The organism is Heyndrickxia camelliae (assembly GCF_002844575.1).
Classification (GTDB): domain Bacteria; phylum Bacillota; class Bacilli; order Bacillales; family Bacillaceae_C; genus Margalitia; species Margalitia camelliae.
The window spans coordinates 115,343-173,013 of sequence record NZ_PIQO01000002.1 but is presented as its reverse complement, the minus strand read 5'-3'; the positions used below and the strand labels follow the sequence as shown (position 1 = coordinate 173,013).

Here is a 57,671-nt window from a genome sequence, read left to right as displayed (position 1 = left end):
TAGCTTTTTAAAACTTTTGAATTAGTTGAAGCCTTTGAATAAACCTTCGTAGCACTTTTTTGTGCTATACCTCGCATATTTTGCTGCGGTGATACAACATTATCAACGCTGCCTGCTTTGATATAACCCGTTACTCTGCTTCCATTAATGATAACCGTGCATTCATACCAATCGGAAGTGAATGTTTTATACTGTAAAACAGTTCCCTGTGCATAGTTTTTTAATACTTTTGCACTGGAGGATGCTTTTGAGTATACGTCTGTTGGGCTGGTTAGGCCAATTCCTTTAAGAGAGTTCTGTGATTCTACAATATTTTCCACATTATTTTTGTTGATATATCCTGTAATCTTTTTACCATTTACGATAACCGTGCATTCATACCAATCAGATGTGAAAGTTTTATATTTTAATATACTTCCTTGTGTATAGTTTTTTAACACTTGCGCACTGGAGGATGCTTTTGAGTAAACGTGTGTTGGGCTAGTGAGGCCAATTCCTTTAAGAGATTGCTGTGAATCTACAATATTTTCTACATCATTTTTCTTGATATACCCTGTAATCTTTTTACTATTCACAATAACCGTACACACATACCAATCAGATGTGAAAGTTTTATATTTTAATACACTTCCCTGTGCATACGTTTTAACTGTCTTTGAACTATCGGATGCCTTGGAATAAATCTTTGTCGGAGCATTTAGACCAATACCCTTTAATGATTTTTGTTCTGTGGTTACGTTTTCGACATCCTCGGCTTTTATGTATCCATGTGTAGCAACGCCGTTAATTATAACTGTACAATCGTACCAATCAGTTTTTGGTTGTTGATTGTATTTTAATTGTTTCCCTTGTGCATAGCTTTTCAAAACCTTAGAATCAAGGGATGGTTCAGAATAGACATTAGTAGGATTCTTAAGTGCAGTACCAATTAGTACGTTTTCAGAATCATCTGTCGTTTCCACATCACTTGCATAAATATAGCCTGGCGTAGGTTTACCATTTAAAATGACTGTGCACTTATACCATTGTTGAACAGGGGCTTCATATTTCAATAATGATCCTTGTGCATAGCTTTTTAATACACTAGAATTTGCGTCTTGTGCTTGGTAAACATTCGTAGGACTTTTCAATGCTATCCCTTGTAATGCTTGGTAAGATATTTCTGTGTCGGATTTTACAACAACAGATTTTACCGTTTTTGTTTGAGCAAGCCTTTTGGTGGTTACTGTTGAGCTAGTATCGGATGATACATTATTAGTAGCAGCGCTTTGCTTTTCTTGTTCACTGATATCAGTGCTAGCAGTAGAATTATTATTCCCCTCTAGTACAGTCGTATCAGTTGATTTGTCATCCTTTGCTTCAGCAGTATCAGTTGATTTATCATCTTTTACTTCAGCTGCATTAGTTGATTTATCATCATTTGCTTCTGATGTATCAGATGTTGACTGTGTTGGATCTGCAAGATTAGTGTTTAAAATATAGCCTGTTAATGCTTCGCCTGTATTAGGATCATCATAACTGACATGGGTATATTCAGATCCTTTATCAAGGATAGTAACCGTAGAATGTGAAGGAATTTGTATTATTACTTCACTGTTCGGGGCACTTTCCTTTAACAATTCAACAGAGTCATTCCCTTCTGTTGTGATAACGTTTGTTTTTACGTTATCAATCTGCGGGACGGTAGAATTATTTGTCGCTGCCTTACTAGATAGTGGAGAAACGACAAATATCAACATAAGCACTACCAAAAGTCTGCTGATTTTTCGTGCTGTTTTTCTGTTGTTTTCCAATTTTTTTCACTCACTCCTCATTTTTCTTATTAATCTTTCAGAAATATTTTACCATATTCCTATTTTTGATATAAATACATATATTATAGTTTCATAAGAATAGTAGGAAAGACCTGTAGAAATTTGTCGATTTGTAATAAAAAAATTTTGTAGAAAAGATTGGAATGATAATCAATAAGATTGCAAAACCTATAAACCCAGAACAGTGTAAGAAAGTTAGTGGAAGGGAATGATAAACCCAATATGAAATCTAAAGTGGCTAGTAAAATAATCGTCGCATGGGCTTTAATTTTTTATCTAACCTTCAACCCTCATCCTTTTTCAGTAAATGCTGCATCAGTTGAAGAAGCGATTGTTCCTCTTCGAATACTCGAGACAACAGATTTACACGGAAACATTTTAAACTATGATTATCTAAAGGGGACATATGTTAATGATTTTGGTTTAGTGAGGACTGCAACTTTAATTAAGAATGCAAGGCAGGATTCTTTAAATACACTTCTATTTGATAATGGTGACTTACTCCAAGGAAATGTATTAATGGACTATGTTGCAAAGAAAAAGGCTTTAGATTGGAATGGTATCCATCCAATGATGAAAGCAATGAATATGCTAGGATACGATGCTGCAACATTCGGAAATCATGATTTTCATTATGGTGTACCATTCTTAAATAAAGTTATAAAAGACGCTAATTTCCCGTATGTAAATGCTAATCTATATTTGCAAACGGATTTTGATACATTTCATCTATTTAATCCATACGTAATATTAAACAAAGAGGTAATGGATATAAATGGAGTGAGCCACCAGTTGAAAGTAGGCGTAATTGGATTTATTACTCCTTACGTTACGAGATGGGAAAAAGATGCACTTAAGGATAACATAAAGGTGGATGATATTGTCGCAAGTGCAGAAAAACATATACCTATCTTAAAAAAACAAGGCGCTGATATAATTATCGTTCTTGCACATACTGGTATTTCCTTATTGGCTAACCCATATCAAAATGAACAAAATGCAGTACTTCCTTTAAGCCGTGTAAAAGGAATTGATGCTATTTTGTTTGGACATACCCATCTAACATTTCCGGATTTATCTAAATTTAAAGGTGTACCGGGAATTGATAACGTGAAGGGAACGATTAATGGAGTGCCAGCTGTTCAGGGGGGAAGTTGGGGGAGTTATTTAGGGGTTATTGATCTTATTCTCGAAAGAAAAAAAGATAAATGGAAAATTATCTCCTCCCAATCGAAAGCTGCACCAATTTTTATTATGAAAAATAATCATATAAAGGCAGCTGTATCTTCCGATTTAAAAATGAAAGAATCAATACAAGAAATTCATCGAAAAGCCATTGAATATATAAAAAAACAGAGACAGTAGAACCGTGTTTATTTATGTAGGTGGATAGACGCTTTACTTCTTTTGTAATAGCAGTATACTTATGGTCAATGGAATCAAATACAATGTCATCTATTGAAGAAGGTCGTTTCAATCTTTGTAATTCCTTCCTCCGTAAAATTAACTGATTTCATTTCAAAATCAAATGTATACTGCTACTTCTTTCTTAAAATGCAGCTAAAGAACAGTTCGGAATTTAACGACGTCTTTCCTGAGATAATGAAAGTCGTTATCGCTTCATCTATGCGAACGCTGTAGGTCTCGATAATAGGGGCAAATTGGTAAGGGATTTGAACACGTTCAATAATATCATGTACCAAATGGTCACACGAATAGGCAAATCCAAGCTCAGTTCAAATGGATATAGAGTTTAGTGGAATATTTGGGAAATTTGGTGTCATTAGGTAACTTCTATTAAAATGATTAACTCAGTAAAAAGATTTTGTGAAATAGTTCGTGCAAAAAGTTTCTAGAATAATGAATGTACTTTTGGTACATTATCTAATAGAAATAATTAGTTGAATTAAAGGACAGTTATTGTCAAAAATAAATGTTCCATTTGTGATTTTTTAAGAGTATTTTAAGATTGACACAGTAAAATATTACAAAGTATTTATAATACAGTAACATTTAGTATGGATTATCTTAAATCTAGTATACTTAAAAATATAAATGGCACTCATTTCAGGGGTGAATTTATTCATAATGAAACAAAGGTTTTTCAATATATTAGGTATTCCAATTGTACACTCCGATTATCATTCATTTATTGAATTATTGGAGGAGAAAATTAGAGAAAATAAAAAAACATTCGTGGTAACCGCTAACCCTGAGATTATCATGCGAGCCTATAAAGATAAAGAGTACGAGGGGTATTTAAAAAAGGCAGATTATATTACCGCTGATGGTATTGGTGTTGTAATCGCCTCCAAAATGTTAAATGAACCACTGCCAGGCAGGGTATCAGGAACAGATATGATGCTGGAACTATTGGAACATGCAAACCAAAATAGATTCCGTGTTTATTTTTTAGGTGCAACAGAGCCTGTATTAGACTTGTTTTTGAAAAATGTACATGAACAATATCCACAAGTAGAAATTGTTGGCTCACATAATGGTTTCTTTGATTGGAATGATAATAATATAAAAGAAACGATTAAATCGACAGAGCCGGATCTTATCTTTGTAGCATTAGGAGTTCCAAAACAAGAGCAGTGGATTGCGGAACATCTTGACTACTTTCAAAAAGGAATCTTTATGGGTGTTGGGGGAAGTTTTGATGTCATTGCAGGTGTAGTGAAACGTGCTCCAAAAACTTGGCAAAAATTAAATCTAGAGTGGCTTTATCGCTTAATAAAACAACCCTCAAGATGGAAAAGAATGCTAGCAATTCCGCATTTTTTATTCAAAGTAGTCATACAAAAATTAGGTCGATAGTAATGAAATAAATCATCATGCATATGGTAAAAGAAAGTATTTCTTCTAAAAAAAATATTCTATAATTAATCAAGATCATGTGATATAATGCATTTGATTACAAATTTCGACTATAAGAGCACAACATTTATTATATACGGTTATAAGACGATTATCCATTTAATTATAAGGGGTCTTGAAAGTATAAGGAGGATGTAAATGGTATTAATATATATAACGATGTTTATATGCTTTATTAGTTCTTTAATTATTACTCCTTTCGTAAAAAGACTTGCCCTTAAATACGGTATTACGGATCTTCCAAATAAACGAAAAGTTCATCAGAAGGCAATGCCGCTTATGGGCGGGCTGGCCATATTCATAAGTTTTATTATAGGATTTTTAATTCTATGGCCAACTGATAATAAAGTATCTGTGTTATCCATTCTCTTAGGCGGCTTAATCATTATTATCACTGGTATTTTAGATGATAAATACGAATTAAGCCCTAAATTGAAATTAGCAGGACAATTAGTAGCAGCGATTGTCGTCTTTCTAGGTGGAATTGAGATTGATTTTATTAATTTACCGTTTGGCGGTCAATTAGAATTTGGTTTCTTCACTATTCCATTTACTATTATTTGGATTGTTGGAGTTACCAATGCGATCAATTTGATAGATGGATTAGATGGCTTGGCAGCTGGAGTTTCCAGTATTGCATTAATTACGATTTCAGGAATGGCCGTACTAATGGGAAACTTTTTTGCAGCGACATTAGGGGCTATATTATTAGCGAGTACATTAGGATTTTTAATTTATAATTTTCATCCGGCTAAAATTTTCATGGGGGATACAGGAGCACTTTTTCTTGGATATATGATATCTGTATTATCCCTACTTGGATTCAAAAATATTACTTTTATCTCTTTGGTGATACCAGTTATTATTCTGGGGGTACCTTTGTCAGATACTTTCTTTGCGATGGTTCGTCGCTTTGCTAACAAACAATATTTATTTGGTCCGGATAAATCCCATTTACATCATTGTTTGTTGCGTCTTGGCTTTTCACATCGGCAAACAGTATTAATCATTTATGCTATAGCGGCAATGTTTGGCTTAGCAGCAATTATTTTTTCCATGTCAACAATGTGGGGATCTATTATATTAGTGGCTGTTTTATTAGTTGCTATGGAAATCTTCGTGGAAAGTATAGAGCTTGTTGGTAAAAATTATAAACCTTTATTGAATATGATGAAATCAAACACAAAAAAAACGGATTCTTAACAGATCCGTTTTTCTTATATTTAATAAGATTATTCATTCTTCAGTGCAGTTTCGGTCTAGCTATGAGTAAAGGGATTTTTCCCTAAAATAAATAAGGTGAAAGTTGAAAGGCCCACATTCACTCATCCCATCTATATGCTCGATGAGTAGTACTTTCAATTTGCTTCTACATCTCTTTCCAAATACAATATTTCTCCCTCGAAAATATCCGCCTGTCCATTTGTTATTTCAACCATCCATTCCTTAAATTTCTCCACTTGATCTTCTTTGACAAATGTTTCTATTTCTACATTATCTACATAATGTATATTCTTAATTTTGTATACGGAGGAACGAAGCTCGTTTTCCACCTTGCCAAGCCATGTGTAGTCTATTTTTGTGTGAATGACCTTCATTAGTATACGTTCAACAACTCCAACCTTATTAATTCCCTCTGAAGTGGCTTTTCCATAAGCACGAATAAGGCCGCCTGCACCGAGTTTGATTCCGCCAAAATATCGAGTTACTACGACTACGGTGTCTTTTAAATCGCGTTTTTTAAGTACCTCGAGCATTGGAACACCTGCTGTTCCGCTTGGTTCGCCATCGTCATTGGCTTTTTGGATTTCATTATGCTGACCAATCATGTAGGCAGAGCAATTATGGGTTGCGTCCCAATGCTTTTTCTTGATTTCTTGGATAAAATCTTGAGCCTCTTTCTCGGTTGTAACTCGGTTAACATGGGCAATAAATCTTGATTTTTGAATGATGATTTCATGGCTACCGAAATTTTTTATTGTAAAATACTGTTTTAACATAAAGGTACCTCCGAATTTTACTATCTCTATGGTAGCAAAAAAAGCTTGGATTCTCCAAAATATCGCAATAATACTAAACAAAATGTAATAAAACAAATATATTTGAGAAACATAGTTTTGGTATAATAAGAAGAAGCAATGGGTGCTATAATTGTTTTAGAAAATATGGCACGTTAGCTTGATAAAGTTTTTTTTAATGAAACAAATCCTTCTTAACAAACTAGCAGGGAAAAATACTAAAAATCTCGAATATTATAATAAGAATCTAGTGATAGGTCATAAGATATAAAAATGTGTTAGGTGCTTTTTCCTAATTTTATTTTCCTTATGATTCCAAATAGTATATTGATTCAAATCGAGTTAAAATAATTTTATCCCAAAGGGAGATGACCCTGGAGGAATGTTAGATGTCTTTAAAAAAAATTGATACGAAGGCTCTCGACGATATACTGGAGAAAATGATTTTAACCGTTGACAGCAGCAAGTCTGAGATTTTTCAAATAGGCGAGCAGTGTCGTCAAGACTATGAAGCTCTTACAAGTGAATTAAAAGAGATTAAAGAAATGGTTGGAAAGGTCATTACAGAAGGCGATGAATTAGAAATAAAGACACGCTCTTCAAGACGCCGACTTTCTGAGGTTAGTCTCAATTTCCGCGATTATACAGAGGAACAAGTTCGGAATGCATATGAGGTAGCCCATAATCTCCAAATGAAGCTTTCGATGAATCGAGAGTTAGAGAAAAATCTCCGTAAAAGGCGAGATGAACTAGAGCGGCGTCTCATTAATGTTCGGGAAACAATCGAACGGGCAGATCATTTAGTCTCACAAACGAGTGTAGTTCTAAATTATTTAACTAGAGACCTGAAACAAATTGGAAGTGCGCTTGAAGATGCAAAGGAAAGACAGGATTTTGGCTTAAAAGTGATAGAGGCTCAGGAGGAAGAACGGAAGCGTCTGTCGAGAGAAATTCATGATGGTCCTGCACAAATGCTTGCAAATATGTTAATCCGATCCGATTTGATTGAAAAAATTTACCGGGAAAGAGGCGCACAGGAAGCAATCAGTGAAGTATCCGATTTAAAACGGATGGTCAGGTCTTCCTTATATGAAGTTCGCCGTATCATATACGATTTACGACCGATGGCGCTGGATGATTTAGGTTTAGTGCCTACCCTCAGAAAATATTTAGCGAGAACCGAAGAATATAATAATGGAACCCCTCATATTCAATTTTTTAACTTTGGAGAGGAAGTAAGGCTACAATCCAATTATGAAGTTGCGCTGTTCAGACTTGTACAAGAATCTGTCCAAAACGCCTTGAAACATGCCGAAGCTTCTGTTATTCAGGTAAAGCTAGAGATGGGTAAAGACCGTATCGTTGTTATTATAAAAGACAATGGCAAAGGATTCGATGTAAGAGCAAAAAAAGAAGGCTCATTCGGAATAGTCGGCATGAAAGAAAGAATTGAGCTATTGAATGGAAATATTACCATTGATTCTAAACAAGGATTAGGCACAATTGTAACGATACAAGTACCGATAGAAAATTGAGGAATGGACAAGGAGGCAAAGGCAAATGACAACGAAAATTGCCATAATAGATGATCATCAATTATTTCGTGAAGGTGTTAAGCGTATATTAGAATTTGAAAAGTCATTTGAAATCGTTGCGGAAGGTGACGATGGGGATGCAGCTTTAAAAATTATTGAACAGCATAAACCAGATGTCGTTCTTATGGATATAAATATGCCAAACAAAAATGGAATTGAAGCTACTAGACTATTAGTTGAAACATATCCAGACACGAAAGTTATTATTTTATCTATCCACGATGATGAAAACTATGTCACACATGCATTGAAGACAGGTGCTACAGGATATCTTTTAAAAGAGATGGATTCCGATGCATTGATTGAAGCGGTAAAAGTAGTTGCCGATGGAGGATCTTATCTACATCCTAAAATTACACATAATCTTGTAACAGAGTATCGCCGACTCGCAAACAGACAAAATACTGGTAAAGGCTATCAACAGCCGGAAGTAGTAAGACCGCTGCATTTGTTAACACCACGCGAGTGTGAAGTATTACAACTCTTAGCGGATGGAAAAAGCAACCGTGTCATCGGAGAGGCTTTGTACATAAGTGAGAAAACAGTTAAAAACCATGTATCAAATATTTTACAAAAAATGAGTGCTAACGACCGTACGCAAGCTGTAGTAACAGCGATTAAAAACGGTTGGGTGGAAGTACGTTAAGGGACCTTCTCCATTGGGAGAGGGCTTTTTTTTTGGTAATTTTTGTGATTGGCGAATACCTTAAAATAAACCTTATATAAGCCGATAATATAAAAGTGGGGTAAATTTCTTCCCATATATACGGAAAAGATATATGCCAAGTAGTAAAGAAGGTTATGAAGAAATGCGTTTTATCCAAATAGAAGATTATGATCATACAACGATGCAGCTTGCCAGACCAATTTATGATCGGCAAAAGCGAATATTACTTGCCGCTGGACGAACCATTCATCCAAAATATTTGGAGAGAATTAAGCAAATGAATATTTCTACCCTCATAGTGGAAGATGCCGAATCCCACGGAATAACAATGGATGAATTGCTTGATATGCCAACTTGGATGGACGCAATCGAGGTGGTTCAAAAGGCATATGATTTAGCTAGACAGGGGAAACCATTAAATGTATTTGATTTGCAAGTAACCATTAACAAAATTATTTTAGAAGTTATAAGAAGAAAGACGATATTTTTAATACCGTCATCATCCGTATCTGAAGAATTAAAGCCTTACGCTCATTCTGTAAATGTAACATTACTTGCTCTTCAGACTTCTAAAACCCTAGGTTACAGCAATTCGCAGCAGCGAGATCTTGCAATGGGAAGCTTATTGCATGATATTGGAAAGGTTGCAGGGAAAGATGAAACGCTTCACCCAAAAAAGGGTTTTGAGATCATTCGAAATAATCGTGAAATCAGCTTGCTTTCCGCTCATGTTGCATTTCAGCATCATGAACGATATGATGGTTCCGGGTATCCGCGTAAACTTTCGAGCTCCGAGATTCTTGAATATCCGCAAATTTGTGCGGTCTCTAACCTTTATGAACATCTTGTTTCAAGTAGAAAAGCATTACCGCATTTAGCGTTAGAAATGATCATGTCCAAAAATGGAATAGACTTTGACCCCAAAATAGTACAAGCATTTATTGAAAGTATTCCATCCTATATACCAGGAGCCAAGGTTCGATTAAACAATGGGCAAGAAGCAATTGTCACCAGAATTAAAAATAATCTTCACCGTCCGTTTGTGCGCTTGAAAAGTACAGGAGAAGAAGTAGATTTAAGCGAAAATTTATCTATGTTAATAAGTGAAATATTTAGTTATTAATACCCTCTATGCATAATTGCAGGGTATTTTTTATTCTCAAAATATATTGACACACTTGTATATACAAGTTATGATAAACACATACATTCATCTTGTATATACAAGTTCTTGAATTATTAGATTCATATTTTTTTAGTTAATAATGTAAACGTCTCCATACACCAGTGGAGGCAAAAAAATACTCGTTCATGTAAACGGTATCAAAAAGGATGGGGAGAATATGTCAACCAATAGAGAAGCAGCAGAGAAAATTGTTCAAGCAGTTGGTGGCAAGGAAAATATCACAGCTGCTACACACTGTGTAACACGTTTGCGTTTTGCGTTAGCGGATGAGGCAAAGGTGAATAAAGAAGCATTAGAAAACATTGACCTTGTGAAAGGCTCATTCTCAGCTAATGGTCAATTTCAAGTGGTTATTGGCCAGGGTACAGTAGATAAGGTATACAATGAGATGGTTGAATTAACAGGAATCGGTCATGCAACGAAACAAGAAATTAAGGATGCCGCTGCTAAAAACCTAAATCCTTTCCAGCGTGCAATTAAAACATTAGCAGATATTTTTATTCCTATTTTGCCGGCAATCGTTACCGCTGGTTTATTAATGGGGATTAATAATATCTTAACAGGACAAGGTATTTTCTTTGATAAAAAATCACTTGTGGACGTATATCCGCAATGGGCGGATTTTGCTAGCATTATCAACTTAATTGCCAATACGGCCTTTACCTTCCTACCTGCATTAATCGGCTGGTCCGCTGTAAAAAAATTTGGCGGAAATTCATTGCTTGGTATTGTACTTGGCTTAATGCTTGTGCATCCGGATCTCTTAAATGCCTGGGCTTATGGATCTACAGACAAAATTCCAGAATGGAACCTATTCGGACTTCATATTCAAAAAATCGGTTACCAAGGGCAAGTTTTGCCAGTACTTGTAGCATCCTGGGTTCTGGCAAAAATCGAAATATTTTTAAAGAAGCATATTGCCGATGCATTTCAGCTTTTACTAGTTGCACCAATTGCATTATTAGTTACTGGATTTTTGTCCTTTATCGTTATCGGACCTGTTACATTTGCTATAGCTAATGCAATTACTGACGCTGTTGTTGCAATTTTCCATGCAGCACCTGCGCTAGGCGGTTTAATCTACGGATTACTATATGCACCGCTTGTAATTACAGGGATGCATCACACATTCCTTGCAGTCGACTTACAATTGATTGGAAGCACTGGGACAACATTCTTATGGCCAATGGTGGCATTATCTAATATCGCTCAAGGTTCAGCCGCGCTTGGTATGATGTTTGCAACACGTGATGAAAAGGTAAAAGGGTTATCCTTAACATCTGCAGTATCTGCATACCTAGGAATTACCGAACCCGCCATGTTTGGGGTGAATCTGCGATTCCGTTTCGCCTTTATCTCAGCTATTATCGGCTCTGCAATCGCGGGAATGTTCATTACCATTAACCATGTTCTTGCACCATCTGTTGGGGTTGGCGGGCTGCCAGCATTCTTATCCATCCGTGCACAAAACTGGGGACCATTTTTCATCGGGATGGCAATTGCTATAGTCGTTCCATTCGTACTAACATTGGTCATTGGAAAGATAGGAAAAAAGAAATAAATTAAAAACGACGATACCACCAGCGGGGTGGTATCGTGTCTTCATTTTATATATTTGCAACTGATTAAGTGTGAAAAACGAATAACAAAAAAGTGGTGATATTAGATGAAACATCCTTGGTGGAAGAAAGCAACAGTATATCAAATATATCCGCGAAGTTTTTATGATACAACAGGAAATGGGATAGGGGATATTCAAGGAGTCATAAAAAAACTCGATTATATAAAAAAACTTGGCATTGATGTCATATGGCTAACCCCGATTTATCAATCCCCGCAGCGAGACAATGGTTATGATATCAGTGATTATTATAAAATCTATGAGGAATTTGGAACGATGGAGGACTTGGAACAGCTTTTACAAGAGGCGCACCAGCGTGGTATGAAAATCATAATGGATATCGTTGTGAATCATACGTCCATAGAACATGAATGGTTTAAGCAGGCAAGTTCTTCTAAGGACAACCTGTATCGTGACTTTTATATATGGAAAGATGCTAAACATGATGGAAGTGAACCAACCAATTGGGAATCGAAGTTTGGGGGTTCTGCATGGAGGCTCGATAAAAAATCAGGCCAATATTATTTGCATCTTTTTGATGTATCTCAAGCTGATCTGAACTGGGAGAATGAGGAACTTCGGAAAAAAGTCTACGAAATGATGCACTTCTGGTTTCGAAAAGGAGTGGATGGTTTTCGTTTAGATGTCATTAACTTAATTTCGAAAGATCTGCGTTTTCTAGATGATGAGACAGGGGACGGACGTAAATTTTACACGGATGGCCCACGTGTCCACGAATTTTTAAAAGAAATGAATCGCGAGGTTTTTTCAAAATATAATGCTATGACCGTAGGGGAAATGTCCTCCACTACAATCGATAATTGTATCAAGTATTCGAATCCTGCCGAACATGAATTAAGTATGACATTTAACTTTCATCATTTAAAAGTAGATTACGCTAACGGTGAAAAGTGGACAAAAGCCGATTTTGATTTTCTATCTTTAAAAAGGATTTTATCTGAATGGCAAGTACAGATGAATAAGGGCGGTGGTTGGAATGCATTATTTTGGTGTAATCATGATCAGCCTCGTGTGGTGAGCCGCTACGGAAATGACCGTGAATATCTAAAGGAATCGGCCAAAATGCTTGCAACAACCATTCATATGATGCAAGGAACCCCTTATATTTATCAAGGGGAAGAAATCGGAATGACAAATCCAAACTTCGGGTCGATTAAGGAGTATCGTGATGTAGAATCTCTTAATATGTACAGGTTAATGTTAAAACAAGGCTTAAATGAAAAGGAAGTTATCGAGATTTTAAAACAAAAATCCCGTGATAATTCCCGCACTCCTGTTCAATGGGATTCCAGCATTAACGCAGGCTTTACCTCAGGAACGCCGTGGATCAATGTTGCGCAAAATTACAAGACATTAAATGTAGAGAATGCTTTACAGGATGTCGATTCCGTCTTCTATCATTATCAAAAACTCATCCAGCTGCGTAAGCAATACGATATTATTACGGATGGCGATTATGAATTAATCTTAGAGGATCATCCTGAAATTTTTGCTTATATCCGAAACGGAGAAAATGAAAAGCTGTTGGTAGTAAACAATTTTTATGATAAAGAAACACTTTTTGTAAATCCGAAAGATCTATCTGATTATTCAAGTGAGATTCTTCTTTCGAATTATCCGGATTCCAAAAATAATGTTCAGACGAATAGCTTAAGACCATATGAATCCATTGTTTTTTACATGAAATAATAGAGTGATTGTAGAGCCATCTAAATATCGGTAAAATAGAGTAAACGATATTTTTGAAAGGATTCTCATCATGAGAGAAAACAAGTTTTTATCCATTTACGAAGAAATTGTAGAACAAATTCAATCAGGAAAACTGAAGCCAAATGAGAAACTGTTATCCGAAAATGAACTGGTAGAAAAATATGAAACCTCGCGCGAAACCATTCGAAAGGCATTAAATTTACTTTCGCAAAATGGCTATATTCAAAAGATTAAAGGCAAAGGCTCGTTCGTTCTGGATGTAGGCCGCTTTGACTTTCCGGTTTCCGGCCTTGTAAGCTTTAAAGAAATTGCTCAAAAGACTGGGAAGCCATGGCGAACAATCGTATACGAGTTGGACGAAATGAAACCGGATGATTATATTCAAAAACAGCTTCATATCGCAGGGAAAGACAGAGTTTGGAAAATAATTCGTGCACGAGAATTGGAAAATGAGCGAATTATTTTGGATAAGGATTTTATTTTGAAAAAATATGTGCCAGCTTTAACGAAGGAGATATGCGAGGGATCGATATACGAATATATTGAAGGGGAATTAGGACTCGCCATCAGCTTTGCAAAAAAAGAAATATCCGTAGATGAACCGACAGAGGAAGATCAAAGATACTTAGATTTAAAAAATTATGAACATGTCGTTGTCGTAAAAAACTATGTTTATTTAGAGGATGCAAGTCTTTTTCAATATACCGAATCACGCCATCGTCTCGATAAGTTTAAGTTTGTCGACTTTGCTCGGCGCGGACAGTAAGGGGGGAAGCATTTGCCTGTGAGGGCAGATGCTTTTTACATTGTTTGTTCATTTAATGTTGACTTATTATATTGGTTCTCTATACCCGATTAGTTCTGTAGAATAGTGATTTCGGTCGGGTCGCTATCATTTTCGGTTCATTCAGAAAGGATTTCTATCGGTTCCCTCAAGTTTCAGACTGTGTCTACATTGCCACAAAAACTTCACAATACTTAAAAATAATTCTGTTAAAATTCATTTAATGTGTTTACTATTTGTATTACCCTGCCAAAATCAATAAAATGAAGGTATTGATTCATAGGAGGTATACATTCGAATGAAATGGAAAAAATTAATTGGCCTCGTTATATTAGGTATATTTTTATTAGCAGCATGCAGTAATAATAATAACTCCACTGATAAAAAAGCATCGGATAATCAAAAGCAGACAGTAACCACAAGGGAAAAGGCTGTGTCTAAGACTACTGTGCAGCCATCCTTAAAGGAAGCGCAAGACATTCCTGCAGCAGAGAAAAAAGCATTGCTGGCAGTTACAAGCCAATACATAAAGGCTTTTAATGAAAAAAATCTAGACGCATACATGGAAATTATCTCGAAAAATTCAAAATCCTTTAAATACGATAAGGAAAAGGCATATACAAAAAAAATATTTGATACGATGGATATCAAAATGGAGCCAACGAAAACTTCTGTAATTGGCTACAAGCCCAATGATGCAAATGTATATATGGAATTGAAAACTACGGTTACGGAAAAAGGGGAAAAACTCATTAATACCAGCAGGCAAATCAATACTTACCATAAAGAAAATGGACAATGGAAGTTAACGTCTATTATGGCCATGGAAACTAAATAATTGGATGGAATCTTTTCGATAAATAGGGAATCCTAATGCAGGACCAGCTATAAATGTTTACGTGGAAATTTTTTTCTTCTATAATGAAGTCATTGTGAAAAAAAGTTTGAAAGGTGGCAAATCAAATGCAAATTGGTATGGTAGGATTAGGAAAAATGGGATACCAGCTTTCCTTGAACTTAATGGAAAAAGGTTATCAAGTAAGTGCATACGATGTAAATAAAGAAGCAGTTCAAAATATCACTAAAGAAGGTGCGCAAGGAGTAACAACTCTTTCAGAACTTGTTGATAAGCTTGAGCGCCCACGCAAGATTTGGCTAATGGTTCCAGCTGGAGATATTACAGAGCAAGTATTCCAAGAAATTTTACCTTTATTAGACGAAAAAGATATCGTCATCGATGGAGGAAATGCTCATTACAAAGATTCCCTGCGCCGTTACGATGAGAGCAAAGCTAAAGGCGTTTACTTTTTAGATTGTGGAACAAGCGGCGGAGTAGAAGGAGCACGTCACGGGGCATGTACGATGATCGGTGGAGATAAAGAAGCTTTTGATCAAGTAGAAAGTGTGTTCAAAGATATCTCTGTAGAAAATGGATACCTTTATACTGGAAATGCAGGTAGCGGTCATTTCTTAAAAATGGTACATAACGGCGTTGAGTATGGAATGATGGCAGCAATTGCTGAAGGTTTTGAAATATTAGAAAAGAGCCCATTCGATTATAATTACGAAAAAGTGGCGAAGGTGTGGAACAACGGATCCGTTATCCGCTCTTGGTTAATGGAACTAATGGAAAATGCCTTCTCCAAGGATGCGAAGCTAGATAAAATTAAAGGAGTCATGCAATCATCCGGTGAAGGAAAATGGACTGTGGAAGCAGCACTAGACTTCCAAACAGCAGCACCAGTTATCGCATTATCCTTGATGATGAGATATCGTTCATTAGAGGATGATACATTTACAGGTAAAGTGGTAGCGGCATTGCGTAACGAATTTGGCGGACATGCAGTGGTTGAAAAATAATAAAAGCAGGCGGTGAAAGCCGCCTGTTTTTGTTTTTTTTATAGTTGATTCCACTATTTTAAGAATGGTATTACTAGGAAAACACAATTATACGTACTAGACTGTATTGGTATATATAGATAAAATGGCAAATGAATTAAAAGAAATTTTGTCCTCTTGGGTGAGATGAATGAAAAATTTGATGGGATGGATGAAAGATTTGTTGGTTTGACAGAAGATTACACTACCTTGAAACAGGCTTTAAGAACGTATACCACAGACCTGATACACTGGTAATTCTGCGACAAACCTAAAATATGTCTTGGATCTTTTATATGACATACAGAGTAAGCTTGAATGGAGAATTAATAAGATTGAAAGAATTTAAGAAGTTTTATTCTACGAAAAAAATGATAAACAGAAGTCACAGTAGGAACTACCTTCGAAATAGAAACTTCCATACATTTCATCCACCAAGAATCTACTTTTTCCGCATCGCTATTTTATATAGATTTATTGGATGATCTTTTATAAAATGGTAAACAAATAAGTCATAAGGATGAGTGAATATGAAAACTGCCATTGTTACAGACAGTACTGCATATATCCCAAAAGAAATTCGCGAAGAACTAAACATTTATATGATTCCGCTAAGCGTTATTATGAACGGTGAAACATATGAAGAAGAAGTAGATTTATTCGCAGATCAATTTTATGAAGAAGTGAAGCAACTGGACAAGCTTCCGACTTCCTCTCAGCCATCAACCGGAAAATTTCTTGAATTATTCGAAAGACTAGCAAAAGACCATGATGCTATCATAAGCATTCATTTGTCTAGCGGAATCAGCGGAACCTATCAAGGAGCTGTGACGGCTGGTACGATGGTGGAAGGTGTAAAAGTATATCCTTACGATTCTGAAATCAGTTGTATGGCACAGGGCTTCTATGCTATTGACGCTGCAAAGCTAGCCTTAGAAGGAAAATCTCCGGAAGAAATTTTATTACGACTGAATGAGCTAAAAGCATCTACAAGAGCATACTTTATAGCAGATGATCTTTCCCACCTCCAACGTGGCGGCCGTTTATCTAGTGCTCAAGCAATGATCGGAAGTCTCTTGAAAATCAAGCCGGTCCTTCACTTCGTCGATAAAGTAATTGTTCCTTTTGAAAAAATCCGCACAAAAAAGAGGGCGATGAATCGTATCGTTGAATTAATTGGTGAAGATGCAGCGAAGGGTATCCCATTAAAAGCGTCCATCATCCACGCCAATCGTGAAGATGAGGCAAAGGTATGGAAGTCTGAACTAGAAAAACTATATCCAAATGTTGAGTTCTCCATTAGTTATTTCGGCCCCGTGATAGGAACGCATATCGGCGAAGGCGGTATGGGACTAACTTGGATGTTAAAATAAAATATTGAAGCGCCATTCCAGGCAGGAGTGGCTATATGCATATTTGTGTCATTATAGTTCCATTTGAGGACACAAGTTCAGTTATTCCATTTCATCCTGTTAGAGGACACTCATTATGCTATTCACAAAATTCTAATGAAAACCACTTCCTTTTCGCAGAATAATGTCAATCCTTGAACATAGGAAAAACATCGATATTGTAACAGATAGCGAAACTAGTGTCCTCTAAAAAACTATTACAAACAAATATAAAGGAGTGACTCTTCATTGTCCTCTGAATTACAAGCATTCCTCTCTGGTCGTAAACTTCTCGAAAGTGAAATCCCTTCAAATCTACTAGACGCAACATCCCAACACATAACCTATCAAGACGGAATTACAAAAGAAAATAATTTATGGAAATGTAGCAGATGCGGAAACACAAATCAGAATCTATTTGCTACTCTCCCATGTACACGCTGCAAACAAAATTGTACATACTGCCGAAATTGCATCATGATGGGCCGTGTTTCCACTTGTACTCCCTTACTAGGCTGGAACGGGCCAGATCCTGAAGTCCCTCCTACGGAACATCCCCTGCAATGGGAGGGAAGGCTTTCAGATGGTCAACAACATGCTTCAGCAGCGGTGGTAAAGGCAATCCAAACAAAAGCAGACATCCTAGTATGGGCGGTGTGTGGAGCTGGCAAAACCGAGGTGCTATTTGCAGGGATCAATGAAGCACTTCAAACCGGACAACGCGTTTGCATTGCTACACCAAGAACCGATGTCGTCTTGGAATTGGCCCCGCGATTTCGCAAAGTATTTCCCCACACCACAATCTCCGCCATCTATGGAGGAAGCCAAGACCGCCATCAATACGCACAACTTGTTATTTCCACCACCCATCAGCTTTTCCGCTTTGAAAATGCCTTTGATGTTGTCATTGTCGATGAGGTCGATGCCTTTCCCTATACATTTGATAAAACCTTACAGTGGGCAGTGGAAAAAGCTGCACGGCAGATTTCTGCAAAAATCCACTTAACTGCAACTCCAAATTCGAAATGGCAAAACGAATGCATGATAGGAAAACGAAACTATGTCACAATTCCCGCACGCTTCCACAGACATCCACTCCCAGTTCCAGAATTTAATTGGTGTGGCAACTGGAGAAAGCACATTGAAAAAGACAAGCTCCCAAGGGTAATAGAGAACTGGGTTTCTGTACGCCTTAAGGCAGAAAAACAAACTCTAGTCTTTTTACCAAATATTAAATTGATGGAAAAAGCAGCTCCGCTTTTTCAAAAACTTCATCCCAAAATTGAATCTGTCCATGCAGAAGACCCAAAACGGAAAGAGAAAGTGGAAAGAATGCGTGCGAAAGAAACCCCTATCCTTTTAACTACTACGATCTTAGAACGAGGAGTCACTTTCCCTAACATTGATGTAGCAGTCGTAGGAGCGGAGGATCGAATTTTTACCGAGGCTGCCCTCGTGCAAATTTCCGGGAGAGTGGGCAGAAGTGCAGAATACCCTACAGGAATCATTGCCTTTTTCCATTTTGGACATTCCAAGGAAATGATTAAAGCACAAAACCATATTATCCATATGAACCGTGAGGCGAAGAAAAGGGGGCTAATTGATGGTTGAATATTGTCTGCTATGCAATATCTATATAGTTCCAAGGATTTCATGGAGCTTTTTCTTTTTTCAGCATGAGGAGGAACTCCTTTGTGATGATTGCCGGAAAAAACTCACAAAAATATCGGGAAAAACATGTGAGAAATGTGGCCGTCCGCTTGTAAAACTCGCAACAGAATACATTCAAAATAATATTTGTTTAGACTGTATTCGCTGGGAGCAAGATGAACAATGGAGTGGAATATTAGAAAAAAATATTTCCATATATGAATACAATGATTTTTTTAAGGATGTATTATCACAATTCAAATTCCGAGGGGACTATATCTTAGCGGAAATATTTGCGCAAGAAATCCGCAAAACAACGAAGCTCATCAAATATGACCTCATCGTTCCCATACCACTAAGTCAAGAACGTCTTTTAGAAAGAGGTTTTAATCAAGCGGAGGCACTTATCTTGGCAGCTGGTTCCCAACCCTACCATGCTCTAACAAGAGTACATTCCGAAAAACAATCGAAAAAATCACGGAAAGAGCGAATCCACATTGAAAATGTATTTCAAGTAGCAGAACCAGTCCATGGAAAAGCTATTCTCCTAATTGATGACATATATACTACAGGTTCAACAATCCGACATGCTGCTAAAACGCTAAAAATGGCTGGCGCGAAATCTGTCGTTTCTTTTACGGTAGCAAGGGGATAAAGAATTGAAATATATTTCCGATATATATAATAGAAAGGTTTTTCAGGAGGAATTCAAATGGCGGGATTAGAAAATTGTCCTCGATGCGGTACCCTATTTATTAAAAATAACCTACGCGAGGTTTGCGAGCAGTGCTATAAAGAAGAGGAAAAAAAATATGATATAGTTTCGAAATTTTTGAGAAAGCGCGAAAATAGAGCGGCAACGATCAGTACAATTGTTGAAGCAACAGAGGTTGAGGAAGAATTAATCTACAAATGGGTTAAAAAAGGCAGGCTACATAGTACGCAATTTCCAAACTTGGGGTATCCATGCAAAAAATGTGGAACACTTATACAAAATGGCGCAGTTTGTACAAAGTGTGCCTCTGAAATAAAAAATGACCTAAGTCGTCATGAAGAAACGGAAAAAATCAAGAATCAAACCTCTAAACATCGAACCTATTTAAGTAAATAGGAAAAATAAACTATAAAACATCCAGTAAATCTTCCGATATAATATAAAGAAGACAAATACGTTCGAGCGAAAGGAGCGTAGACAAATGAAAATTAATAATTACGGAACATCCGGAATTAATCCATATAAACAACAAATGAACAAATTAAATCAACACAAAAATATAAATAAACAAAATGATAAAGTCGAAATATCTTCAACCGCTAAGGAACTGCAGCAAGTGTCCAGCGTGGAAAAAGAGCGTCAAAAGAAAGTGGAACAGCTAAAACTTCAAGTGGAGAACGGTCAGTATAAAGTTGATCCGCAGAAAATTGCGAAGGGGATTTCGAAATTTTACTTTGAAAAATAGAAAGGAGGAATCTTCATGTCTGAGCCGCTAATTACAGTCCTTGAAAATTTGTACAAGCTCCATGAAAGCTTATATAAACTATCTTTAAAAAAAACAACCATCATTAAGGAAAACGACATGGAGGGCCTCCAGCAATTATTAAAGGATGAGCAAACGCATATTGCTGCAATTAATACACTTGAATTGGAACGTCAAAAGGTAGCAAATGACTTTTTACATACTGACAAGGATGTAACCATTTCTGAATGTATAGATGCTGCTCCAATTGAGTTGAAGGAAAAGCTATCATTTTTACAAACTCAAATTATAGAAATTGTAGATAAATTGAAAGAGCAAAATGAATTAAATCAATCATTAATATATCTCTCACTGCAATATGTCAACATGACTCTTGATTTGATTCAACCAAAACCGGAAAGCTACACTTACGGTCGACCAAACCAACCAAGAACAACCCAAAAGCCTTCATTTACTGCATTTGATTCGAAGGCATAATACAGATCAAAATAAGTTAATGGGGGTTAACAAATGACTTCAACATTTTTCGGCCTTGAAACGGCAAAACGCGGGATGAACACCCAACAGAGTGCCTTATATGTAACAGGGCAGAATATTTCAAATGCTAATACAGATGGTTATTCAAGACAAACAGTGAACATTACTCATACTGAGCCGTATCCTCCGGTTGGAATGAACCGCCCACAATTACCTGGACAGATGGGGACTGGATCGAAGATTGCAGATATTAGCCGTGTCCGAGACGCATTTCTCGACCAGCAATACCGTGGGCAAAATAATCAATTGGGTTACTGGAGCACTAAAGCAGACGCACTTTCCCAGATGGAACAAATTATGAATGAGCCAAGTGATGATGGTTTATCTGCAACAATGGGACAATTATCCCAAGCACTTCAAGATTTAAGTGTACATCCAGAGGACGAAGGGGCACGTTCGGTAGTTTTGAACCGCGCTCAGGCGGTTGCAGAAACCTTTCATTACTTAAGCAATTCATTGAGTGAGATTCAAGATAACTTAGGGAATAAATTACAGGTTTCCCTTAAAGATATTAATTCGATTTTAAAGCAAATTAATGATCTTAATAATCAAATAGCTAAAGTAGAACCTAACGGTTATGTCCCGAACGATTTATACGATGATAGGGATAGGTTGGTAGATCAGCTTTCAACGTATGTTAATATCAAGGTTACAAGAGGACCAACTTCACCTAGTGCATCACCGATTGCAGAAGGTCCATATAAAATTGAGATTCTAGACGCAAGTAATAAAAGTGTTGGAACATTGGTAGATAGTGATGGATACTATCAACTTGGTTTCAAATCTGGAGAAGGTCCCGAAAGCGATAATCCAACCGAAAAAATGATAAGCGGTTTTACTCTTGAAAAACAAGGCAATATTGATTTTGATGTAGCAAGTTTTTCTCAAGGGTCTCTTAAGGGATTAGTAGAAAGTTATGGATATGTAGGTACGAATGGATCAAGTGGAATCTATCCTGATATGTTAGACAAATTAAATAAGTTAGCATTAACATTTGCACAAAAATTTAATGATATACATAGCTCTGGAACTGATTTGAATGGTAATGCGGGTAGTAATAATTTCTTTATTTTTGCAAGTAGTGGAAATAGCGCTGATTATGCTAAGAATATCGAACTTAATAGTTCAATAACCACTTCCATGATTGCGGCCTCAAGCTCTGCCACAAAGGAACCGGGAAATGGACAGAATGCTATTAAACTAGCAAACTTCCAGAATGAAGATTTATCCACAAATGGATCCAATATGATTAACAAAGGAACAATAGGGTCTTTTTATGCAGGGGTTATTGGTTCACTTGGTGTAGATGCACAACAAGCCAATCGATTAACTGCAAATAGTTCAAATCTAAAGGAATCAGTAGATCAAAATAGGCAATCTGTAAGCTCTGTATCTTTAGATGAAGAAATGGTAAATATGATTAAATTTCAACAAGCCTATAATGCATCTGCAAGAAATATCACAATTGTGGATGAAATGCTCGATAAAATTATTAATGGCTTAGGAACTGGCGGAAGATAGGAGGTATTAAAATGCGAGTAACACAAACGATGCTATCAAGGAATTTTCTTAATAACTTATCAAACAACTATGATAAGTTAGGTAAGTTACAAGACCAAATTGCTTCACAAAAGAAAATCAATAAACCATCCGATGATCCGGTCGTTGCAATGCAAGGCATCAATTATCGTACTAATTTGCAAGAGATACAGCAATATAAACGGAATTTTTCTGAAGCACATGACTGGTTGGATAATGCCGATTCTGCATTAGATGAAGCTACTCAGGCAATGCAAAGAATTCGAGAATTGACTGTGGAAGCATCGAATGGATCACTTGAAGATAATCAAAGAAAGTCGATTGCTACAGAGATTACGCAATTACGCGATCATTTAGTTGAGGTTGCTAATACGAAAGTGGGAAATAAATATATTTTTAATGGTACCGATACCGTTACAAAGCCTGTTGACTTGTCAACGAACCCACCTACTTTTTCAACAAATAATAATCCAGTAAATATTGAATTGGCAAAGGGGATTTCTTTAAAAGTTAATCCAGATACTAGTGTGTTCAGTGGTCAACAAAGTGGAGACTTATTTTTTGATCTAAATAATTTAATTAACGATTTAAATTCGAGTAATCCTTCTAATATTGGCGGATATTTAGACAAACTAGATCAGGCTACAAATAAAATTACAAACGAACGAGCCTCCCTAGGAGCTGTAAGTAATAGAATTGACTTAATGGAAACAAGAAATGGTGAGCAAGAAGTAACAGCAACGAAAATGATGTCTGATAATGAAGATGCAGATTTAGATAAAGTTATCACTTACTTTATAGCTCAACAAAGTGCCTTTCGTGCGGCACTAGGGGTAGGCGCTAGCATTATACAGCCAACATTACTCGACTTTTTAAAGTAAAGCTATTCAATTTGGATAGCTTTTTTTACTAGAGGTGAACAAAAATGAATATGCCACAAATTCGCTTACAATCAACGCAGGCAAAAATTGAAATTACAACAACTCCGGGGCAGATGTCAATTCAACAGCCTACTGCCGATTTGGATTTACAACAACCACCTGCTGAAATGACGATTAATCGAACACCATCGGTACTAAATATAGATCAGTCACAGGCAAGGGCTGATTTAGATTTGAAGTCAATCTTCGTAAGGACAAGGGAAATTGCACAGAAGGGGTATCAAGATTGGGTGAAAGGTTTAGCAAGGACAGCAGAAGAGGGAAATGAACTCATGAAAATAGAAAATCACGGGAAGGCTATCCCAAAAATAGCGAAACAAAACAGTGAACCACCAATGTATGATGTAAATATCGGGTTCATTCCTTCTATAGGCAGTGTGAAGCTAAAATATGATCCAGGAAACGTGGAAATACAATGGAATATTAAGAAACCGATAAATAATACAAAAATCAATAAACCAATCATGGATTATAATCCTGGAAGTGTTCAAGTTGGAATAAAACAATATCAGGATTTGAAAATTGATTTTGATAATTTAAAGTTTGTTGGTATAAATTTTGAGTTAGAAATTTAGGAGTGAATCAAATAAATGTTAATGAAGACCAAATACCATAGTGAAGTCGAAATCAATGAAAATGATATATGGCAATTTGAAAATGGACTACCAGGTTTTCCAGAGGAAAAGGAATTTTGCATTTTGCCATTGCAAGAAGATAAAGGATTTTTTATCTTACAATCCACGAAAACTCCAGAGATTGCTTTTGTTATTTCGAATCCATTTTCTTTCGTACCAAACTATGAATTTAAAATAGATGAACAGACATTAGAGCAATTAGAGCTTCAATCAAAAGAGGACCTACAGGTATTAACTATTTTGACTGTGCAAGACCCATTTGAGAAAACAACCGCCAATTTATTAGCGCCATTATTGTTTAATGTTAAAAATAAAAAAGCCAAGCAGATGATCATAAATGGTTCAAATTATGTAACGAAACACCCACTCTTTTATATAAAAGGGGGAAAATAGATGCTCATTCTAACTCGTAAAAAGGGAGAATCCATTCAAATTGGCGATGATATTGAAATCACCATTTCAGCTGTAAATGGTGACCAGGTTAAAATAGGGATCAATGCCCCAAAAAATATAGAAATTCACAGGAAAGAAATCTATATTGAAATACAAAATGAGAATAAAAATGCAGTTTTAGAAGTGAAAAATCTACTTGATATTCTCCCAAGTAAAAAACAAAAAAATTTTTAAAAAAAACTATTAAACCTCCTTGATTTCTGTCGATATAAGTAATGTAAGCGGTAAGTGAAAGACCGGCCGGCTCTCACTTATCGAAACAAGTTAATTGTGTTCACAAGGATGTGAACCATACATTCAAGGAGGAAAAACAAATGATTATCAATCATAATATTGCAGCTCTTAACACTTTGAACAGATTAAACACTGCTTCAAATGCACAATCTAAATCTATGGAAAAATTATCTTCAGGTATGCGTATCAACCGTGCTGGTGATGATGCAGCTGGTCTTGCAATCTCTGAAAAAATGCGTGGACAAATCCGTGGCCTAGACCAAGCAGCTCGTAACTCTCAAGATGGTATTTCTTTAATCCAAACTGCTGAAGGCGCATTGAACGAAACTCATGATATCCTTCAACGTATGCGTGAGCTAGCAGTACAAGGTGGAAACGATACAAACACTTCTGACGACCGTACTCAAATTCAAACTGAACTTAACCAATTGATGTCTGAGATTGATAGAATTGCTGACACAACTGAGTTCAACACTAAAAACTTGCTAGGTGGTTCATTCTCAGCTACTCTACAAGTTGGTGCGAACAACGGACAAATCATCAACTTCGGTATCAGTGCTATGAATACAACTGGTCTTGGAATCAACACAGGAATTAGTGTTGGTAGCAACGCATCTGCAAGTACTTCCATTTCTGCTATTGATGCAGCTATCACAAAAGTTTCTACTCAAAGAGCAAATCTTGGTGCGTTACAAAACCGCCTAGAGCATACTATTAACAACTTGAGCACATCTTCTGAAAACTTAACAGCAGCAGAATCTCGTATTCGTGACGTTGATATGGCTAAAGAAATGATGAATCAAACTAAGAGCGGTATTCTTGCACAAGCTGCTCAAGCAATGCTTGCACAAGCTAACCAACAACCACAAGGAGTTCTTCAACTTCTTCGTTAATTATTTAATTTTATTCCTCTCCTCTTTAGGAGAGGAATTCAACAAAATATCGTGGCATCCTTCGGGGGTCACGATATTTTGTTGAGTTCAATATAAAATTAATGAGGGATAATATATGAAACCTTTTGTTTCTTTATGTATGATTGTTAAAAATGAAGAAAAAGTGTTAGAGCGTTGCTTAAGCTCTGTTAAAGATGTTATAGATGAGATAATTGTGGTTGATACTGGATCTACAGATAAAACTAAAGAAATCGCAGCAAAGTATGTTAATCATGTGTATCATTATGACTGGAATGACAGTTTTGCGGATGCTCGTAACTTTGCACAGTCAAAAGCTACTGGTGAATGGATACTTGTAATGGACGCGGATGAGTATGTTGATTCAAGTAATTTAGAATCGGCCATTCAGGAATTGAAAAGTTTTGAAATAGAAACATTCGATGCATGTGAAGTAAAAGTATTTAATTTTACTGGTAATTATGGAGAAACAATTGTTCAAAATCATAGTGTAAGGATTTTTAGGAATCTTCCAACTATTGGTTATAGTCGATCTGTTCATGAGCAAGTAACAAGAACAGATGGCGAACTAAGAATAAAAAGTTTGGGACTTATCCTCTACCATTCTGGTTACCTAAATAATGTGGTTGGAACAAAGAAAAAAAATGAGCGAAATACAAAGTTAATTGAAAAGCAAATGAGTATAACTGGTCAGAGTGGATTTGACTATTTTAATTTAGGAAATGAATTGCTTTCCCAAGGATTAACGGAAAAAGCGTTAGAATCATATATTAAAGCCTATCAAAAAAAGCCAGACTTTCGATTTAGCTGGGTCTCCTTTTGCTTAATTCAAATTATTAATTGCTTATATGTATTAAAACGTTATCAGGACGCGTTAAATGTCATAGCAGATGCCGAGAATATTTATTTAGAATCTCCTGATTTTAAATGTTTTAAAGCAATTATATATGTTGCTCAGAATCGTTCGGATGATGCAATCATTGAATTGGAATCTTTATTAGACCATACGGATCAATACCAACAAATTGTAACAAGTGTAGATTTTAAGGAATACCGTCCGCATCAAATGCTGGGTAGCATATATAAAGATAAGGGCAACTATGAAAAGGCTGTTTTTCATTTAGTAAAAGCATTAAATCTTAATCAATATTGTTACAGATCCTTATTGAATTTAATGGAAATACTGTTGGAAACCTCTACTGTAGAAGAAGTCTCCGAATTTTTACATCAAAATGGGTTCATTAAGAGCAGTAATGATGTAATAAAATTTATTCGGGTTTTTACTATTCTTGCAGAAACAGAAATCGCCAGAAAATATTTAAAAGAACTTGATCAGGCTTCTGATTTGAGAAAATCTTACGAGATTAAAATAGATCTAATAGAGGGGCATGCCGAAAGTTTAACGTATTTCTTTGAAAAAGAAACTTTTGAAGACCTAAGAGCTATGATAGAAAACGGCGTTATCGATATATATGATCTATTATTAGCCGATATTGCCTATTTAAAAGATAAAAGAATACCAGTCCTTCTATCTAATTTAACAAATGAGGAAAATATCAAAGAATTAATTAATTATGTAGTTTTCGATAATGTTCCAACAAATACGGACATGATAAAAGATGATTTTCTAGCCCTACTAGAGAAAACATTACAGATGAAAAAATATGATCTATTTGAAATGATTGTATCTAAAGCTGATGCATTTAAAAATATTGATCTTTCTATTGGTCACTTATTATTTCGCTTTGATTATCAAAATAAAGCAAAGGAATATTATGAAAAAGTTGATCCGCATCTTTATGATGATAAAACATTTATAAATTTAGTGAAATATTATAAGGAGCAGGGTGATTTCAAACTTGCTTCAGAATGGTTAATTGTTGCTATTAGTTTTGGAAAAACGGATTATCGATTATTTGAAAATGCATTAGAAATGCACTTAGAAGGTAACGAGACTTATTTATGGGATATTGATCAAATATTAACAATAGGGATTCAGCTATATCCAGGAAGTCCAAAGTTATTATACCTTTCTAATAAAATTCATCAGGGTAACAATTCTCAAACTTCTTCGGAATATATAGTTGGATTTTTCTTGGAAACTACTCAACATTATTTTGTGTATGAATCAATTATTGATGAATTAGTAAAGCAAGGGGTTAATTGTCATCTTGTTCTTAACGATAAATATGGGGATACACCAGAAACACAAAATATGTTTAATGACTTATTATCGTTTATTGGGAATATAGATCGTAATGATATAGAAGCTTATACGATTACTGCCATTAAAGATTCCCAGTTTCAGTATGATTGTATGGTGAGCTGTTATTATTCAGCATGGTTAAATGATGTAGCAAAAGTTCATGTAAGAACTCCTTATGGTTTATTGGCAAAAGAGTACTGGAATTACTCCTGGTGGAATGTATTTTACGATAAAATTCTCTGCTATAGTGAATATGATGCCTCGCGTCTAACCATCAAGGATAATTGTGCAGTTGTTGGAGTACCAAAATTTGATAAATGGTTTAGAAAAGAAATTGATAATATGGATCAAGTTAAGCAAAAATTTCAACTAGACGAATCAAAAGAGACAATTATGTATGCTCCAACATATGGTCATCTAAGTTCAATCGATGATTGGTTAGACGAAATAAAATTACTAGAAGAATATTATAATGTCATTATAAAGCTTCATCCTGGTACAGCACACAGAGAGAGTGAGACGAGTAGAAGAAATAAAATCATGAATAACTTTAATAATGTTACAGGTGATCCGAGGGATTTAATTCCTTTATTAGAAATAGTAGATTATGTTATCACTGATACGAGTAGCATGATTTTTGAAGCGATGATAACTCAGCAAAATATACTGTTATTAAATCCGGTAAATAATCCTCCGATTGAAGAGAATACCGGTGAGCACTTTTTAAGAAGTAATGTTATAAACTTAAATATTGGTGAAAATATTCATGAATATTTAATGAACAAGGCCTTATTTGAGGAGCAAGGGAAAAGAATCGCAAAAGAACTACAGTCGGTGTATAACTTGACGGATGGTCATTCAGGAAGTAGAGCAGCACAGGAAATTATTACATTATTGGAAAATCGTAGCACAGAGCCAAACAAGTTTCTCTTGAGTTTACGTCAACGGATTTTTGAAAAATAAATTTGAAAAAGAATGCAACTCGCTTAAAAAGGGTTGCATTCTTTTTTTATAAACCATTGTTAAATTTGTTTATTACTACAATACAATCTTTACAGGAATGTATAAAAATATCAACAACATAAAAAAAGTGATACCCATTGGATACCACTTTTCCATTGAACAATGATGTAATTATATTTTAAATGGATTTCAATACCTCTATAATCGTATGAATATCCGTTTCACTTAAGCTTGGATGAACAGGAATAGAAAGAACCTGGGAGGATAATCTTTCAGCATTCGGTAAGCTGATGCCATTATAACCTAGTTCTTTGTATAAAGGCTGTAAGTGTATTGGTGTTGGGTAATGTACCCCATAACCGATTCCATTCTTTTCAAGCTTGTTTATAACATCGTTTCTCAATTTATTTTTAATTTTGATTGTATATTGATGATAGACATGCTTGTAACCACTGGGGACATATGGTATATCTAACCACTCAATATCTTTAAGTCCTTTATCTAATAGCTTTGCATTTTTAATTCTTTGTGAGGTAAAATGATTAATCTGCCGCAGCTGTCCGAGCCCTATTGCGGCACTAATATTAGTCATTCTATAATTATATCCCAATATAGTATGCACATATCTTTCAGATGAACCATGATTAATAAGTAATTTACCTCTATTGTAAATTTCTTCATCTTTTGTAACAATCATACCACCCTCGCTGGTGGTCATATTTTTAGTAGGGTAAAAACTAAATACCCCAACATCTCCAAAGGTCCCTACTTTTTTGCCATTGATTTCAGCTCCATGTGCTTGAGCACAATCTTCTATTACTTTAAGGTTCAACTCGTTTGCAACCTTCATAATTTCATCCATGTTAGCAGGGAGACCATATAGATGAACAACCAGTATCGCTTTAATATTATTGTTCTCTTTGACCAATTTCCTTATATGCTCCGTACTCATGTTACAAGTATTGGGATCAATATCTGCAAAAACAGGCTTATGGCCACTATATAATATAGAATTACTGCTTGCTATGAACGTGAAAGGAGTAGTAATAATTTGGGAGTTTTCAGGTAGTTCCAGTGCTTCAATTGCAGCGTGCAGACCGGTTGTGCCGGATGATGTAGCAATTGCATAAGGAATTTCAATATAATTGGCAAAATCATCTTCAAACTTCTTAACATATTCACCTGATGCCAAGTTACCACTTTTAAGTACCTCATTAACAAGATCTATTTCGGCATTTGATATTATCGGTTTAGCAATGGGAATCATTTTGTCCCCTCCTGATTTTTTTCGATAGTTATGTCTTTCTTACATGAGGGACATGTAAATAAGCATCCATTAATGTTTAATAGTTTTGTACCACATTGACAAACATAACCAATTAATTTGGCAGGATTTCCAGCCACAAGTCCGAAGTCTGGGACATCTTTTGTTACTACAGAACCCGCGGCTACCATAGCATACATTCCAATTTCATTGCCGCACACAATTGTCGCATTAGCACCAATTGATGCGCCTTCTTTAACAACAGTTTCAGTTATTTTCCAATTTTCATTTGTCGCTCTTGGAAATAGGTCATTTGTAAATACCATATGCGGGCCTAAAAATACTTTATTATGAATGGTAACCCCTTTATAAACAGAGACACCGTTTTGAATTTTACAATGGTCACCTATATGGACTCCTTCATCAATATAGACATCTTTTGAAAGAATACAGTTACTTCCTATAATTGCATTTTCTCTAATTTGAACATTATTCCATATCTTTGTTGCCTTACCAACCTTTGAGTTTGAACTAACCTCTGCAGTTGGATGGCAAAAGTATTCACTAGACATTTTCAGCCTCCATTATGAAGATATTCGTGAAACTATTGATTTGATTGATAAATTTTATCATACATACGAATTTTTAATTAAATATATTTTTACTCTATCCTCATTTAATATGTTGCTAGTTTAGATAGAAACAGGGGTTTTTAAGTTAATATTAATATTCTCCCTAATTTTTTCACAAACTTCTAACGCCTTTAATCCGTCATATGCGCTTACTACAGGGGATTTATTTAATCTCACACAATTAATAAAACTTTTAATCTCATTGAGTAATGGTTCCTCATTTGGGACAAAAACACGGCTTACAACACTTTCTTGCTTGTATGTCGCAGTACTATCCACACTTTCATGCATGTTTGTCCATTGATATATGCTTATTTTTTTATCAATGTAATCTAAATCAATATAAGAATCATCAGTCGTTAAACACAGCTTTCTAATTTTTTCTTGTGTCACTCTGCTAGCTGTTAGATTAGCTATTATACCGTTGTCAAATTGAATCGATGCAACTGCGTAGTCTATTAAATTGTTATGGGAAAAGACCGACTTTCCAAAAGCATTTATTGAAGATATGTCATTAATGCTTTTGTTAAAGAAACTAAGAACAATATCGATATCATGAATCATTAAATCTTGAACCACATCGACATCCGTAATTCTGCCATTGTAGGGACTTAATCTTTTTATGTCTATTCCTATGGTTTTTTGACTATTTTGTAATTTATTTAATTCAACGATAGCTGGGTTAAACCTTTCAATATGTCCTACTTGAACAATTAATTGCTTGGAATCTGAAAGGGACATAATATTAATTGCTTCACTTATTGAAGATGCAATTGGCTTCTCTATCAAAATATGAGTATTTAATTCTAAAGCCCTTTTAGCGATTTCATGATGATAAATCGTTGGAACTGCAATGGAAACAGCGTCACATTCATTTAATAATTCATCCAATTGATCAAAAAATTTTATATTAAATTGTGTTGCTATTGCATTTCCTATAGTCTTATTATTGTCAAAAATCCCAATTAACTTAACTTCATGGCTTAAACTATCGTATATACGAACATGATGCCTTCCCATTGCACCAGTCCCAATTACACCGACTTTTAATTTATTCAATATAAACTTCCTTTCTGAATCCTCTTAAAAGTTTTATTAATAAAATAATATTTTTGATGTTTTATATATACTCTTTATCGGTTTAATTTCGGTTTTTTTTATAAAATTTTATGTATCGAGAAAGTAATAATTATATTGTAAATATAATACCAACTCTCTTGTAATTTTTTACGATTTTAATGACTTAATAAATTATATGAATATTGCTTTTTAAGAACAATTACTTAAACTTCTTAATAAATAGTCGATAGTATAGGGGACGGGATTTTTAGTTTAATTGGTTATGTATATTAAGTGACGTTTAGGTGGCGAAAGTAGATGAAAAATCATGTAATTATTTTAGCTTCAGGTAATGGAGAGAGATTGGGAAACCATATACCTAAACAATTTATTAAAATTTCAGGGAAGACAATCATTGAGCATACGATAGAAGTTTTTGAAAATAATATTAATATTGATGAAATAACGATAGTGGTGAATCCTAACTATAAAACCGTAATGGAGGATATTTTACTAAAAAATCATTATAAGAAGGTTAAAAGGTTACTTAATGGGGGGAAGACAAGAAAGGAAAGTTCTTTCATTGGATTATCGGGAATGAATGACTCCGATAAAGTCTTAATTCACGATGCTGTAAGGCCATTTGTAAGTGAAAGAATTATAAATGACTGCTTTAAAGCTTTAGAAAGATATAATGCAGTTGATGTTGCAATTACAACTGCAGATACAATTATAAAAATTAATGAAGATGAATTAATTGAAGATATTCCAGACCGAAATACATTAAGAAGGGGACAAACACCACAAGCATTTAGAGTAGGAATTATAAAGAAAGCCCATATCATGTCTCAATCAGACGACTTTAATAGTGTTACAGATGACTGCGGGTTAGTAGTAAAATATAATTTAGCGGATGTATTTGTGGTAAACGGAGAGACCAAAAATATCAAGATTACATATAAAGAAGATTTATATTTAGCGGATAGGCTTTTTCAATTAAATTCAAACAAATATTATGGCGATGCTCAACTAAACGGATTAGATAATAAAGTGATTGTCATATTCGGTGGAACTAAGGGAATAGGGGAATCTATTTATCTTGAAGCAAGAAAATATGGAGCTATAGTTTATACATTTTCTCGTGAAAATGGAGTAGATGTAACTAACTATGAGGTTTTAGTTGAAACACTAGAAAGAGTGTTTAGTAAAGAACAGAGGATTGATTATATAGTAAACACTGCTGGTACGTTGAAAATGGGAAAAATTGAATCGCGGGAAATACATGATATTGTTGATGAAATAAATATCAATTATTTAGGAGCCATTAATGTTGTAAAGGTTTCAATACCTTATCTTAGTTTAAGTCAGGGTGGAATCTTATTATTTACTTCAAGTTCCTATACTAGAGGAAGACCTTTGTACTCTATCTATTCTTCGACCAAATCAGCATTAGTTAATTTGGTGCAGGGACTTTCTGAAGAATTTGTACAACAAAATATTAGAATTAATGCAATTAATCCTGAAAGAACAAATACTCCTATGAGAAGGGAGAGTTTTGGATTTGAACCAATAGAAACATTATTAAATTCAGAAAAAGTTGCTCAGGTATCACTTCAAACCTTATTATCTGATTTATCAGGACAGGTAATTGATGTTAGAAAATAATGTTTTAATATGAATTTTATAGTAAGCGAGGCTTTTAAATGCAAAAAAAGATTGCGTGTTATGGTTCATGTATCACAAGGGATAATTTTAATTCAAAACTAAATCACAATTATAAAGAAAGATATCGATGTGTGGTTACATCAGAGCATTCATCGATTATCAGTGTCTTAAGTCCAGAAGTAAAATTTGATAGTGAAAAATTAGATTATACAGTAAGTAAATTTGCTTCTAGGAATAAAGAAATCGCAGAAGCAGATTTAAATAAAACGTTTTTAAGAGATCTTATAGAGAATCAGCCTGATTATTTAATAATGGATATTTTCCTGATATTTTTTTTGGGGTAGTTTTTTCAAATGATAATATTATGACTAATAATCATTGGTACCTTTGTAATACAACATATTATAAGGAACTTCCACAAAAATTTATTCTTAAAATAGAAAATGATACTTCCAATTACCTTAGTGTATGGATGCCAGCTATGGAAAACTTTATGAGGTTTATAAAAAACAATCTACCAAATTGCAATGTCATTATTAATAAAGCTAGGTTTGGAAATAGAGTACTTGAAAATAATACTGTGTCGTATTTGCAACCCTTATCGTTGTATAATGAGATTTGGGATAAAATTGACAATTATGTAATTAATAAATTTCATCTCAAATATATTCAATTAGATCATTCAAAATATTTTCTAACAAAAAATCATACATTAGGATGGAATTTGTTTCATCTGCATTATCATGATAATTATTACCATGATTTTATGGAACAACTAGATATTTTAATAGGGGATTAGAACTCATTTATCGTACTTGATATATGCATAAAGTTCTATTTATCTGTTTTTTTTGAATTGGAAGAATTTTGGGAAATGAGGATTCTTTCAATTTTATTTTTTGGGAGGACTATTAATGAGTACCGTAAGTCTAGTATTAATTGTGAAAAATGAAGAGAAAAAAATTAAAAGATGTATTGAGAGCGCTAAAGAAAGTGTTGATGAGGTAGTAGTAGTAGATACCGGTTCTTCTGATAATACGAAAAAAATTGCAATATCCATGGGAGTTAGTATGTTTGATTACAAATGGAATAATAGCTTTGCTGATGCCAGAAATTATGCTATTTCTAAAGCTACTAGCGACTGGGTTTTTATTTTGGATGCTGATGAATACTTTAGACAAAATTATCGTCAAGAAATTCAAAATCATATCAATAATGGGCAAGCTATTGGTAGAGTAAAAGTTGTAAACACATACGAGCAGGATGGAATTATGCATGAAGCCGTTGTATATAGCCTAAGACTATTTCCGAAAGGAACGAGGTATGAAGGCAGAATTCATGAACAGGTTGTATCAGATTTACCAAGGAAATTAACTAAAATAGAAGTTTTACATGATGGATACTATAAAGTAGATAAAAGTAGTAGAAATATTCCATTGTTACAGGAAGAAATTAAATCAAATCCTAATGATCCCTATTATTTATATCAATTAGGAAAAGCATATCAAAGTAAAGAAAATTATTTGGAAGCAAATAAATATTATCAAAAAAGTTATATGTTGATTAACAGGACGGAGCCTTATGCTCCAAGTTTAATTGTTCAATATATTCATTGCTTATCAAAATCCAGTCAATTTGTAAAAGGGCTCAAAATTATTGAAAAAGAAGAACGGTTCTTATCTTCCTATCCAGATTTCTTTTTTACTAAGGGAATCTTACTAATGAATTATTTTTCTAGTAAACCGAACTCGAATCTAAATGATTTAGAATTGATTGAAAGTTGTTTTCTGCAATGTTTAAAAATAGGTGAAACCAACACTTTAGAAGGTACAGTTGGTATGGGAAGTTTTTTACCAGCCTATAATCTAGGGTTATTATACGAATTATGCGGTTTAAAAGAAAAAGCGGATTATTATTATCAGCAATCAGCAGCACATGGTTTTAAACCGGCTGAAAAACGTTTTTTAAGAAGATAGAATCCTTATATTAGCATAAATAAATTTGTTGATAATCTGTTATTTTAGATTTCAACCAATTTAAGATAAAAATACGCGATTTTTGATTTGAATCAAAAATTGCGTATTTTTTTAACCGTGTTTTCAAGGTTTTTGAACCTCATAAAATATTTGAGTAGTCTTATCGAATAATGACCAACACATAATAAATATCTTATTAATTACATAAAGAGATTCAGGAAAGAAAACTAAACAATTTATATTAACCTTCCGATACTATTAGTAGAAGTTATTAAGGAGAGGAAGAGTTCAAAATGATTGACCGAATTGCTGGAGGACAGATAATCCATACGACAAATTCATCAAATTCGGTTCAAGGTGATACTAACATTGTAAAAGCAGCTGAACCTATATTTTTACAAGAGGAAAAGAGAGAACAATTACAAGAGAATTACCCAAAAGAAAAGCTTCAAAAAGTAATTGAGAGTATGAACCAATTTGTTCAAGCTTCGAACAAACATTTGAAATTTGAATTGCATGATCAATTAAACGAATATTACGTTAAGATTGTTGATGATAAAACACAAGAAGTAATAAAAGAAATTCCTTCGAAAAAGATGCTAGATATTTTTGCGGAAATGGAAAAGCATTTAGGATTATTAGTAGATAAAAAGATTTAAAGGGAGTGACACCTCATGGTACAAAGAATTTTCGGACTTGCAAGTGGAATGGATATTGATTCAATGGTAAAACAGCTGATGACAGCTGAAAAAATTCCATTGGATAAAATGAAACAGCAAAAGCAAGTGCTAGAATGGCAACGTGATGATTATCGTACGATAAATTCTGCCTTTTTAGACTTCCAAACTGCACTATCAAATATGAAATATACAACCCAATATCGTGTTCGAAACGTAACATCATCCAATGATAATTATGTAACAGCTACTGGTTCAAGTGTAGCTTCATTGTCCTCATCAACCATTCAAAGTGTTAGCCAATTAGCAACAGCTGCTACTAAAAAAAATAATGGTACTATTTCTGCTAGTCCATCTAATAAGATTGATGCTACGAAAAGCTTGGAGTCGCAAAATTTTGCTGGCGGTTCAATTACTTGGAAAACAGGGTCTGTAGAGACACAATCTATAACTGCTCAAGGTACTAATACAGCGAAGTTAGACTTAAAAGGCGAGACTCTAAATTTAGATCCAAACTATATGAATATTGAAGTGAATGGAAAAAACTATAAGGTTATTACTTCTGGTACGGCAGCTGATAATGAGGTACTTGTTGATAGTGATGGAAATCTAACATTTAATAGCAATGTGCCTGCTGGCAGCATTATTAAAGTGGATTATACTACTCAAGAAAACATTACACAGCAAACAGTAAATAAAGATGCTACCGAAATACAATTGAATCTTGGAAAATACACATTATCTTCTGTTAAAGTGAACGGAACAGACTACACTTTAGATGGTGATACGTTAAAAGATGCAAGTGGTAATATATTAGGAACCTATGATAGTGCTACTGGTAAAATTACTAATTTAAATACCACATTTACAGAAGATACAACAATTGAAGTTCACTCCACACAAAACTATTCTGCTTTTAATCTAAAGACGTATGGAGCGAATAACCAAGTAAATACTAAAACTTTTTTATTTACAGGTTCTGATAGTTTGAATACTGTGATGAATCAGGTAAATAATTCTAAAGTTGGAGTAACGATGTTTTATGATTCTTTTTCAGATAAAGTGACGTTGACTAGAACGGAAACAGGGGATTTCAATTCAAGTGGTAGTGAAATCATTACAGATGATAGTGATTTCTTAAAAACTATTTTACAATTTGACGATAGTTCTCAAGAAATAGGTGGTACAAATGCTAAATTTACTATCAATGGTCTTGAGACGGAAAGAAACTCCAATACTTTTACAATTAATGGTGTTACTTATACACTCAAGCAGACGTTCAATGTAACAGATCCTAATACTGGGGAAGTGACAAATCCATCGGCGCCCGTGACATTATCTGTAAGTAACGATACTGATAAAGTTTTTAATAATATTAAGGATTTGGTTGATAAATATAATACTTTAATTGATACTGTCAATAAAAAGTTGACAGAGGAAAGAGATCGAGATTATCCTCCATTAACTGATGATCAGAGGGAACAGCTATCCGATACACAACAGGAGCAATGGGATGCAAAAGCGAAAAGTGGTTTATTAAGAGGAGATACGATTTTATCCAGTGCACTTACTCAAATGCGTACATTAATATATCAGCCTGTTCAGAATCCAAATATTTCTTCCAGTTATAATCAATTAGCAACAATAGGTATAACCACTACGGCTAATTTTATGGACGGTGGAAAATTACAAATTAATGAGGATAAGCTCAAAGCTGCTATTGAGGCAGATCCAACTTCGGTAGAAAATTTATTCCGAGGCACAGGGGATACTGTATCGTCAAAAGGAATCGTGCAAAGACTGTATGATAATGTTACCTCTGTTATGAACCAACTTAAAGAAAAGGCTGGTAATAGTTATTCTACCAATAATCAATTTGTGATTGGACGCAGTTTAAATGATCTGAACAACCAGATTAAATCTTTCAATGACCGTTTAACACAGATAGAGAATCGTTATTATAGCCAATTCACGGCAATGGAGCAGGCCATCCAACAATCGAATACTCAAGCAAGCTATATACAGCAAATGTTTGCTAGTTAACAGTAATTGAAAGGAGAGACTACCGATGGCAGTATATAACCCATACCAGGCATACCAAAATAATTCTGTAACAACTGCTGCACCTGGTGAGTTAACCTTAATGTTATATAATGGATGTTTAAAATTTATTAATCTTGCAAAAGCATCGATTGAACAAAAGAACATTCAAGAAAAAAATATAAACATTCAAAAGGCACAAAATATCATCCATGAACTTATGGTTACGTTGAAGATGGAATATGATATTTCTAAAAAAATGATGTCACTTTATGATTACATCAATCGTCGTTTAATAGAATCAAATATAAAAAATGATTCCTCTATTTTAAACGAAGTGGAAGAACTTATTACAGAATTCCGCGACACTTGGAAAGAGGTTATCCAACTAAACCGTCAGCAACAATATAATGGAAAAGGTGGACAAGCATAATGAATGCGGTCGAAGCCTGTTTTGTTCTTACAGATGAGTTAATTACGACATTAAAACAAGTCACTTCGGAACACCGTGATAAGGCAATGGAAAAAATGCAAGAATTGCTTAATAAAAGAGAACAGTTATTGCCTTTAATAAAGCCACCTTTTACCGAGAAGGAAGTGTTAGTGGGAAAACAGCTTATTGAGCAACAAAAAGAGCTTGATAAACTACTACTTAGAATAAAACAAGATATCAAAGAGGATATTAATGGATTATCGAAGAAAAAAACATCCATGAAAAGATATATTAACCCATATGAAAATATGCAAACAGACGGTTTCTTTTACGATAAGCGAAAATAAGTGAATAAAAGTAAAATGAAAAAGTAGCAGCATGTATTTTTCTATTGAAATTTAGTACTTCTCCACACGTAATTTTGGAGGAATCGAATTAAAAAGAAAAGGGTTATTCGAGAGTCCCTTAATCCGGCTTGAGCAACTTGGAAAGAATTGATCAAAGGGAAGTTGAATCCGCCTATAAAACTGATTACCTGGTATCAGGTGATTTTCTCAACACTTACAGAATGCCATACTACTTTTATGCTTGGAGAAATAACCATGACTACAAAAGTTACTAACCGTTTAAAGGAAATAAATAACTTATTCTTTATCGCTTTATTGAATGAGGAAGGAAATATCCTGTCCATTGATACCCCATTTCAATCAGGTGATTTTACCAAATTAGTTGGTCAGCCATTTAGCTCGCTTGTTTCAAGTGAATATAAAGAGCATGTAGATTTAGCTATTGAAAAGGTTTATAGGACTTTAGAATCTCATACCTATACGATTCATTTTCCTGACCAATCGCTTTGGAAAATCGTGAAGTTACCGATCCTAATCAAGGGGGAATATCATGGAATACATGTGGTATGTACCTGCCTTGGGGTGGGGGATGTCGAGTCAAGTCGGTCTATTGACGTTAAACAAGCATTATCAAAAGTAGAAGGTACGTACACTAGTTTGTTAGAAAAGGCATTCTTAGGAGTTTATGTAATTCAAGAGAAACAGTTGGTGTATGTGAATGAATGGGTTACCAATATTCTAGGAGTGACAGAGGACGATTTACTTGGGACTAATTTTCTTAAGTTTATTCGGGAGGATGAACGAAAGCGATTATTCATTCAATTTCAACTTCTAGAAGAGGGAAAAGTACCACTCTTTCAGGAAGAATTCCAAATAAGAGACGCTAGTGGTGAAGTGAAGTACCTGGAATTCCAAGCAATGAAAACTACTATTAATGGGTTGAGGGCTGTCCTTGGAATAATTTTAGATATGACAGAAAAACGAAAAATGAAGGCAGAATTAGAAGCCCTAGCGTATCATGATCCATTAACTAAGCTTCCTAATATGAATTTTGTTCAATATCATCTTTCTCAACGTTTCCGCGAGGTGAAAAATCAAAGCAGCTCTACTTGTTTGATGTTCTTTGATCTCGATAGGTTTAAATTAATCAATGATTCTTACGGTCACCATGTTGGGGATCAGGTCCTATTAGTGACAACAAGAAGATTAAAAGATGCGATAAAAGAGGTTGGGACCGTTATTCGTGCGGGTGCAGATGAATTCATTCTTTATCTGCCCCGTTTAACCCATAGTCAAGCCGAAGCATTAGCCCAACAATTATTAACACGCTTTACGGAACCTTTACAGCTTGAAGAACATGAAATAAGGACAGCAGTAAGTATTGGTATTGCCGTGTCGGAAAAGGGTGAGTCTTTGGAGGAGCTAATAAAAAATGCAAGCGCTGCCCTTCATTTTGCAAAGGAATTCGGCAGAAATCAATTTCGCTTTTATACTTCTGCCTTCAGTGAAATTTCTAATCGCAGGATGCAGTTGGAACAAAGATTAAGAATAGCCTTTGAACAAAATCAATTAGAAATCTTTTATCAACCAAAATTAGATTTATATACAAAGCAGATAACCGGTATGGAGGCTTTAGCTAGATGGAATGACCCTGTGCTTGGCAGTGTTTCACCAGCAGAATTTATTCCTATTGCAGAGGAAACAGGTTTAATTGTTCCAATTGGTAAATGGGTGTTGGAAACAGCCTGCAGACAAAATAAAGAATGGCAGCAAAAAGGGTATTCACCAATGCAAGTGTGTGTGAATATATCTGGAAAACAATTTTTGCAAAATGATTTTGTACCTATGATTGAGCGAATATTGGAAGAATGTCAATTATCCTCTGAGTATTTGAATCTAGAAATTACAGAGGGAATAGCCCTTTACAATATCGATGAAGCAATAGATAAATTAAAGATGTTAAAGAAGTTTTGGATTAGTATTTCTTTAGATGATTTTGGTACAGGTTATTCTTCTTTAAGGTATATTAAATCATTACCGATTGATTTTCTTAAGATTGATCGTTCGTTTATTCAAGGAATTCTAGCTAACCATATAGATGCGGAAATTATTCGTTCGATTATTTCACTATCTCATACACTAGGATTTAAAGTAGTAGCAGAAGGTGTTGAAGAGGAGAATCAGCTCAAAATATTAAAGGAAATGAGCTGTGATGAAATACAAGGATATTATTTTGCCAAACCAATGTCGAAGCATGAATTTGAAAAATTTCTAATCGAACATGGAGAACTATTGAATAATCATTAATTCGCTGAAGATCTCTAATTGGGAGATCTTTTCTTTTTGTAATATATATACAATTTTATACATTTACTTTATAATTACATTAATTGTAAAAGACTTTTTATGCAGCTGGAGGAATACATATGCCTATCTACAATGTAATGGAAGAAATCGTGAAAAATGTTCTAGATGAGAATATCGAACAGCTGCACTTATCATGCACCTGTAAAAGATGCAGAAATGATATATTAGCGATTTCTCTTAATAAATTGCCTCCACATTATATTGTAAATAAGGACAGCAGTCCTTATATTCGCGCAGCATATACAGCGGATCGGCAGGGTGCCACTAATATTCTGAGTACAGTCATACAAGCAGCTGAAATAGTAGCAAAAAATAAAAGATGCGGTAATTAAGTAAATGATTGAAACAAGAGTAGATTCTCTTGTTTTTTTATTTTTTGTCGAATTTTGTATTATTTTATTTAGTGAATTATTTATGAAAATTGTCGAAATATGTCCTGTATTAGAGTAATATACTAAAGTGTGTTAAAATAATTGAATTTTGCAAGGGACCTTATTAAAACAAAAAGACATAGTTAGATTTGTTTTTAAGGCCGTTTCAATTTACCCTAATTGAAATGGTTTTTTATTTTGCGAAAATTGTAATGGAATTGATAAATCATTTATTAAAAAAGGGCGTGGCCACCATGATTTTATTTGATCAGGAAATTAGCGATGATTTTCCCTCATTTTACTCAAAAGTTCGATTAAGCGACAACCAAATAAAATCCTTATTACAGAAGTATCTGGAGTTCGATACTGTAATTTCAATCAAGGTTACTATAGAGGAAACGATAAGGCTAACAGGAATGGAGGCCATTACGTTAATTATGTGTCAATTAAAGAGAAATAAAGTAATTGAATTAATCCATCATTTATATTTAATTGATAAAAGAAATTCAGACACCATTGAATATTTAAAGTTTATTATACTTGGAATTATTTTAAATCATAAATATTAATTTCATTAGTTCAATATCCTCTCATTGGGGATATTTTTTATGTAATGAATAAATTTCCAAGCAGGTCAAACTCTACCCCATGTCAAATATATATATTTTGGCAAGTATTTGGATATGGGAGGAAAGATTCATGGAACATTCAGTAGAAAAACAATTTACAACGGAAATCTTAAATAAAATATTAGCAACTTATCAATTAGATTCTAATGTGAAGAAGCTAGGAGATTTTGAGAATTATGCGTTTGAGGTATATCAAAATGGAGTGGCTAAAATTTTAAGGATCACCCATAGTTCGCATCGTTCACAAAAAGAGTTGGAATCGGAGCTCGATTGGATTCAATATTTACATAGTCATGGAATTAGCATTCCAGCAGTATTTATATCACCGAATGGAAAAACAGTGGAAGCATTTGAGGCAGAGGATTCCTTTTTTTATGCAAGTTTGTTTGAAAAAGCACCGGGTAAACCGGTTAAGGTAGAGGATTTTGATGAAAAGCTTTTCCGTATTTGGGGGAAAGTCACAGGTAAAATGCATCGTGTTACAAAGGAATATCGACCAGGGGCGAATATTCAGCCTCGTTCTCATTGGAATGGTAATGACTTATTGGAATTGGAGTACTATTATCCGAAAGAGGATAAAGAGGCTTTGGCTGCTGCACTTAAAGTGATACAAGAAATTGAAAAATTACCTATAACCCAAGAATCTTACGGGCTGCTTCACACAGATATCCACAGTGGAAATTTTTTCTATGATGGAGAAACCATTCACGTATTCGATTTTGATGATTCCTGCTATCATTATTTTGCAGTTGATATTGCAATTCCGTTGTATTATTCGACCATTAGCAAGCATTATTTTGGAACCAAATTGGAACGGAATGAATTTGCAAAAGAATTTTTAAAGGCTTTTTTGGAAGGGTATCGTGAGGAAAATGAACTTTCCCAAGAATGCTTAGAAACGATTCCGTTGTTTTTAAAGCAAAGGGATATTGAACTATATGCAGTTTTTAGTAAAAAGGTGCCGATGGAAGAAAGGAATGCAAGGCTCCAGCATTGGATTCAGGAAATCAAAGCTCGCATTGAAAGAAATGAAGCTGTGGTAGATCTTGATTTTGTTATTAATTTAAAATGATCTATCATTATAAATTATAAGAATAAAGAGGCTTAAAAAAAGCCTCTTTTACACAATTCTTACCAAAATACTCCTGGATATCCAAATCCATAACCAGGATAGCCCCAGCCACCATATAATCCAGGACCTAATAAGGCACCCGCAGCTAATCCTCCTGCAAGGCCGCCTAAGAATGGCGCTCCGAACCCAAAGCCGAATGGTCTTCCGAATCCCCAAGGTCTCCCCCAACCAAAGCCAGGTCTCCCCCAGCCAAACCCGGGTCTGCCCCAAATTCTTTCATCTTGTACTGGTACACCATATCCATGTTGAAAATCAGGATGCATTCTTTTTCCTCCTCAAAATTTATATTTTTATTAAACATTTTCACTAAAGGATATGTTAAAGAGGCATAAGCTGTTTGGGTATATGCCTTAATATTGGAAATTATTTTAGGACATTGTCCTAGTGAAAAAGTGACATTTCGACAAATTTTAATATTTCCCGAGAAATTCGACAAAAATCTTTTTAGGTTTAAGCAGGAATATAGACGTGTATAATAGAAATATATAGTCATAGCATTAAAAAAAGGTAATGTGTTTTCTAAAGTCTCGGCAAGACAAGCCCAGATTTCATGAAGACGCAGCCAAATTAGGAGGAGTCCATATGATGAACTACAACATTCGTGGCGAAAACATTGAGGTAACTCCAGCAATAAGGGAATATGTTGAAAAGAAAGTAAGTAAATTAGAACGTTATTTTAATGAGGTGCCTGATACCAATGTTCATGTGAATTTAAAGGTATATCAAGGCAAATCTTCTAAGGTAGAAGTCACCATCCCGCTTCCACAGCTTGTATTAAGAGCTGAAGAAGTGAATGAGGACATGTATGCTGCTATTGACTTAATAACTGATAAATTGGAAAGACAAATCCGTAAACATAAAACAAAAGTAAACCGAAAACTCCGTGAAAATGGCAACCAAAGAGAGTTCTTTGCATCCAATGTTGCCACTAGTGTTCAAGTAGATGAGGATGAAAATGACTTAGAGGTTGTCCGAACTAAGCAATTTGATTTAAAACCGATGGATAGTGAAGAAGCTGTACTGCAAATGAACCTTCTCGGGCATAATTTCTTTGTCTACACAGACTCTGAAACAAATCAAACCAATATTGTCTACCGTCGAAAAGATGGCAAATACGGTTTAATTGAAACAAAATAGGTAGAAAAAAATCCGTGACCAAGTGGTTGCGGATTTTTTTGATATAAGACGCACGTATTTGTACTGCTATAGTTTGGTCAAGTTACTGTATAATAGTAAAAAAAAATCATACATGGGGTGTGTACATGAAAATAGATGATATCGATCGTAAAATATTACAGCTTTTAACAGAGAATGGGCGTTTATCGTATGCGGATATCGGTAAGCAATTAAATTTATCCCGGGTAGCAGTACGTGAGCGTGTCCATCAGCTAATGAATCATGGTGTAATTGAAAAATTTTCAGTTGTCATTAATTCGGAGAAAATAGGAAAACAAGTTTCCGCTTTTTTCGAAGTGGATTGTGAACCTGCTTATTTAGTGGAGGTTGCTCAAAAATTAGCGGACAATCCAAGTGTTGCAAGCTGTTATCAAATGACTGGTCCAAGTACTTTACATATGCATGTGCTGGTGGATGACTTCACAAGCCTTGAACACTTCATTAACAATGAACTTTATAATTTAGAAGGTATCACAAGGGTGGAGAGTAATATTTTATTGCGGAGATTTAAGAGTAGGAATGGATTGAAGCTTTAGTACGATTTGATCATTGAGTAGGACTAATTACCTAATTTGGTCCGTTGACAGTCTTTTTCGGTCCGATTGGAAGAAAAGTCGGTCCGTTCTAAAGCAGTTTCGGTCCATTCGCGAGAAAAATCGGTCCGATCACAGTCATTTGCATAAATCCTCGTGCGGTTTCGTGCAGATCCCCATTTTCGTGAAAGATTAAGAATTTTGTAGAAAAATAGTAGTCATAAAGATGAAAATTTACTATAATCATAGATAGAGATTACGTTTGTTAAAGAAAATAATAATTTTGCTTTACAATTGAACACAAAAAGGGGAGTGTAGAACGTGAATCTTGATCACTTATACCAGCCGTATCCATCTACAAGAAATACTGTCTTTGCAAAAAATGGGATGGTTGCCACCTCACAACCGCTAGCTGCCCATGCAGGACTTGAGATTCTTCGCAAAGGCGGAAATGCCATTGATGCAGCGATTGCTACTGCAGCCGCCTTAACAGTTGTGGAACCTACGTCCAATGGAATTGGGTCTGATTGTTTTGCACTAGTATGGACAGAAGGAAAGCTTCATGGATTAAATGCCAGCGGGCCTTCGCCAAAATCGATTTCGATTGAAGCTCTCCGTGAACGCGGATATGAAAAAATGCCTGTTCATGGTGTGGTGCCTGTCACTGTGCCTGGTACTCCATCCGGGTGGGCGGAGCTTTCGAAGAAGTTTGGTCGGTTGTCGCTAAAAGAAGTACTCGAACCTGCAATTCGTTATGCCGAGGAAGGATATCCTTTAACGCCAATTCTCGGAAAGTATTGGAAGTCCGCATACCGAAATTATAAACAAAATATGACTGGAGAAGAGTTTCAATCGTGGTTTGAAACATTTGCACCTGATGGGAGGGCTCCGGAAATCGGTGAAATTTGGCGCTCTCCCGGTCATGCGAGTACACTAAGGGAAATTGCAGAAACAAATGCGGAAAGCTTTTATCGTGGTCCATTAGCAGAAAAAATTGCAAATTACGTGCAAAAATATAATGGATATTTATCGAAAGAGGATTTAGAAGCGTATCATGCTGAATGGGTAGAACCGATTTCTACCAATTATCGTGGCTACAATGTTTGGGAAATTCCGCCAAATGGGCAAGGATTAGTTGCACTCATGGCTCTAAACATTGCCAGTGGATTTGAATTTACGGAAAAAGAAACGGTAGATACTTATCATAAACAAATTGAAGCAATGAAGCTTGCATTTACGGATGGGAAAGCGCATATTTCGGATATCCAACATATGCGAGTGGAAGTGGATCATCTTTTATCTGAGGAGTATGCTGCAGAGCGGCGCGCATTAATTGGGGAGGAAGCAATCACTCCTCAGCCTTACACTCCACCAAGCGGAGGAACAGTTTATTTAGCGGCTGCAGATGGGGAAGGCAATATGGTGTCATTCATCCAAAGTAATTACATGGGATTTGGATCCGGTATTGTGGTGCCAGGCACCGGAATAGCTTTACAAAATCGTGGAGCAGATTTTTCATTAGACCCAGAACATCCCAATGCATTAAAGCCTGGTAAGAAGACTTACCATACTATCATTCCCGGATTTTTAACGAAAGGTAAGGAAGCTGTCGGGCCATTTGGGGTAATGGGGGGATATATGCAGCCACAAGGACATTTCCAAGTCATTATGAATACGATTGATTTTCATTTGAATCCGCAGGCGGCACTTGATGCACCGCGCTGGCAGTGGATAGAGGGAAAGAAAATTCAAGTGGAATGTCATTTTCCAAATCATATCGCACAGGCATTAGTGCGAAAAGGTCATCAAATTCAAATTGCAACCGATGGAGGAGGCTTTGGCCGTGGGCAAGTGATTTGGCGCGACCCTGTAACAGGTGTTTTAATGGGTGGAACCGAATCGAGAACAGATGGTTCCATTGCGGTATATTAGATTTTTTAAATTTAAAAAGTAAAAATGATTGACCTTGCTCTCCATAGGGTTAAGGTCGGTCATCACGTAAAATATAGTTGAATCGTTTTTGGAATGGAGTCTCAAACTAAAACAACAGTGAAAGAGACAAAAAAAGGAATGTGATAATGTGAAATCTTGGGATATATTTGTTGCCTTTTTCCGGTCAGGAATGCTTGGGTATGGCGGAGGACTATCGGCAATCCCCCTTATGAAAAGAGAAGTAGTGGAAACGTATAAGTGGATGGATGATGATGAGTTCTCCGACATCTTGGCATTGGCGAACACTCTTCCAGGCCCTATCAATACGAAAATGTCAGGTTATATTGGCTGGCGAGTTGGTGGCTTTTGGGGAATGTTAAGCGCACTAGTAGGAACCGTACTGCCTACCGTTGTATTATTGATTATTTTTTTAACCGTATTAAATGCTTACAAAGATAAGCCTTGGGTAAATGGAATGTCCAAAGCGGTAATTCCAATTGCCGGAGTCATGTTAGGTGTCTTGACATGGGATTTTATCAAAAAATCGAAAAGTACCATGGGATGGACTGCAACAATTATTCTTCTTATTATCAGTATTGTGGTGATGCAAGTATTAGGTATTCATCCCGCTATTTTAATAATTGGTCTGCTTGGTTCCGCACTCCTTACTAAAAATAAGAAGGAAGAAAAGCAGGTGAAGGCATCATGATATACTGGCAGATTTTCTTAGCGAATTTTATGGCGAACCTTCTAGGATATGGAGGTGGACCTGCAACGATTCCTCTTCTGGAAAATGAGGTAGTAGATCGTTACGGCTGGTTTTCGGTTCATGAATTTAGTGAGATAGTGGCACTTGGAAATGCTTTGCCTGGACCGATTGCAACGAAGATGGCTGGGTATATCGGCTATGCACAGGGCGGGGTGCTAGGTGCTATCATAGCATTATTCGCATGTGTTGCCCCTTCTCTAATCTTAATCATTGCACTCCTCGGAATTCTAATGAAATTCAAAGACACAAATAAAGTTAAAAACATGACGAAGCTGGTACGTCCGGCTATTGCAGTTTTATTAGGAGTTATGACAATTGACTTTTTTACAACCTCCTATAAAGGTGTTGGAATAGTTCAAACAGCGATTATCGGAATTGTAAGTTTATTATTGTTAGAAAAATGGAAGGTTAGCCCCGTATATGTGATTGGTGGAGCGTTAGTATATGGAGCAATTTTCTTAGGAAATTAATTTTTAAAGGCAAGTGCTGATGATGGAGCACTTGCTTTTTTATATGCGTCAGTATGCGAGCTCCTAAGCGGATCCTGAGTCCGTTATTTAGAAATAAATACTCAATATCACCGCAATCTTCACTAATAACGTACGTTTGTAAATATAGAAAAATAGCCCATTTCGGTACAGAAACACAACAAGGGTTCTTATATCCACTTAAAATTACCATAAAAACTTCCTTTTCCCCGCAATCCACTTCACCTCTTTGGTTGTCACTTCATAGGTTAAAATGTTAAAATTTAATAAGTAGTATAATTGGCATGTCGTGTGAGAGGATTTTTTTGAATCCGTACAGAATGTATATAAATGGTTATAGACTACATTTCGGGTCATCTTTTCTTATAATGGCCGGTCAAACCTGTCCACATTAGAGATGTTTATTCGGTTGTCGCCTTCAGGAGTGACAAATTGGTGCTTTAAGAGACGGCCTTAATAAATACCTCTCACAGTTGATGATAAAGGAGCGTTATGGATGGTTGCATTTTTAGAAAAGGTTTTTGATGCAAATAAACGCGAAATTAAGCGTCTAGATAAGTTAGCAAATCAAATTGAGCAATTAGCCTCTGATATGGAGAAGTTATCTGATGATCAGCTTCGTGAAAAGACGGAGGAATTTAAAGAACGCTATCAAAAAGGTGAAACTTTAGATGATTTATTAGTGGAAGCATTTGCAGTTGTTCGAGAAGGGGCACGCCGTGTGCTTGGGCTGTACCCATATCATGTTCAGCTGATGGGTGGTATTTCCCTACATGAAGGGAACATCTCTGAAATGAAAACAGGTGAAGGTAAAACGTTAACAGCAACGATGCCTGTTTATTTGAATGCTCTATCCGGTAAAGGTGTACACGTCGTAACAGTCAATGAATATTTGGCTACCCGTGACGCAACGGAAATGGGTCAGCTATATAACTTTTTAGGATTAACTGTAGGGTTGAATCTCAACAGTATGTCCAGTGAAGAAAAACAAGAGGCATATGCGGCGGATATTACGTATGGAACAAATAATGAATTTGGTTTCGACTATCTTCGTGACAATATGGTTTTATATAGAGAGCAGAGGGTACAAAGACCACTTCATTTTGCGATTATTGATGAGGTTGACTCCATCTTAATTGACGAGGCTCGTACACCATTAATCATTTCCGGACAGGCACAAAAGTCAACCAATCTTTATATTCAAGCTAATGCATTCGTTCGTACATTGAAAAAAGAAGAAGATTATACTTATGATGAAAAAACTAAAAGTGTTCAGTTAACAGAGGAAGGAATCAGTAAGGCAGAGCGTTCTTTTGGAATTGAAAACTTGTTTGATATTAATCATGTAACATTGAACCATCATATCAATCAGGCTTTAAAAGCAAATGTATCGATGCATATCGATGTGGATTATGTGGTGCAAGACGGAGAAATTGTTATCGTTGACCAATTTACTGGTCGTTTAATGAAGGGCCGCCGTTTCAGTGATGGATTGCATCAAGCGATTGAAGCAAAAGAAGCGGTAGAAATTCAAAATGAAAGTATGACCATGGCGACAATTACGTTCCAGAACTATTTCCGTATGTATGAAAAGCTTGCCGGGATGACGGGTACAGCGAAAACGGAAGAAGAGGAATTCCGTAATATTTATAATATGAGGGTTATTGTTATTCCGACAAACAAACCTATTGCCCGTGATGACCGTCCAGATTTAATTTACGCTACTATGGATGGTAAATTCCGTGCAGTGGTGGAAGATATTGCAGCCCGTCATAAAAAGGGGCAGCCAGTCCTCGTTGGTACCGTGGCAATTGAAACATCGGAATTAATTTCTCAATATTTATCGAAAAAAGGCATTCGACATAACGTCTTGAATGCGAAAAATCATGAACGTGAAGCTGAAATTATTGCTCTTGCAGGTGAAAAAGGTTCCGTAACTATTGCAACGAACATGGCGGGGCGTGGTACTGATATCAAGCTTGGAGAAGGTGTCGTAGAACTTGGCGGTCTTGCTGTTATTGGTACTGAGCGTCATGAATCTCGCCGTATCGATAATCAGCTCCGCGGACGTTCAGGACGTCAAGGGGATCCTGGTATTACACAATTTTATCTATCTATGGAAGATGAATTGATGCGCCGTTTCGGTTCTGATAATATGAAGAATATGATGCAGAGACTAGGAATGGATGACTCACAGCCTATCCAAAGTAAGATGGTATCTAGAGCGGTTGAATCTGCACAAAAACGTGTGGAAGGTAATAACTTTGATGCACGTAAGCAGCTATTGCAATATGATGATGTGCTTCGCCAACAACGTGAGATTATTTACAATCAACGTAATGAAGTTATCGATTCCGAAAATCTTCGTGATATTGTAGAAAATATGATCAAAAGAGTAATTGAACGTGCAGTTGACATTCATACACCTAGGAACGAAGATGAAGAAAATTGGAATCTGCAAGGACTTGTAGATTTTGTACACGGTAATCTTTTACAAGAAGGTGCTGTATCTGCGAACGATTTCCTTGGCAAAGAGCCAGAGGAAATGGTGGATCTTATCTTTGAAAAAGTGAAAAAGGATTATGATCAAAAAGAGGAATCACTAGGCTCTGAACAAATGCGCGAATTTGAAAAGGTTGTTCTTCTTCGAGCTGTGGATACGAAATGGATTGATCATATTGATGCAATGGAGCATTTGCGCCAAGGTATTCATTTACGTGCTTACGGACAAGTCGATCCGCTTCGTGAATATCAAAGTGAAGGTTTTGCTATGTTTGAATCAATGGTTATGGCCATTGAAGAGGATGCGGCTAAATATATCATGAAGGCGGAAATTCGTAACAACCTACAACGTGAAGAGGTAGCGAAAGGCCAAGCGGTTAATCCAAAGGAAGATGGTGAAACTGTTAAGAAAAAGCCTGTTAGAAAGAAACAGGATATCGGCCGAAATGCTCTTTGCCCATGCGGAAGCGGGAAAAAATATAAGCAATGTCATGGGAAAAATCTTTAATATTTTACACTGAATTATTTCGGAATCGTCTCTCCAGACTAACCAAGGCGATTCCGATTTCTTGTCACATAGAAGTTACTTTAAAATAAAGGACTACATCGGCTAGCGGATTACTCGTCTCTTCTTGCGGGTAAACATCAGCTCGCGAACGGATACCATAATTCGTACGCCGATTATCGAGGCGTTTACGTATTTGAAATCAACATGAGGTGAAATGATATGGAATTATTTGAAATTAGATCGGAACTTGAAAAAACAGCTAAGAAATTAGCGGATTTTAGGGGGTCTCTTTGACCTCGAAAACAAAGAAGCCCGCATTGCAGAATTAGATGAAATTATGCTCGAACCAAATTTTTGGAACGATCAACAAGGTGCTCAAAAGGTCATAAACGAAGCAAATGGCTTAAAAGATTTAGTGAATGAGTATAAGGAACTGGTAGATACACAAGAGAATCTTGAGCTAACTCATGACCTAGTAAAAGAAGAAGAGGATTCGGAATTGCATGCTGAGCTGGAATCGGAACTTCACGAACTTGTTACTCGTTTAAATGAGTTTGAATTACAGCTTTTATTAAGCGAGCCTTATGATAAAAACAATGCAATCCTAGAACTTCATCCAGGTGCCGGCGGAACCGAGTCTCAGGACTGGGGTTCTATGCTGCTTAGAATGTATACACGCTGGGGTGAAAAGAAAGGCTTCAAAGTAGAAACTCTTGATTATCTAGCAGGTGATGAAGCAGGAATTAAAAGTGTCACATTGTTAATTAAGGGCCATAATGCATACGGATATTTAAAAGCGGAAAAAGGCGTTCATCGTTTAGTCCGTATTTCTCCTTTTGACTCATCAGGCCGCCGTCATACTTCCTTTGTTTCCTGTGAAGTAATGCCGGAATTTGATGACGATATCGAAATTGATATTCGAACAGAGGATCTTCGAATCGACACGTATCGATCCAGTGGAGCCGGTGGTCAGCACATTAATACAACCGACTCTGCGGTGAGGATTACACATATTCCAACCGGTGTCGTTGTGTCCTGTCAGTCAGAGCGTTCCCAAATTAAGAACCGCGAAACCGCAATGAGTATGTTAAAAGCAAAACTGTATCAACGCGAAATTGAAGAAAAAGAAAAGCAATTAGCAGAAATTCGCGGGGAACAAAAGGAAATCGGCTGGGGAAGTCAAATTCGTTCCTACGTTTTCCACCCATACTCCATGGTGAAAGATCACCGCACCAATACAGAAAGCGGGAAAGTTCAAGCCGTCATGGATGGAGATATTGATCCATTTATCAACGCTTATCTACGTTTTCGACTTTCCTAAGAATAAAACACTTATGCCAAGGAACAATAGGCATGAGTGTTTTTTGTTTAAATAAAAACTATGTCTATGTAGACACCTCTATCACCCCCATGCTATACTCTCTGTCGGAAAGTCTATCACAACATAGAAGGGGATAATACATGAAGAAATCAAGAGGGGAAATAAAAGAAAATAAAGTTCAAACAAAAATATTGGAATACATATACATATTGATTGGATCAGCGATTATAGCTATTTCCTTTAATGTTTTTTTACTCCCCAATGAAGTTGCATCCGGCGGAGTAAGCGGCATCAGTACGATTTTACACGGGGTATTTGGTTGGAAGCCTGCCTATGTTCAATGGGCGTTTAACATTCCGTTATTTATTGCAGGCATTATCTTTTTAGGTTTTCAATTTGGGGTGAAAACGCTTGTTGGTACTATTTTTTTACCTTTTGTTGTCTTTTTAACAGAACATATGGAGCCTTGGACCAAAGATCCACTATTAGGTGCTATATTTGGTGGGGTTGGGGTTGGTCTTGGACTAGGTATTGTTTTTAGGGGAAAAGCCTCTACAGGAGGCACTGACTTGGCAGCCCAAATTATTCATAAATTTTCAGGTTTGACACTTGGGACATGTGTTGTCATCATTGATGGACTTGTCGTGTTATCCGCAGCATTCGTGTTTGATATCGAAAAAGCATTGTATGCACTGATTGGGCTATTTGTTACTAGTAAAACGATTGATCTTGTACAGATTGGCATTAGCCGTTCCAAAACAGCTTTAATTATTACGGATAAACAACAAGAAATTCGTGAAGGTATTTTGAATAAAATTGACCGTGGTGTGACAAAACTATCAGCATATGGGGGATTTACGGAAAGTGAAAAACCCGTACTCATGTGTGTAGTAGATCAGACAGAGTTCATAAAGTTGAAACAATTGGTGAAAAGTCTTGATCCAACTGCATTTGTCGTTGTTATGGATGCATTTGAGGTACTTGGGGAAGGTTTCAAAAAAAACTAGTCTTGTTATACTGGAAATGCAAGAAGCATTTTCCATTCCTAAGGAGGAAAAAAGGATGAAAAGAAAAGTAATCGGAGTAGTAATGATTGTTATGCTTGCGTTTGCAATGGTTGCTTGTTCAAGCAAAACGAAGGATACAGGTAAACCAAGCGACAATACGAACAAAACTACTACAACTGCAAATGCCGGTGATGCGCAAAAGCTTTTTAATGCAAAATGCTCTTCATGCCATGGCAAAGATTTAGCCGGTAATGTTGGTCCAAAGTTGCAAAAAGTAGGGTCTAAATATAGTAAAGATGAAATTTTAAACATCATTAAAAAAGGTAAAGGTAACGGAGCAATGCCAGCCGGTTTATACAGCGGTAAAGACGCTGAAACCATTGCGGATTGGTTAGCAAGCAAAAAATAATTTCGTAAAGACTTGATGTTTATCATCAGGTCTTTTTTATAGTTATAAGAAGAACTCGGAGTTCGAGTAAATCTTTAGACCTGAAGTGAGTCGTTAGACCTATATTCCCAATCCATTGAAAGGTATTATTTGGGCCGTTTCTACCAGGTTTTGGGCTTTTCGACAATGATTTCGGTCTGTCGATTCCGAATAATTATTACTTCTATGCTTTAATTACACTTCATCTATATCCAAAAGCAATCATATACGGCAAAGAACAAACTTCAAAACTATATAATTACAAGTAAATTCCAAGGTTTGAAATAAAAATGTAATATGCTTACTGGTATTGGGATGTTATAATAATTCTGTGATTCATTTCGATGAATTACGATGTTTTTTGCTATTTTTTGATAGAGGTTTAAAATTTGACGAAAATAGTTAATCACTGAATACAGATTTTTTCTGCAACTTAGAAAGAAGATTACAGTAAAGATAGGTGATTAGATGATAGAAATGCAAAATGTTTATAAAAAGTATCCAAATGGAGTTATTGCAGCCAATGGCCTGAACGTGCATATAAAACAAGGAGAATTCGTCTATGTCGTTGGTCCTAGTGGTGCAGGAAAGTCAACTTTTATTAAGATGATATACCGTGAGGAAAAAGCAACAGACGGCTCCATTATGGTAAATGGTATTAATCTTTCTAAACTGAAAAATAGTAAAATCCCATATTTTCGCAGACAGATAGGTGTTGTGTTTCAAGATTTTAAGTTGCTGCCAACACTTACTGTTTTTGAAAATGTAGCCTTTGCGTTGGAAGTAATTGAAGAACCTCCAAAATCAATCAAAAAACGTGTGATGGACGTTCTGAATCTTGTTGGTTTAAAACATAAAGCACGAATGCTTCCAACCGAGCTTTCCGGGGGCGAGCAGCAGCGGGTTTCGATTGCGCGTTCCATCGTTAATCGACCACGTGTAATGATTGCAGACGAGCCTACAGGAAATCTTGATCCGGAAACATCTTGGGATATTATGAGGATATTTGAAGAAATTAATGAGCGTGGAACGACTGTTGTGATGGCAACTCATAACCGCGATATTGTCAATACGATTAGACATCGTGTTATTGCAATCGAAGGTGGAAAAATCGTTCGCGACGAAAGTCGGGGGGAATACGGATATGAAAGCTAGAACATTTCAGCGTCATCTCCGTGAGAGTCTGAAGAGCCTTGGTCGTAACGGCTGGATGATGTTTGCGTCAGCAAGTGCAGTTACCATTACCTTATTACTAGTAGGCGTTTTCTTCGTTATTATGATGAATATGAACAAGGTGGCATCAGATATTGAAAATGACGTTGAGATTCGGGTCCATATAGATTTAACTGCTACTAAGCAGGATCAAACCAATATGCATAACCAAATTCAAAATATCCCAGAAGTAAAGTCCATTACTTTTTCATCGAAAGAGGAAGAGTTACAGGACTTGATTAAGAAAATGGGGAAGGACTTCGAATTATTCAAACAAGACAATCCTTTATATGACGTATTTGTCGTAAAAACGAAGAACCCAACGGATACTCCGAAAGTAGCCAAACAGATAGAAAAAATGGATCATGTAGAATCGGCTATTTACGGTAAAGGTAAAGTAGAAAAATTATTTAATGTGTTGAAGATAAGTAGAAATGTAGGGTTAGTTTTAGTAGTGGGCTTGCTATTTACAGCGATGTTCTTAATTTCTAACACTATTAAAATCACGATTTTTGCCAGAAGAAAAGAAATTGAGATTATGAAATTAGTAGGAGCAACAAATTGGTTTATCCGCTGGCCGTTAGTCATGGAAGGAATTTGGCTTGGAATACTAGGCTCGATTTTACCAATTTTAATTGTTTCTGTCGGCTACTACTATGCACATAAAATAATTGCTCCGCGATTGATGGGCCAATTCATTCAAATCTTGAACTTCAGCCCATTTATATTTGAAGTGAGTGCACTGCTATTAGTGATTGGAATTTTTATTGGTATATGGGGAAGTGCGATGTCCATACGCCGTTTCTTAAAAGTGTAATGAAGGAAACTAAAAATAATAAATAACATATTTCAAGTAAGACAGTCATCATGAACGGAGAGTACAAAAAAAGAGTAGGTACTTTTCGTTCCTGATTATATACATATAGCTTGGAAAGAGTGAGAGGGGTTAAGTCATTGAAAAAACGTTCATTGTTTTCTATTGTGCTAGTATTGCCTTTAGTTTTTACCTATCATTCAAACGCATTTGCTTCTAAGCTTAATGACCTTCAAAATCAAAAAAAGCAAGTAGAAGAGAAGAGTTCTAGCGTTAATTCGAGTATAGATAAAAAAGATGCACAAATATCGGATATCAGCGGAAAACAGGTTGATTTAGCAACACAAATGAGACAAATAGAATCGCAGATTGCCAGTACAGATAAAAAGATTGGCGAAAAGCAAACTCAAATAAATGACACACAAAAGCAAATTACGACTTTACAAAACAGTATCGCGGAATTAACGAAGCGAATCCAAGAACGTGATCAGTTGTTAAAACAACGAGCACGCGCTATGCAGACGAATGGCGGCTCGGTGAACTATCTAGATGTAATTTTAGATGCAGAAAGTATTAGTGATCTCATTGACCGCTTATCAGCAGTTACCACACTTGTAAGCGCAGATAAAGAAATAATGGATCAACAAAAGAAAGATCAAGATGTTCTTGTTCAACAGAAGGCTGAAGTAGAGAAAAAATTAAAAGATCTTCGTGGCATGGTCAATGAACTACAAAGCTTAAAGAGTAACTTAAATCAGCAACAAGCAAAAAAAGCAGAGATTCTTAAACAATTGGGAGAGAAGAAAACACAGCTAGAATCACAAAAAATGTCTCTTCAAGAAGAAAAAGAAAACTTAGCGGCTCAAAAGAGTGCAATTGCGAAAGCGATAAAACTTGAAAAGGATAGAATTGCCCGTGAAGCAGCGGAAAAAGCAGCAGCCGAGAGGGCAGCAAAACAACGTTCTCAAAGCAGCGGAAGCAGTAGTAATTCTAGTAGCAGTGGTAACACTAGTAGCGGTGGTAGTTCCACTAGCTCTGGCGGTGGAGGATCTGCCAGTGGGTCAGCTAGTACTCCATCCGTAACTTCAGGAACTTTTATGCGTCCGGCGGTTGGACGGGTTACCTCTGAATTTGGTAATCGATCCTTTGATGCCGACGGCTTCCATTCCGGTATTGATATAGCCCAAGGCGGATTAGTGCCAATTGTAGCAGCAGGAGACGGTGTTGTATTTCGCTCTTACTTATCAGACAGCTACGGTAACTGTGTGATGATTACTC

Annotated in this window: 54 protein-coding genes and 1 pseudogene (2 of these 55 running past the window's edge); 48 read left to right on the top strand and 7 right to left on the bottom strand. The window is 35.7% G+C overall.

Translation table 11 applies throughout. The annotated features are described in order from the left end of the window. On the bottom strand, positions 1-1,793 hold the 5' portion of the coding sequence (locus tag CWO92_RS04170; RefSeq protein ID WP_235851555.1) for a glucosaminidase domain-containing protein. It extends 823 nt beyond the left edge of the window; 1,793 of the gene's 2,616 nt are visible here — the first part of the coding sequence; the start codon lies at positions 1,791-1,793; the stop codon falls past the left edge of the window. A 243-nt stretch (positions 1,794-2,036) separates the two neighbouring features. On the opposite strand from CWO92_RS04170, the gene CWO92_RS04165 reads away from it, so the two are divergent. Then, on the top strand, positions 2,037-3,179 hold the full coding sequence (locus tag CWO92_RS04165; protein WP_101352939.1) for a metallophosphoesterase: 1,143 nt from the start codon (positions 2,037-2,039) through the stop codon (positions 3,177-3,179). A 173-nt stretch (positions 3,180-3,352) separates the two neighbouring features. Here the strand turns inward: CWO92_RS04165 and CWO92_RS26490 are convergent. Beyond that, positions 3,353-3,535 (bottom strand): annotated as a pseudogene (locus CWO92_RS26490) (hypothetical protein); the annotation flags it as partial. A 367-nt stretch (positions 3,536-3,902) separates the two neighbouring features. Between CWO92_RS26490 and CWO92_RS04160 the strand changes: the two are divergent. Further along, complete coding sequence (locus CWO92_RS04160) at positions 3,903-4,634, top strand: WecB/TagA/CpsF family glycosyltransferase (RefSeq protein ID WP_101352938.1); 732 nt, start codon at positions 3,903-3,905, stop codon at positions 4,632-4,634. A 198-nt stretch (positions 4,635-4,832) separates the two neighbouring features. Further along, positions 4,833-5,897 (top strand): glycosyltransferase family 4 protein, encoded by a 1,065-nt coding sequence (locus tag CWO92_RS04155; RefSeq protein WP_101352937.1) that lies wholly within the window; start codon positions 4,833-4,835, stop codon positions 5,895-5,897. Positions 5,898-6,052: 155 nt separating this feature from the next. On the opposite strand, the gene CWO92_RS04150 is transcribed toward CWO92_RS04155, so the two are convergent. Beyond that, positions 6,053-6,694 carry a YigZ family protein gene (locus CWO92_RS04150; RefSeq protein WP_101352936.1) on the bottom strand — a complete coding sequence of 214 codons (642 nt, stop codon included), beginning with the start codon at positions 6,692-6,694 and terminating at the stop codon, positions 6,053-6,055. A gap of 407 nt (positions 6,695-7,101) precedes the next feature. On the opposite strand from CWO92_RS04150, the gene CWO92_RS04145 reads away from it, so the two are divergent. From CWO92_RS04145 to CWO92_RS04045, 21 genes are all read left to right on the top strand, one after another. After that, positions 7,102-8,247 carry a sensor histidine kinase gene (locus tag CWO92_RS04145; RefSeq protein ID WP_101352935.1) on the top strand — a complete coding sequence of 382 codons (1,146 nt, stop codon included), beginning with the start codon at positions 7,102-7,104 and terminating at the stop codon, positions 8,245-8,247. 25 nt (positions 8,248-8,272) lie between these two features. Further along, positions 8,273-8,953 (top strand): response regulator, encoded by a 681-nt coding sequence (locus tag CWO92_RS04140; RefSeq protein WP_055738685.1) that lies wholly within the window; start codon positions 8,273-8,275, stop codon positions 8,951-8,953. Between the two features lie 133 nt (positions 8,954-9,086). Continuing rightward, positions 9,087-10,097, top strand: a complete 1,011-nt coding sequence (locus tag CWO92_RS04135; RefSeq protein ID WP_233269960.1) for an HD-GYP domain-containing protein — start codon at positions 9,087-9,089, stop codon at positions 10,095-10,097. A 220-nt stretch (positions 10,098-10,317) separates the two neighbouring features. After that, a complete protein-coding gene (treP, locus tag CWO92_RS04130; RefSeq protein WP_101352934.1) occupies positions 10,318-11,721 on the top strand; it encodes a PTS system trehalose-specific EIIBC component in 1,404 nt (467 codons plus the stop codon). 105 nt (positions 11,722-11,826) lie between these two features. Next, positions 11,827-13,491 carry an alpha,alpha-phosphotrehalase gene (treC, locus tag CWO92_RS04125; RefSeq protein ID WP_101352933.1) on the top strand — a complete coding sequence of 555 codons (1,665 nt, stop codon included), beginning with the start codon at positions 11,827-11,829 and terminating at the stop codon, positions 13,489-13,491. Positions 13,492-13,561: 70 nt separating this feature from the next. Continuing rightward, positions 13,562-14,278: a trehalose operon repressor gene (gene treR / locus CWO92_RS04120; RefSeq protein ID WP_101352932.1), complete on the top strand. Its 717-nt coding sequence runs from the start codon at positions 13,562-13,564 to the stop codon at positions 14,276-14,278. 316 nt (positions 14,279-14,594) lie between these two features. Continuing rightward, entirely contained in the window at positions 14,595-15,134 is a 540-nt protein-coding gene (locus tag CWO92_RS04115; protein WP_101352931.1) for a nuclear transport factor 2 family protein, read from the top strand. Between the two features lie 125 nt (positions 15,135-15,259). Continuing rightward, on the top strand, positions 15,260-16,156 hold the full coding sequence (gene gnd, locus CWO92_RS04110; protein WP_101352930.1) for a phosphogluconate dehydrogenase (NAD(+)-dependent, decarboxylating): 897 nt from the start codon (positions 15,260-15,262) through the stop codon (positions 16,154-16,156). A 548-nt stretch (positions 16,157-16,704) separates the two neighbouring features. Further along, on the top strand, positions 16,705-17,547 hold the full coding sequence (locus CWO92_RS04105; protein WP_101352929.1) for a DegV family protein: 843 nt from the start codon (positions 16,705-16,707) through the stop codon (positions 17,545-17,547). Between the two features lie 267 nt (positions 17,548-17,814). Continuing rightward, complete coding sequence (locus CWO92_RS04100; protein WP_101352928.1) at positions 17,815-19,176, top strand: ATP-dependent helicase ComFA; 1,362 nt, start codon at positions 17,815-17,817, stop codon at positions 19,174-19,176. Continuing rightward, a complete protein-coding gene (locus CWO92_RS04095; protein WP_101352927.1) occupies positions 19,169-19,870 on the top strand; it encodes a ComFC family protein in 702 nt (233 codons plus the stop codon). The genes CWO92_RS04100 and CWO92_RS04095 overlap by 8 nt, the downstream gene beginning before the upstream one ends. Positions 19,871-19,927: 57 nt before the next feature. Continuing rightward, a complete protein-coding gene (locus tag CWO92_RS04090) occupies positions 19,928-20,326 on the top strand; it encodes a TIGR03826 family flagellar region protein (RefSeq protein ID WP_101352926.1) in 399 nt (132 codons plus the stop codon). Positions 20,327-20,411: 85 nt separating this feature from the next. Then, complete coding sequence (gene flgM, locus CWO92_RS04085) at positions 20,412-20,675, top strand: flagellar biosynthesis anti-sigma factor FlgM (protein ID WP_101352925.1); 264 nt, start codon at positions 20,412-20,414, stop codon at positions 20,673-20,675. Positions 20,676-20,690: 15 nt separating this feature from the next. Further along, a complete protein-coding gene (locus CWO92_RS04080) occupies positions 20,691-21,170 on the top strand; it encodes a flagellar protein FlgN (RefSeq protein WP_101352924.1) in 480 nt (159 codons plus the stop codon). Between the two features lie 33 nt (positions 21,171-21,203). Next, positions 21,204-22,751, top strand: coding sequence for a flagellar hook-associated protein FlgK (gene flgK / locus CWO92_RS04075; protein WP_101352923.1), 1,548 nt, complete (start codon positions 21,204-21,206; stop codon positions 22,749-22,751). Between the two features lie 11 nt (positions 22,752-22,762). After that, positions 22,763-23,650 carry a flagellar hook-associated protein FlgL gene (gene flgL, locus CWO92_RS04070; RefSeq protein WP_101352922.1) on the top strand — a complete coding sequence of 296 codons (888 nt, stop codon included), beginning with the start codon at positions 22,763-22,765 and terminating at the stop codon, positions 23,648-23,650. Between the two features lie 44 nt (positions 23,651-23,694). Continuing rightward, on the top strand, positions 23,695-24,285 hold the full coding sequence (locus tag CWO92_RS04065) for a DUF6470 family protein (RefSeq protein WP_101352921.1): 591 nt from the start codon (positions 23,695-23,697) through the stop codon (positions 24,283-24,285). A gap of 15 nt (positions 24,286-24,300) precedes the next feature. After that, positions 24,301-24,738 (top strand): flagellar assembly protein FliW, encoded by a 438-nt coding sequence (fliW, locus tag CWO92_RS04060; RefSeq protein WP_101352920.1) that lies wholly within the window; start codon positions 24,301-24,303, stop codon positions 24,736-24,738. After that, positions 24,739-24,972 carry a carbon storage regulator CsrA gene (gene csrA / locus CWO92_RS04055; protein ID WP_101352919.1) on the top strand — a complete coding sequence of 78 codons (234 nt, stop codon included), beginning with the start codon at positions 24,739-24,741 and terminating at the stop codon, positions 24,970-24,972. It abuts the gene before it with no gap. A gap of 140 nt (positions 24,973-25,112) precedes the next feature. After that, a complete protein-coding gene (locus CWO92_RS04050; RefSeq protein ID WP_101352918.1) occupies positions 25,113-25,925 on the top strand; it encodes a flagellin N-terminal helical domain-containing protein in 813 nt (270 codons plus the stop codon). A gap of 115 nt (positions 25,926-26,040) precedes the next feature. Then, entirely contained in the window at positions 26,041-29,112 is a 3,072-nt protein-coding gene (locus CWO92_RS04045) for a glycosyltransferase (protein WP_101352917.1), read from the top strand. A 178-nt stretch (positions 29,113-29,290) separates the two neighbouring features. Here the strand turns inward: CWO92_RS04045 and CWO92_RS04040 are convergent, their stop codons facing one another. The 3 genes from CWO92_RS04040 to CWO92_RS04030 all read right to left on the bottom strand — a co-directional run bounded on the left by CWO92_RS04040 (position 29,291) and on the right by CWO92_RS04030 (position 32,067). Continuing rightward, a complete protein-coding gene (locus CWO92_RS04040) occupies positions 29,291-30,379 on the bottom strand; it encodes a DegT/DnrJ/EryC1/StrS family aminotransferase (protein ID WP_101352916.1) in 1,089 nt (362 codons plus the stop codon). After that, the gene (locus CWO92_RS04035) at positions 30,376-30,948 is read right to left on the bottom strand and encodes an acyltransferase (RefSeq protein ID WP_101352915.1); all 573 of its coding nucleotides are present in this window, start codon (positions 30,946-30,948) and stop codon (positions 30,376-30,378) included. Before CWO92_RS04035 ends, CWO92_RS04040 begins: the two co-directional genes overlap by 4 nt. A 120-nt stretch (positions 30,949-31,068) precedes the next feature. After that, positions 31,069-32,067 carry a Gfo/Idh/MocA family protein gene (locus CWO92_RS04030; protein WP_101352914.1) on the bottom strand — a complete coding sequence of 333 codons (999 nt, stop codon included), beginning with the start codon at positions 32,065-32,067 and terminating at the stop codon, positions 31,069-31,071. Positions 32,068-32,385: 318 nt separating this feature from the next. Here CWO92_RS04030 and ispD point away from each other — a divergent pair, with 318 nt between their 5' ends. The 12 genes from ispD (at position 32,386) to CWO92_RS03970 (ending at position 43,644) form a co-directional block, all read left to right on the top strand. Then, the gene (ispD, locus tag CWO92_RS04025; RefSeq protein WP_101352913.1) at positions 32,386-33,732 is read left to right on the top strand and encodes a 2-C-methyl-D-erythritol 4-phosphate cytidylyltransferase; all 1,347 of its coding nucleotides are present in this window, start codon (positions 32,386-32,388) and stop codon (positions 33,730-33,732) included. Between the two features lie 38 nt (positions 33,733-33,770). Further along, positions 33,771-34,076, top strand: a complete 306-nt coding sequence (locus CWO92_RS04020) for a DUF6270 domain-containing protein (RefSeq protein WP_101352912.1) — start codon at positions 33,771-33,773, stop codon at positions 34,074-34,076. Positions 34,077-34,096: 20 nt separating this feature from the next. After that, entirely contained in the window at positions 34,097-34,531 is a 435-nt protein-coding gene (locus CWO92_RS26485) for a DUF6270 domain-containing protein (RefSeq protein WP_101352911.1), read from the top strand. Positions 34,532-34,646: 115 nt separating this feature from the next. Next, positions 34,647-35,708 (top strand): glycosyltransferase family 2 protein, encoded by a 1,062-nt coding sequence (locus CWO92_RS04010; protein WP_101352910.1) that lies wholly within the window; start codon positions 34,647-34,649, stop codon positions 35,706-35,708. 293 nt (positions 35,709-36,001) lie between these two features. After that, the gene (gene flaG / locus CWO92_RS04005) at positions 36,002-36,367 is read left to right on the top strand and encodes a flagellar protein FlaG (protein WP_101352909.1); all 366 of its coding nucleotides are present in this window, start codon (positions 36,002-36,004) and stop codon (positions 36,365-36,367) included. Between the two features lie 15 nt (positions 36,368-36,382). Beyond that, complete coding sequence (gene fliD, locus CWO92_RS04000) at positions 36,383-38,428, top strand: flagellar filament capping protein FliD (RefSeq protein WP_165786599.1); 2,046 nt, start codon at positions 36,383-36,385, stop codon at positions 38,426-38,428. A gap of 25 nt (positions 38,429-38,453) precedes the next feature. Further along, a complete protein-coding gene (fliS, locus tag CWO92_RS03995) occupies positions 38,454-38,858 on the top strand; it encodes a flagellar export chaperone FliS (protein WP_101352908.1) in 405 nt (134 codons plus the stop codon). After that, complete coding sequence (gene fliT / locus CWO92_RS03990; RefSeq protein WP_101352907.1) at positions 38,858-39,205, top strand: flagellar protein FliT; 348 nt, start codon at positions 38,858-38,860, stop codon at positions 39,203-39,205. The genes fliS and fliT overlap by 1 nt, the downstream gene beginning before the upstream one ends. A 255-nt stretch (positions 39,206-39,460) precedes the next feature. Beyond that, positions 39,461-41,512 (top strand): EAL domain-containing protein, encoded by a 2,052-nt coding sequence (locus tag CWO92_RS03985; RefSeq protein WP_165786598.1) that lies wholly within the window; start codon positions 39,461-39,463, stop codon positions 41,510-41,512. Between the two features lie 119 nt (positions 41,513-41,631). Beyond that, positions 41,632-41,904 (top strand): late competence development ComFB family protein, encoded by a 273-nt coding sequence (locus tag CWO92_RS03980; RefSeq protein ID WP_101352905.1) that lies wholly within the window; start codon positions 41,632-41,634, stop codon positions 41,902-41,904. 293 nt (positions 41,905-42,197) lie between these two features. Further along, complete coding sequence (locus CWO92_RS03975) at positions 42,198-42,512, top strand: hypothetical protein (protein ID WP_158176435.1); 315 nt, start codon at positions 42,198-42,200, stop codon at positions 42,510-42,512. A gap of 130 nt (positions 42,513-42,642) precedes the next feature. Beyond that, a complete protein-coding gene (locus CWO92_RS03970) occupies positions 42,643-43,644 on the top strand; it encodes a phosphotransferase enzyme family protein (RefSeq protein ID WP_101352903.1) in 1,002 nt (333 codons plus the stop codon). Positions 43,645-43,703: 59 nt separating this feature from the next. On the opposite strand, the gene ymaG is transcribed toward CWO92_RS03970, so the two are convergent. Beyond that, positions 43,704-43,967, bottom strand: coding sequence for an inner spore coat protein YmaG (gene ymaG / locus CWO92_RS03965; protein WP_101352902.1), 264 nt, complete (start codon positions 43,965-43,967; stop codon positions 43,704-43,706). A gap of 319 nt (positions 43,968-44,286) precedes the next feature. Between ymaG and hpf the strand changes: the two genes are divergently transcribed. From hpf to CWO92_RS03905, 12 genes are all read left to right on the top strand, one after another. Then, the gene (hpf, locus tag CWO92_RS03960) at positions 44,287-44,841 is read left to right on the top strand and encodes a ribosome hibernation-promoting factor, HPF/YfiA family (RefSeq protein WP_101352901.1); all 555 of its coding nucleotides are present in this window, start codon (positions 44,287-44,289) and stop codon (positions 44,839-44,841) included. A gap of 125 nt (positions 44,842-44,966) precedes the next feature. Beyond that, positions 44,967-45,416, top strand: coding sequence for an Lrp/AsnC family transcriptional regulator (locus CWO92_RS03955; RefSeq protein WP_101352900.1), 450 nt, complete (start codon positions 44,967-44,969; stop codon positions 45,414-45,416). A 318-nt stretch (positions 45,417-45,734) separates the two neighbouring features. Next, positions 45,735-47,345: a gamma-glutamyltransferase family protein gene (locus CWO92_RS03950; RefSeq protein ID WP_233269955.1), complete on the top strand. Its 1,611-nt coding sequence runs from the start codon at positions 45,735-45,737 to the stop codon at positions 47,343-47,345. Between the two features lie 148 nt (positions 47,346-47,493). Beyond that, complete coding sequence (locus CWO92_RS03945) at positions 47,494-48,054, top strand: chromate transporter (RefSeq protein ID WP_101352899.1); 561 nt, start codon at positions 47,494-47,496, stop codon at positions 48,052-48,054. Further along, positions 48,051-48,584, top strand: a complete 534-nt coding sequence (locus tag CWO92_RS03940; RefSeq protein WP_101352898.1) for a chromate transporter — start codon at positions 48,051-48,053, stop codon at positions 48,582-48,584. Before CWO92_RS03945 ends, CWO92_RS03940 begins: the two co-directional genes overlap by 4 nt. A gap of 514 nt (positions 48,585-49,098) precedes the next feature. Beyond that, a complete protein-coding gene (gene secA / locus CWO92_RS03935; protein ID WP_101352897.1) occupies positions 49,099-51,612 on the top strand; it encodes a preprotein translocase subunit SecA in 2,514 nt (837 codons plus the stop codon). A 219-nt stretch (positions 51,613-51,831) separates the two neighbouring features. Further along, positions 51,832-52,933, top strand: a protein-coding gene (gene prfB / locus CWO92_RS03930) for a peptide chain release factor 2 (protein WP_101352896.1) whose coding sequence is annotated in 2 segments (ribosomal slippage) — positions 51,832-51,903 and positions 51,905-52,933 — 1,101 coding nt in all. Because the reading frame shifts where the segments join, the coding sequence is not laid out codon by codon here. Positions 52,934-53,073: 140 nt separating this feature from the next. Beyond that, the gene (locus tag CWO92_RS03925) at positions 53,074-53,940 is read left to right on the top strand and encodes a YitT family protein (protein WP_101352895.1); all 867 of its coding nucleotides are present in this window, start codon (positions 53,074-53,076) and stop codon (positions 53,938-53,940) included. Between the two features lie 55 nt (positions 53,941-53,995). Beyond that, positions 53,996-54,349 (top strand): cytochrome c551, encoded by a 354-nt coding sequence (gene cccB, locus CWO92_RS03920; protein ID WP_101353113.1) that lies wholly within the window; start codon positions 53,996-53,998, stop codon positions 54,347-54,349. Positions 54,350-54,835: 486 nt separating this feature from the next. After that, on the top strand, positions 54,836-55,522 hold the full coding sequence (ftsE, locus tag CWO92_RS03915) for a cell division ATP-binding protein FtsE (RefSeq protein ID WP_101352894.1): 687 nt from the start codon (positions 54,836-54,838) through the stop codon (positions 55,520-55,522). Beyond that, positions 55,512-56,396 (top strand): permease-like cell division protein FtsX, encoded by an 885-nt coding sequence (ftsX, locus tag CWO92_RS03910; protein ID WP_101352893.1) that lies wholly within the window; start codon positions 55,512-55,514, stop codon positions 56,394-56,396. The genes ftsE and ftsX overlap by 11 nt, the downstream gene beginning before the upstream one ends. Positions 56,397-56,533: 137 nt before the next feature. Further along, positions 56,534-57,671, top strand: the 5' portion of a protein-coding gene (locus tag CWO92_RS03905) for a murein hydrolase activator EnvC family protein (protein WP_101352892.1). 215 nt of this gene lie beyond the right edge of the window; only the first 1,138 of its 1,353 coding nucleotides appear in the window; its start codon is at positions 56,534-56,536; its stop codon lies beyond the right edge, outside the window.

Bases quoted from the DNA above. Each gene is read 5' to 3' on its own strand.
- flgK (WP_101352923.1), top strand. From the start codon at position 21,204: ATGACTTCAACATTTTTCGGCCTTGAAACGGCAAAACGCGGGATGAAC.
- ftsX (WP_101352893.1), top strand. From the start codon at position 55,512: ATGAAAGCTAGAACATTTCAGCGTCATCTCCGTGAGAGTCTGAAGAGC.
- CWO92_RS04105 (WP_101352929.1), top strand. From the start codon at position 16,705: ATGAAAACTGCCATTGTTACAGACAGTACTGCATATATCCCAAAAGAA.
- treP (WP_101352934.1), top strand. From the start codon at position 10,318: ATGTCAACCAATAGAGAAGCAGCAGAGAAAATTGTTCAAGCAGTTGGT.
- CWO92_RS03970 (WP_101352903.1), top strand. From the start codon at position 42,643: ATGGAACATTCAGTAGAAAAACAATTTACAACGGAAATCTTAAATAAA.
- flaG (WP_101352909.1), top strand. From the start codon at position 36,002: ATGATTGACCGAATTGCTGGAGGACAGATAATCCATACGACAAATTCA.
- CWO92_RS04080 (WP_101352924.1), top strand. From the start codon at position 20,691: ATGTCTGAGCCGCTAATTACAGTCCTTGAAAATTTGTACAAGCTCCAT.
- CWO92_RS03975 (WP_158176435.1), top strand. From the start codon at position 42,198: ATGATTTTATTTGATCAGGAAATTAGCGATGATTTTCCCTCATTTTAC.
- fliS (WP_101352908.1), top strand. From the start codon at position 38,454: ATGGCAGTATATAACCCATACCAGGCATACCAAAATAATTCTGTAACA.
- treR (WP_101352932.1), top strand. From the start codon at position 13,562: ATGAGAGAAAACAAGTTTTTATCCATTTACGAAGAAATTGTAGAACAA.
- treC (WP_101352933.1), top strand. From the start codon at position 11,827: ATGAAACATCCTTGGTGGAAGAAAGCAACAGTATATCAAATATATCCG.
- CWO92_RS04160 (WP_101352938.1), top strand. From the start codon at position 3,903: ATGAAACAAAGGTTTTTCAATATATTAGGTATTCCAATTGTACACTCC.
- CWO92_RS04040 (WP_101352916.1), bottom strand. From the start codon at position 30,379: ATGATTCCCATTGCTAAACCGATAATATCAAATGCCGAAATAGATCTT.
- CWO92_RS26485 (WP_101352911.1), top strand. From the start codon at position 34,097: ATGACTAATAATCATTGGTACCTTTGTAATACAACATATTATAAGGAA.
- fliW (WP_101352920.1), top strand. From the start codon at position 24,301: ATGTTAATGAAGACCAAATACCATAGTGAAGTCGAAATCAATGAAAAT.
- ymaG (WP_101352902.1), bottom strand. From the start codon at position 43,967: ATGCATCCTGATTTTCAACATGGATATGGTGTACCAGTACAAGATGAA.
- csrA (WP_101352919.1), top strand. From the start codon at position 24,739: ATGCTCATTCTAACTCGTAAAAAGGGAGAATCCATTCAAATTGGCGAT.
- CWO92_RS04155 (WP_101352937.1), top strand. From the start codon at position 4,833: ATGGTATTAATATATATAACGATGTTTATATGCTTTATTAGTTCTTTA.
- CWO92_RS04045 (WP_101352917.1), top strand. From the start codon at position 26,041: ATGAAACCTTTTGTTTCTTTATGTATGATTGTTAAAAATGAAGAAAAA.
- CWO92_RS03925 (WP_101352895.1), top strand. From the start codon at position 53,074: ATGAAGAAATCAAGAGGGGAAATAAAAGAAAATAAAGTTCAAACAAAA.
- CWO92_RS04065 (WP_101352921.1), top strand. From the start codon at position 23,695: ATGAATATGCCACAAATTCGCTTACAATCAACGCAGGCAAAAATTGAA.
- fliT (WP_101352907.1), top strand. From the start codon at position 38,858: ATGAATGCGGTCGAAGCCTGTTTTGTTCTTACAGATGAGTTAATTACG.
- CWO92_RS04135 (WP_233269960.1), top strand. From the start codon at position 9,087: ATGCCAAGTAGTAAAGAAGGTTATGAAGAAATGCGTTTTATCCAAATA.
- CWO92_RS04020 (WP_101352912.1), top strand. From the start codon at position 33,771: ATGCAAAAAAAGATTGCGTGTTATGGTTCATGTATCACAAGGGATAAT.
- CWO92_RS04035 (WP_101352915.1), bottom strand. From the start codon at position 30,948: ATGTCTAGTGAATACTTTTGCCATCCAACTGCAGAGGTTAGTTCAAAC.
- flgM (WP_101352925.1), top strand. From the start codon at position 20,412: ATGAAAATTAATAATTACGGAACATCCGGAATTAATCCATATAAACAA.
- CWO92_RS03985 (WP_165786598.1), top strand. From the start codon at position 39,461: ATGACTACAAAAGTTACTAACCGTTTAAAGGAAATAAATAACTTATTC.
- hpf (WP_101352901.1), top strand. From the start codon at position 44,287: ATGATGAACTACAACATTCGTGGCGAAAACATTGAGGTAACTCCAGCA.
- gnd (WP_101352930.1), top strand. From the start codon at position 15,260: ATGCAAATTGGTATGGTAGGATTAGGAAAAATGGGATACCAGCTTTCC.
- ftsE (WP_101352894.1), top strand. From the start codon at position 54,836: ATGATAGAAATGCAAAATGTTTATAAAAAGTATCCAAATGGAGTTATT.
- CWO92_RS04115 (WP_101352931.1), top strand. From the start codon at position 14,595: ATGAAATGGAAAAAATTAATTGGCCTCGTTATATTAGGTATATTTTTA.
- CWO92_RS04010 (WP_101352910.1), top strand. From the start codon at position 34,647: ATGAGTACCGTAAGTCTAGTATTAATTGTGAAAAATGAAGAGAAAAAA.
- flgL (WP_101352922.1), top strand. From the start codon at position 22,763: ATGCGAGTAACACAAACGATGCTATCAAGGAATTTTCTTAATAACTTA.
- CWO92_RS04150 (WP_101352936.1), bottom strand. From the start codon at position 6,694: ATGTTAAAACAGTATTTTACAATAAAAAATTTCGGTAGCCATGAAATC.
- CWO92_RS04090 (WP_101352926.1), top strand. From the start codon at position 19,928: ATGGCGGGATTAGAAAATTGTCCTCGATGCGGTACCCTATTTATTAAA.
- cccB (WP_101353113.1), top strand. From the start codon at position 53,996: ATGAAAAGAAAAGTAATCGGAGTAGTAATGATTGTTATGCTTGCGTTT.
- CWO92_RS04140 (WP_055738685.1), top strand. From the start codon at position 8,273: ATGACAACGAAAATTGCCATAATAGATGATCATCAATTATTTCGTGAA.
- fliD (WP_165786599.1), top strand. From the start codon at position 36,383: ATGGTACAAAGAATTTTCGGACTTGCAAGTGGAATGGATATTGATTCA.
- CWO92_RS04145 (WP_101352935.1), top strand. From the start codon at position 7,102: ATGTCTTTAAAAAAAATTGATACGAAGGCTCTCGACGATATACTGGAG.
- CWO92_RS03955 (WP_101352900.1), top strand. From the start codon at position 44,967: ATGAAAATAGATGATATCGATCGTAAAATATTACAGCTTTTAACAGAG.
- CWO92_RS03940 (WP_101352898.1), top strand. From the start codon at position 48,051: ATGATATACTGGCAGATTTTCTTAGCGAATTTTATGGCGAACCTTCTA.
- CWO92_RS04095 (WP_101352927.1), top strand. From the start codon at position 19,169: ATGGTTGAATATTGTCTGCTATGCAATATCTATATAGTTCCAAGGATT.
- CWO92_RS04050 (WP_101352918.1), top strand. From the start codon at position 25,113: ATGATTATCAATCATAATATTGCAGCTCTTAACACTTTGAACAGATTA.
- secA (WP_101352897.1), top strand. From the start codon at position 49,099: ATGGTTGCATTTTTAGAAAAGGTTTTTGATGCAAATAAACGCGAAATT.
- CWO92_RS03980 (WP_101352905.1), top strand. From the start codon at position 41,632: ATGCCTATCTACAATGTAATGGAAGAAATCGTGAAAAATGTTCTAGAT.
- ispD (WP_101352913.1), top strand. From the start codon at position 32,386: ATGAAAAATCATGTAATTATTTTAGCTTCAGGTAATGGAGAGAGATTG.
- CWO92_RS04165 (WP_101352939.1), top strand. From the start codon at position 2,037: ATGAAATCTAAAGTGGCTAGTAAAATAATCGTCGCATGGGCTTTAATT.